Source organism: Brochothrix campestris (assembly GCF_046058945.1).
In the GTDB taxonomy this organism is placed as follows: Bacteria; Bacillota; Bacilli; order Lactobacillales; family Listeriaceae; genus Brochothrix; species Brochothrix campestris.
Genome location: NZ_CP175511.1, coordinates 173,014 through 230,684, shown reverse-complemented (window position 1 = coordinate 230,684; position 57,671 = coordinate 173,014). Strand labels below are relative to the sequence as shown.

The window sequence follows — 57,671 nt, the reverse complement described above, 5'->3', positions numbered from 1 at the left end:
AGCCGTTGAAATCGGATCGAGCGCTGCTGTCGGCTCATCCATTAAAATGATTTCGGGTTTGACTGCCAATACACGTGCGATACACAAACGTTGTTGTTGCCCGCCTGAAAGACCTAGAGCCGACGTGTGCATTCGATCACTTACTTCTTCCCATAAAGAGGCTTTCATTAAGCTTTCTTGCACAATTTGATCAAGTTCCCATTTGTTAGTCATCCCATGGAGGCGTGGTCCATAGGCAACATTATCATAGATTGAGAACGGAAACGGGTTCGGTTGTTGAAACACCATTCCGACTCGCTGACGTAAATCAACCATATCCGTGCGGGCTGACATGACATCAAGCTCCTTCACTTGAATACTACCCTCTGTGCGTACATTCGGAATCAAGTCATTCATACGGTTTAATGTCCGTAAAAATGTCGATTTTCCACAGCCTGACGGTCCAATTAACGAAATCACTTGTTTTTGTGGAAACTGTAACGAGACGTTATATAGCGCTTGTTTCTTACCATAAAAAAGATTGAGTTTCGTTGTTTCAATAATAGCCATCACTGTTCCTCCTATCCGAAATTACCTGAGACATATGCCTGTGTTTTTTCATGTGTTGGATTTGTAAATATTTTAGCGGTATCATCATATTCAACCACTTCACCCAAGTAAAAGAAGGCTGTTTTATCTGAAATCCGCGCCGCTTGTTGCATGTTATGGGTAACGATAATAATCGTATAAAATTCTTTCAACGCTGTAATTAACGTTTCAATCTTTGAGGTTGAAATTGGATCCAGCGCTGAAGCCGGCTCATCGAGTAATAGGATATCAGGTTCTGTTGCAACCGTGCGCGCAATGCACAGCCGTTGCTGTTGTCCACCTGATAAACTAAGGGCGCTCTTAGTTAAGATGTCCTTTACTTCTTCCCATAAAGCGGCTGCCCGCAAACTTTTTTCAACTCGCTCAGCCAACACGCGTTTGTCAGTAATCCCATGACGTTTCAACGCAAAGGTAATGTTTTTATAAATCGATTTGGTAAACGGATTTGGTTTTTGAAAAACCATCCCGATATTTTTACGTAGTTCATATAAATCTTCTGAAGGTGTGTTAATATCACGTCCATGATATAAAATCGGCCCTTCTGTGCGACAGCCTTCAATCTCATCATTCATTCGATTGAGCGAACGTAAGTACGTTGATTTCCCACAGCCTGAGGGTCCAATTAAGGCAATCACTTGGTTTTTAGGAAAGCCTAAACTGACCTCTTTAATCGCTTGTTTTTGACCATAAAACACATTCAATTTAGTTGTTTCAATCGCAAAGTTTGTCATATACTAAGCTCCTTTATGAAGATGTCATCCATCGGTAAACGTATTTCCCAACAATTCGTGCTATTAAATTAAACAAGAGGATTCCGATAATTAAAATTGCTGCCGTACCACTTGATATTGCCGCGGCATCTGGCACAACCCCTTCACTATTAACCTTCCAAATATGAACGGCTAACGTTTCAGCCGGTCGCATAATATTCCATGGAGATTCTTGACTGAAGATATTAAAGTTAGCGAAGTTTAGCGATGGCGCATTCTGACCTGCCGTATAAATCAAGGCGGCTGCTTCACCAAACACACGACCAGCTGATAAAATAACACCAGTGATAATACCCGGTAACGCTGTTGGTACGATAACGAAGCACACCGTTTCCCAACGCGTTAAACCAAGTGCCAAGCCCGCCTCTCGTTGACTAGCCGAGACTGATTTGAGTGATTCTTCCATTACCCTTACTAAAATCGGAAGGTTAAAGAGCGTCAGCGCCAAAGCGCCTGATAAAATCGAGAAACTCCAACCGAAGTAAATCACAAACACGAGAAAGCCAAAGAGACCGACAACAATTGATGGTAATGACGATAACACCTCGACCATTAAGCGCACACCTTTTGTGATCCAATTGTTTTTGGCATATTCTGCTAAATAAATCGCAGCTCCTAATGCAAGTGGCACACTAATCAGCAAGGTTAAAAACAAGAGATAAAACGAATTGAACAGCTGTGGACCAATCCCGCCGCCTGCACTAAATGATTCTGACGGTTTTGTTAAGAAGTCCCAACTAATATGGGGCACACCTTGAACTAATACATAGCCGATGATACTCGCTAAAATCGCACAAATAATAAGTGCAATACTATAAAATATACCTGTTGCTAATTTATCTTTCAGTTTTGATGTCATTTAATGCTCCCTCGCTTTCCAATCAATCGTACAACAATGATGAAAAAGAGCGACATCAGTAACAGCACAAGCGCCAATGACCATAAGACATTATTCTCAAGCTGACCTGGAATCGTATTCCCCATACTCATCGTTAAGATACTCGTTAAAGTTGACGCGGGCTCTACCAATGAGGTCGGCATAATCGCCGCATTCCCAATCACCATCTGGACTGCGAGCGCTTCACCAAAGGCACGTGCCATCCCGAACACAAGCGCTGTCAACAAACCCGAGCGGGCGCTTTTTAAAACAACGCCACTAATCGTCTGCCATCGTGTCGCTCCTAATGCAAGTGAGGCCTCACGGTAATGACGCGGGACAGCAGTAATCGCATCCACTGCTAAACTCGTTACCGTCGGTAAAATCATTACGGTTAACACAACAGTTCCGGCAGCAATCCCAAAACCGGTGCCCCCAAACCAATGACGCATGACAGGGACGATAATCGTTAAACCGATTAAGCCATACACTACCGATGGAATACCAATCAGCAGTTCAATGACTGGCTGCAATACCCGTTTCCCAAATTTAGGGGATATTTCGACCATGAATATCGCGGCACCAATTGCCAGTGGCGTCGCAATTAACGCCGCCAATAAGGTGACGCCAAACGAGCCAGCAATCATCGGTAGCGCACCAACCAATGGATGACCTCCACCATCCAATTTTGAAGGCTGCCAGTCTTGGCCCGATAAAAACGACCAGATAGATACCTTATTAACAAAGAAGGTCGCTAAACCCTTGGAAGCGACAAAATAAATAATCACGAGGGCCCCAACAGCCATCGTTGCCACACAAATAAAACTGATGAACTTTCCTAGTTGTTCTAAGTTTTTTTTATTCAATTGTTTGTCATTCATCTTCGTCCCTACTCTCTCATAGCGTATAAAAAAAGACGCCCTTTTATCTTAACCTCATCATAACCAATGAATATATCTACTTCATTGAGAATGTGTAAAGGTTTTGTAAAGGTCGTCTTATGTTTAATCGATATGTTCACACGGTAGTGTGACGGTAAAGGTCGTTCCTTCATCTTCGATTGAATCAAGTGCAATACGGCCTTGATAGCGTTCAACGAGATGTTTCACGATTGATAACCCGAGTCCCGTTCCACCTGTTTCACGTTCGCGCGCTTTGTGGACTCGATAAAATCGTTCAAAGATTCGTGTCTGGTCTGCTGCCGGAATGCCAATGCCTGTATCCGCTACTTGCAAAGTTATCTCAGTTCCCTTTTTATGAGCGTGAATTGTAACACAACCGTCATTCGGTGTGTATGTTATCGCATTGCTTATAAGGTTGAGCGCGATTTGATGCAACCCGTCAGCTTCACTCGTTAACACTAAGGATTGCGGCAGCTGCAACTCAATCGTCACGTTCTTTTCAACGATTGCTTTACGTAACACCTTCAATACGTTGGTCAATACGTTAACGAGGTCAACTTCGCTGTAATGAGGTTTTATCTGATGTTGCTCGATTTTAGACAATTGTAAAATATCTTCAATTAACCGCGTTAAGCGATTGCTCTCATCACGAATAATTTCGAGAAATTCTTTACGTAAGTCGGCATCAGCCATTGCCCCATCAAGCAGTGTTTCTGCAAAGCCCTTAATCGACGTCACCGGCGTTTTTAATTCATGAGACACGTTCGAGACGAACTCTGATCGTAGTGCCTCTAAATGACGAATGTCAGTAATATCATGGAGCACTAAGATGACACCTGATAAATGCTGATTATCTTCGACGATGGGCACCACGTTTGCATCGACCCGTTTTTCAGCCGAATGACCGTATAAAATGACTTCTGCCTGCTGTTTCTTACCCGTCTTAAAGGCTTCCTTAATCAAATTGCTTAATTGGTAACTTGGCAGCACTTCAAAATAATTGTTATGCAGTAGTTTTTTTTCGATGAGTTGAAACATCGCTGGATTAGCTAAGGTGATACGCTTCTTTGTATTAACGAGTAATACGCCACTCACGAGATTATCAAGCACTCCCGCTAAACGCAGTTCTTTGACATGAATTTCTGTCACGTTTTTTTGCAGTTTCTCTCCGAGTGTATTGACCGATTTCGCCAACTCACCAATTTCACCACTTGGTAGCAACATTACACGCTGCCCGTAATCTTTCTCGGCTAAGCCTTGGGTAACGGCTGTAATTGTTGTGATTGGCCGCGTAATCCGTCGTACCATCAAAATGATAACCACTGTTGAAGCTAACACCAAGAGACCTCCTACGACAATCAGGCTCAACTGGAGTTGCACAATCGCTTTTTCAATCATCTGTAAACTCACGGCAACTCGGATAATACCGACAAGCTCCCCTTTTTCGATAATCGGAACAGCCGTATAAAGCATCCCGTAGCCAAGACTCTTACTTTGACGTTGATCAGAGGCCGACGCCAAGCGTGAATCGGTTAGCAACGCTTTTATTTCGGGTCGATTGCGGTGATTGGTCATCGTTGCCGCAGGCTCATCGGTATCATTAATTACCTTCCCCTGTGCATCAATCAATGTAATCCGCGAATCGAGCAAGCTGGCATCTTTCACTAACACAGTGGTCAATGCCTTATTCTCCTTCGTCAAATCAGTGCCCGTTTCGGATAAGTTCGCAATCATCAACTGTGCACTTTGTATCATCTGTTGCTCGCGGTTTTCGATGTAATTATGTTTAATAATTGTCGCACTAAAAAAGCCTAATACGACGACAACAACAATCGTTATCGAACAAAAAAACAGGACGAGTTTACGCCATAAGGGTGTCATTGGGCATCATCCATTTTATAGCCAAATCCACGTACCGTCATGATGTAACGCGGTTTCTTCGTATCAGCTTCAATCTTTTCACGTAAATGGCTAATATGGACATCGACAATGCGGGTTTCGCCAGCATAATCGTAGTTCCAAATAACATCGAGTAAATGATGGCGACTAAAGACCTTCCCTTTATTTTCCACTAAGAAACAAAGCAGTTCATATTCCTTTGGTGTTAATGTCAGCTGATTATCATGAAGGTATACAGTATGGCGATCACGATCAATCCGCAAGCCACCAATTTCTAAAAAATCAGCTGTCACTAGACTCTCCGTTTGAGTCATTTTTGGTGCCAATTCAACCCGACGTAAAATCGCCTTAATGCGGGCAATGACTTCGCGCGGACTGAAAGGTTTTGTCATGTAATCATCAGCACCAAGTTCCAACCCGATAATTTTATCGTATTCATCGTCTTTCGCAGTGAGCATTAATATCGGTGTGTAATTTTCTTGCTTTCGAAGTTCTTTGCAGACGTCAATACCATTCATTCCTGGTAACATTAAATCCAATACGACTAAATCAATCTCATTCTCGGCCGCACCCACCAGCGCCAGCGCATCCATACCGTTCGTGGCACTACTAACGCGGTGTCCTTCTTGTTCAATATTGAATGTTAATAGTTTTACAATTGTCGGTTCATCATCGACAACTAATACGTGAGCCACAATGCATCATCCTACTTTCATCTTTAACTGTTATTGTCACTATACCATGTTTCTACTATTTTTTTCAGCTCATAACTTTATGAGTTGATTTAAAAACACCACCCTCTCAACGTGCGAGAAGATGGTGTTTTCTATGATTATCACTGTTTCTAATGAATTGAATGTTGGTTTTGTATCGCTTCAATTGCTTCTGCTAACATTGGCGCAACGGTCAAGACGGTAATCTTATCTGACATGTCTTCTGCTTTCAGTTGAATCGTGTCAGTTAAGATTAACTGACTAATCGCTGACTCAGCAATCCGTTGGCTCGCATGGGCTGACAAAACACCGTGAGTTGCGCACGACATCACTTCTTTAGCACCAGCTTCGATTAAAGCATCGGCGGAACTAATTGTCCGATAACCCGTGTCGATTATATCATCGACAACAATGGCTAATTTACCGGCCACATCACCGATAACCTCAGAAATTTTATTTTTATTTGGTCGTGGTTTACGGTTTAAAATGGCAATTGGCCAACCATAGTCCTTTGCAAAATCACGCGCGCGTGAAACACCACTATGATCTGGTGAGACAATCACGATGTCTTTATCACCGAATTTTTCATTAACGTATGAGGCTAGCAAGTCAGCGGTCGTTAAATGATCGATCGGAATATTAAAGAAACCTTGTAACTGTGCCGCATGCAAATCAATCGTCGTCAAACGATGTGCACCCGCTTCAACGATTAAGTTTGCTACTAATTTAGCAGTAATCGGCTCACGTGCACGCGCTTTGCGATCTTGTCGAGCATAACCAAAGTATGGCATCACCACATTGATTGTTTTAACTGCTGAGCGTTTCAAAGCATCAATCATAATTAATAATTCCATAATATTATCATTGACGGGATCAACCGTTGACTGCACTAGATAGGCGGTTACGCCTCGAACACTTTCTTCGATATTAATTGCAATTTCACCATCACTAAAACGTTGCAACCCAATATTTGTAAGGGGCACACCTAATTCATCGGCTACTTTTTGGGCCAGCGGTTCATTTGAACTCAAGGCGAATACCTTTAAATTATCTCCATCAACTTTTAACACTTTCTGTCATCTCCTCTATTACACTTTCTTCAACAAATAACAAACCCATTTCAAACGAATCTTCCTCATACAAAGCGGTTTCTACAAACCGTGGTTCTTCAAACTCATCCAATACTGTCAAGCGGACATAGGCTCGATTAAGATTCATTGCATCGTATAAGTCTTGACGTGTATAAACAGACTTTCCATTACAACCCGTGATAATTTCGCCTGGTTCAATCCCCATTTTACGGGCTGCTGAAGTATCTCTCGTCCCCATCACACGAATCCCATTCGGTGACAAATGATATTTATCTGAATCAGGATCATCTTCGAGCCAGAAATATAAATCAATCCCCATATGCCCTAATAAAGCAACAACAAATGGTGTGAAGGTTAACCAGTTATAAAAGTAGCCCGCGACACTAACAAGAGCAACCATTAATGCTAAAGCTAATATAGCAACGACTCGTTTTTTCAAAACACGCTGTGGTTTATCGGAACGAATACGGGCACCCATTCCAATAATAACAGGAACGACGATAGGAATAAAGCTCTGATTTCCAACAGCAAAGACTGGCCACCAACTCGTCGCATGTAACACACCGCCCTCACTAACAGGCAACAGCATAAATAATGGCAGTAATAAGGCACTACGATACTTAAATTGACCTTGAATGGTGCCTCGTCGTATTTTAACACGTGACGGTTGCATCGGTCGACGTAACACTAAGTAGACTAACAAAACTTCTACCAACAAGCATAAAACTAATAACACACTCAGCCCATTTAAAATACGTGGTTGCATCATTAAACCACTGGAAAAAAACGCCAAAAAGTCATTGCTTTTCGCAATAAGGAGGATGAAGTTAAGTCCGATTAAGACTAATGTCGCTAAACCAATTGTATAGGCACTACTAAGGCCACGATAACCTAATAAGACAAACATAAACAAGGTAATCAAATTAAGCGTAAAAAGCCAGCTAAAATCAACAAGCACACCCGTGTACCAAATGATTGCCGACAGGCTGATACCTATGAGCAACCCTACAAACAACAGTCTCATCCATTCCATTTTACCGGAATAAATACGGCTGTTAAACAGATGACGTTCTTGTTTGATTCGTTTATTTGTTACTATAAATGTGCTCAAAATTATAATCCATAAAAGCGGATGTAGAAAAAAGGATAACACCCCAGTCACTCCATTTAACATCGACGACACTCCAATCTAGCATTTTATAATATCGGTGAGACAAGCCGTGAGACCCCTTCTTTGAAGCGAATCCACAGCGATCGATTTTCGTATTGAGCTAAGGTCATTTCGCTCGACAACTTTAAATCTTCTAAAAAGATGCGATGTAATTGTTGACTGATTTTTTCATCGTATAAAAAGGCATTCACTTCAAAATTCAAACGGAAGCTCCGATTATCGATATTGGCTGTCCCAACTGAAGAGACTTCACCATCAACAACAACTGTTTTAGCATGTAAGAAACCATTCTGGTAACGATAAACCTTTGCTCCACATTTCAATAATTCACTCACATGATTAGTTGTCGCCCAATAAACGAATGGATGATCCGGGATAGAAGGTATCATGACACGAACATCCACCCCTGATAACGCGGCAATTTTCAACGACTCAAGAACACTATTATCGGGAATGAAATAAGGCGTTTGAATGAATATGGTTTTTTTAGCCGAGTTGATGAGCTTAATGTACCCATTTTTAATTTGCTCCAAATCCGTGTCAGGACCACTCGATACAATTTGGACAGGAACTTCACTATCTTGTTTTGCCGGTAATGGAAAATAGCGGCTGTCATACTTTATTTTATCTTCAGGCTTTCTAGCTGCCGAGTTCCAATCCATAATGTAACGGGCCTGCATCGCAAAATTAGCACTGCCTTCAATCCGTAAATGCGTATCGCGCCAATAACCAAATTTCTCCGATTTACCCAAGTACTCATCACCAATATTAAAGCCACCAATATAGCCGACTTTACCATCGATTATCGCTAGTTTTCGGTGATTGCGGTAATTTAATCGCATATTAATTAACGGCAACTTTGATGGGAAGAACGGATACGCTTTACCACCGTGTTGTTCAAGTGTTTTAAAATCTTTTGGACGAACAGATCGTGATCCCATCGCATCGTATACGAACCGAACTTCAACACCTTGTTTTGCTTTTTCTATTAATAAATCAATTAACCGTGTCCCTAAATCATCGAATCGGAATATGTAATAGATGAGATGAATATGATCAGTCGCTGCCTCAATATCAGCAAATAAGCTTTCGAATTTTTCGTTACCGTCCGTAAAGATTTCGACTGCATTATCTTGCGTTAATGGTGCGCCATCGTTAACCAGTAATAAATAAACCATTTCTTTATGCTTCAGTGATGTTTCCGTTCCAAATGGAAACACACCTTCCTTTATTAAATTAATTTGTGAATTAATCACGTCATTAATACCGATTTTTTCTTGGGCCTTCCAATCAAAAATCTTACGCCGTGATAAATTTCGTCCAATCAATAGGTATAAAATAAAACCGATGATTGGGATGAAAATCAACACTAATAACCAGGCCCATATTGCAGATGATTCCCGACGCTCAAGAAATACAGTCAACAATGCTAGCAACATATTAACAATTAGTACGGTTGCCGTCATATAAACCACGATTGATTCCATGACTTCATCCCCCTTCTCATATCAGATATGCTTCTATCATACCATATTGGCACTATCGCAAAAAGAAAAAAAGGACTGATAATGATATTGTAAGCCCACTTTAGCTCAATGTCATTGTCAGTCCTTTTTTATATCTCTTTTTAGTTTGACGTTCTAGTTAATACGTCCAAACCCTGCTAAATGTTCGCCCCAGTATGCACCGTGGATATTATCTGTCTGAATGCCGTTATTTTGTGAGTTGAACATTTGTCCACCACCAAGATAAATTCCAACGTGACTAATACCACCATCTGAGAAGAATACTAAATCGCCCGCTTGTGCTTGGCTTTCTGAAATACGTGTTGTTGCACCATATTGTGCTGCTGCAGTACGAGGCAAGCTAATGCCAGCTTTAGCATATGACCACATTACAAGTCCTGAACAGTCAAAGTTTCCTGGGACAGCTCCACCACCGTAAGCTTGGCCTGCGTATTTATAAGCTTCTTGAATTGCACCAGCAACACCTGCTTGTACATTTCCTGCATTATTTGTTGCTTTATCTTCGTCTTTAGCTGGCTTAGAAGCTGTTTTCGAAGGAGTTACAGTTGTGTTATCTTGCACTGCAACAGTTACAACTTTATCATCAGTATCTTTTGTAGTATCAGCTTGAACTCTTTCAACCGTTTTAATCGGTTCTACATTAGCTGCGGCTGCTAATGCTGCAGCTGCTTTTTCTGCTTTTTTAGCAGCGGCTTCGTCATCTGCTAATTTGGCTACTAACACTTCTTTTTCAGCTTTTTGAGCAGCTAATTTACCAGCAGCCACTTCGTTAGCTGCAATAATCGAACGTTGGCTACTCACTTTAGCACTTAACGTTTTATTGTTTGCTGCTAATTTTTTCTCATCTTTTTCTTGCGCTTTCACGATGCTAACATCAGCATTTTGAAATTTCGAATAAGCCATTACAGAAGCTGCGGCATCTGTAATACTATCAGCTTCAAAAATTGCTTCTACGATCGATGATGATGTATTAGATGTTTGCATTGAACGTGCACGTTCATCTAATTTTGCTTTACGTTTCGCAATAGCAGCCTCAGTTTCTTTCATTGCTTTTTCAAGTTTCGCTTGATCAGCTTTTAAGTTCTTAAACGTTGCTTGATCAGCTTTAATTTTAGCTGATACAGATTGTTCTTCTTCTACAAGTTGTGCTAATTGGGATTTCATTTCAGCCTTGTTTGCAGCGATTTTGGCACTTGATTCATTAGCCGAAACATTCGTGCTTGATACGACACCTGCAAATGGCGAGACTGTGATAGCAGCGGCTAGAGCGATAGCGATAATTTTAGAAGTTTTCAAAATTTTATTTCCCCTCTCATATTCCTCATTTTTATCTTTATTTTAAATTCGTTTAATTTCATATATACAGTAATCTACTCTTACTATTCTAAGGCATAGCGATACACATTACAATTTACGTTACAAAGTCTTTTATTACAGTTGTGTTACAACATTCTCTTGTCACTTTAACAGAGCTACGCCTCATCACACTTAACTTCGCCAGAATACTGGTTAACAAACGGGACTATCGTCTCTCTTTAAGTATTTGAAATAGTTTTTCTTTTTTAAATAAAAAAAGAACCGCTCATTGCGGTTCCAACTTAAACTGTGTCCTTTTAAATTTTAAGGAACTTACGAATCGATAAGACACTACCAAACATCCCGACTAAAATACCAATTAACAAGGCTGTAATTGAGACAATCCCAACCATTTGACCAACTGGTAAGAGGGAATAGTAGGTCGGCGCCAATGTTGGCATCATCCATTTATACACTTGATAGTACACTAACCACGTTAAACCGATTGGAATAATCGCACCAAAGAGTCCTATCCATGCACCTTCTAATAGAAACGGCCATCTAATAAAGCCGTTTGTTGCTCCGACTAATTTTTGAATTTCCACTTCTGTCCGACGTGAATAAATCGCAATCTTAATCGTATTAGAAATTAAGAACATTGCAGTTAATAATAAGGCTGCAATTAGGAATACACCAATGTAACGGACCCATTTAACAACATCGAAGACTTTTCCGACTGTTTTAGCGTTGTATGACACTGAATCAATATTGGTTACTTTTTCAGCGGCAAGCGCGACTTTTTCAACATCCGACGGTGTTTTCGCTTCAATCACATAGACATCATGCAATGGATTCGACTGTTCAAAGAGTTCAAAACTATCACCGTATGCTTTGATCATTTTTTTTAATTCATTATTTTTCGAAGAAAAGGTTACCTTTTCAACACCAGTAAGTTTTTGTAGTTCTTTTTCAACTTTAGCCTCATCTTTTTTAGTGGCTGCTAAGTCGATATTGGCATTTATTTTAACATTATCCTCAACATCTGTCGCCAACTTATTAACGTTTAACATCGTAATCATAAAGAATCCTACTAAGACAAGTGTTACCGTTACTGCACTTATCGCCGCAAAGGTCATCAACCCATTACGGTGTAAACTTTTAAAACTTTCTCTAAAATGACGCGTGAGTGTTCTAGGCTTCAAAGTCATACACTCCTTCCACTTCGTCACGTACAATTCGACCGTTTTCAATTGCAATCAGACGGTGTTTCAACGTATTAACGATTTCGCGGTTATGTGTCGCCATGACGATAGTTGTGCCTTGACGATTAATTTCTTCTAAAATATTTAAAATTTCCCAAGATGTATCCGGATCAAGGTTTCCCGTCGGTTCATCGGCAATGATGACCTTCGGTTTATTCACGATTGAGCGTGCGATTGAAATCCGTTGTTGCTCGCCACCTGATAGCTCACTCGGCAACATCCGTACCTTATGTTTGAGGTTAACTAAATCCAACACTTCCATCACACGTTTCTTAATTGAGGCCTTGTCACTTTCGACAACTTCCATCGCAAAGGCGATATTATCAAAGACTGTCAAAGTCGGTAATAATTTGAAATCTTGAAAGACAACGCCAATACCACGTCTTAAGTAAGGGACTTCACGGTTTTTCATTTTTGTTAAATCATAACCATTGACATTAACAACGCCTGATGTTGCTTCTTCTTCGCGGTAGATTAGTTTTATAAAGGTTGATTTTCCGGCACCACTTGGTCCAACGATATAAACAAACTCACCTTGTTTAATTTCGATGTTGAACCCATTCGCTGCGGAAATACCATTGCTGTATTTTTTAAATACATTTTCCATTTTTATCATTGAGATGGTCTCCTGACTTCATTGATATTTTTTTGCAACTCTCCGTAGTATAACATGCTAAATTTTCATTTTAAATTCATTCATATTACAATGAGATGTCATTTTACAGTTCCCGTGCTTTTGTAAAGCCCAATCCTTGGACTTCAGTCGCATCCATCACAACCACAAAGGCTGATTCATCAACGCTCAAAACATAATCATTCAAGCGCTGAAATTGCTTAGTCGGGATAATCACCATCAAAACACCATGGTTTTCTTGCGCATATCCTCCATGTGCCTCTAGTCGCGTCACACCTAACTTTAACTTATTGACGATACCTGCCATGATCTCTGATTGATGGCGGGATATAATCATCACATTTTTAGCTGTTTTTCGTTTCAAACCGATTTGAACATAATCAATCACCTTAATCATCATAAACAAGGTAATCAGGGCAATCAAACCTTTTTCGATACTAAAAACAAACATTGAACTACAAATAACCAACCCATCAATCATCGCCACTGCTTTTCCCAGCGGCATTTTTGTGTAACGGTGAACCACCATCGCGATTAAATCGGTTCCTCCGGTTGAAGCATTGGCTAAAAAGACAATACCTAAACCACACCCGGCAAAAACACCACCAAAAATGGCACCAACCACCGTATTATGTGATAAAGTCGGCATCCCTTCGGTAATTAAGAAAAAAAACGGTAGAACGGCTGTCCCTAAAAATGTTTTAGCGGCAAAGCTCTTTCCTAAAATAATCCACCCGAGTAAGAAAAAAACACCGTTGAGCACCCATAAAATATAAGCCGGCTTCCAGCCAATTAGCTCGCTTCCAATGACGCTAATCCCGGTAAAACCACCAGGTGCAATTTGATTCGGTAACAAAAAACCATTAAAACCGATAGCTATTACCATCGATCCGATTAATACTAATACTGCTTCAATTATAAACTTTGGAACATGACGTTCTATCGCTCCCACTTTTCAATCCCCCTACACTCTCTTAGTTTGCAAATCCCAATCGTAAATATGCATCAATAAACAGATCTAAGTCGCCATCCATTACAGCTTGTACGTTACCGGTCTCCGCATTGGTGCGATGATCTTTGACCATCGAATAAGGATGAAAGACATACGAACGAATTTGACTCCCCCAACCAATTTCCTTCTGCTCGCCACGAATTTCAGCTAATTGTTGTGCTTTTTCTTCTTCTTGTTTTTGAGCAATCCGTGCTTTTAACATACTCATCGCATGTTCCCGGTTTTTAATTTGTGAGCGTTCTGACTGCGACGCGGCTACTAACCCCGTTGGAATATGCGTCAAACGTACGGCAGAATCCGTTTTGTTAATGTGTTGTCCACCTGCACCAGATGCACGATACGTATCGACCCGTAAATCTTCTGGTCGAATCTCAATGGCAGCTTCATCGGTGAGCTCGGGCATAATATCACACGAAACAAAAGAGGTGTGACGGCGACCGGCTGAATCAAACGGTGAAATCCGAACAAGACGATGAATGCCTTTTTCTGACTTCATATAACCGTAAGCATTTTCACCTTTAATTAACAGTGTTACACTTTTAACACCGGCTTCTTCACCCGCTTGATAATCCAATGTTTCGACTGAAAAACGGTGTTTTTCAGCCCAACGCGTATACATTCTTAGTAACATATCACACCAGTCTTGTGACTCAGTGCCACCCGCACCAGGATGCAATTCGAGCAAGACATTGTTACGGTCATACGTGCCATCAAGCAATTGACTCAATTCATAATCCGCAATCACTTTTTGATATTTTTTTAATTCAATTTCGGTATCTGCTTGTAGCTCTTCATCAGGCTCTTCTTTTAACATTTCATACATCATTTCTAATTCTTCTTGTTGAGCATCAATCGTATGAAAGACATCGAACTGTGCCTTTAGACTGTTCGATTCATTAATTTTCACCTGTGCTTGTTCTTGGTTATCCCAAAAACCAGGCTCTGACATGATTTCATCGATTTCTTGAATACGGGCTTCGAGTTCTTCTAAGTCAAAGTGACCCCCTAAACTCTGTGACCTGTTCGCGTGTTTTTTGTAACGCGTTTCTAATTTCTGCTAATTCCATTTTATTCGCTCCTTTTATATTGGTGCATCTGACGCCAAAAGGACGTGCCTGGTACACAAGTGTCCCTAGCACGTTCCTTTTATATAGCGTTAGTTATTAACGTCCGTGACAGTTTTTATATTTTTTTCCGCTTCCACAAGGGCAACTATCGTTACGACCGATATGTTGATCCTTTTGCGTTGGCATTTTTTTAGCCACTTTTTCAGTTTGCTCACCTGATACTGCATTGCCTTTAGCCACTTGTTCACGCTCAAGGTTTTGACGGATTTCTGCCTTCATCACATAGCGTGTGACGTCGTCATCAACACTTTCAACCATCGCATTAAACATTCGATAACCTTCGGCCTGATATTCTTGTAGTGGGTTGATTTGACCATACGCACGCAGGTTGATACCTTCACGCAAATGATCCATCGCATCAATATGATCGGTCCATTTTGTATCAACCACACGTAACATCACGACTTTCTCAAACTCTAACCATTGCTCAGCATCTAATAAGTTTCGTTTTGTTTCGTATTCTGCTTGGACAATCTCCCAAATATACGTTTCTAATTGTTCCGCATCCTTATTTTCTAAGTCCGCTTGGTTGATTTTAGTCTCACTCAATAAGTTTGCATCGACATACTCAACGATGTTTTTCAACTTGTATTCCTCACGTTCAAGTCCGGCTGTATTATCTGCAACAAGATTTGATATGACACGTTCAATCATCCCTAAGATGATTTCATCGAGACTTTCTTCTGTCGTGATGACTTCATAGCGTTGACCATAGATGACTTCACGTTGTTGACGTAACACGTCATCGTATTGCAATACTTGCTTCCGTGAATCAAAGTTATTTCCTTCGACCCGTGTTTGCGCCGATTCAACCGCACGACTCAGCATTTTACTTTGAATCGCCTCATTTTCGCCCATAAAGCGATCCATCATCCGCTTCACATTGTCAGATGAAAAACGCTTCATCAATTCATCTTCCATTGAAAGATAAAATTGCGTCGCACCTGGATCACCTTGTCGACCCGCACGCCCACGTAACTGATTATCAATTCGGCGCGATTCATGACGTTCAGTACCGATAACAGCTAAACCACCTGCTTCGATCACACCTTCGCCCAACTTAATATCGGTCCCACGACCGGCCATATTCGTTGCGATTGTAACCGCTCCTTTGAGACCCGCATTCGTAATGATATCCGCTTCTCGCTCATGTTGCTTCGCGTTTAAAACGTTATGTGGAATGCCCTTACGTGTTAATTTTTCTGAAATCAATTCCGATGTTTCAATCGCAACTGTTCCGACTAAGACTGGTTGTCCTTTTAAATGACGAGCCGCAATGTCTTCTGCGACCGCTTCAAATTTTGCTGCAATCGAACCGTAAATTAAATCGGCATGATCTTCACGTTGAATCGGTTTATTCGTTGGAATTTGAATCACTCGCATATTGTAAATGTCCGTTAATTCTTCTTCTTCCGTTTTTGCCGTCCCAGTCATACCCGATAATTTTTCGTACATTCGGAAATAGTTTTGGAAGGTAATCGTCGCCATTGTTTTTGATTCACTCTTAATTGCAACGCCTTCTTTAGCTTCAATTGATTGGTGCAAACCATCAGAAAAACGGCGTCCTTCCATAATACGACCGGTAAATTGATCGACGATTAATACTTCATCGTCTTGAACAACGTAATCGACGTCTTTATGCATTGTCACTTCAGCTTTTAACGCCTGTGCAATGTAATGTAAGATTGATGCATTTGCTAAATCAAAGATGTTATCGACTTGGAAAAACTTCTCCGCCTTATCCATTCCATCTTCATTTAGTGACACTGCCTTCGTTTTCAAGTCATAAATATAGCTGTCTTCTGTTAGTGTTTTAACAAAGGTAGAGGCACGATTATAACCTAACGTTGATTTCTCGGCTTCACCTGAAATAATTAATGGCGTACGGGCCTCATCGATTAAGATTGAATCGACCTCATCAATGACCGCAAAAGACAACGGACGTTGAACCATCTGCTCTTTATAAACGACCATATTATCGCGTAAGTAATCAAATCCTAATTCATTATTGGTTGAATACGTAATGTCACAGGCATACTTTTCACGTTTCTCGTCAGTTGATAAGGCATTAATATTAATACCGACGGTTAGACCTAAAAATTCATATAACTGTCCCATTTCAAGCGCATCACGTTGCACTAAGTACTCATTGACTGTGACAACATGTACACCTTTACCTGAGAGCGCGTTTAAATAAACAGGTAAGGTCGACGTTAAGGTTTTCCCCTCACCTGTTTTCATTTCAGCGACGTTACCTTCGTGCAACACTATCCCACCCATGATTTGAACAGGAAACGGATACATCCCCAACACACGTTTCGCCCCTTCACGAGCAACAGCAAATGCTTCGGGTAATAACTGATCGAGTGTTTCACCTTGTTGTACACGCTCTTTGAATTCAATTGTTTTCTGTTTCAATTGCTCATCAGTTAATACTGCCATCTCATCTGCACGTGCTTCTACTAATGCTACTTTCTTTTCTAAATACTTTTCATCTTTTTTACCTGATTCAAATAACTTTTTTAATAATCCAGCCATTATGTCTCTCCTCTATCATTTAATGTGCCACACTCTCGGAAACAATGCGTCCTATATCTACTACTCATAATAACACTTACTCTCACGACTACACAAATATTTTACGATTAGAAGTAATCGGTATCAAAAAAGACCTTCCAATTGCAGCAACGCAACGAAAGATCTCAGTTGGTATGAATGGTTTATGGCTAAGAAAGTCTGTTATTCGGTTTCAATCAACCCGAATTTTCCATCTCTTCGTTTATAGACAATATTGGTTGTTTCTGAATCAGCATCATTATAAATGAAAAAGTCATGACCAAGCATATTCATCTGTAAAACTGCTTCTTCACTATTCATCGGCTTCAATTGAAATTGCTTGTTTCGTACAATTTCAAACTCTTTTTCACTCTCTTCAACTTTCGTTACTTCTACTTTTATTGCGTCAGCACCTTTACTGCGAGGGCGGCGATTAATTTTCGTTTTATGTTTACGTAATTGTCGTTCCAATTTGTCGGATACGAGGTCAATACTACCATATAACTCTTCACTTTTTTCTTCTGCTCGTAACACGAGTCGTGGTAAAGGAATGGTCACTTCTACTTTAGCTGTTTTATCAGTGTACGTTTTCATCTTCACATTAACATTCGCGTCTGGCGCGTCTTCAAAGAAACGTTCTAACTTGGAAATTTTCTTTTCAACATAAGCACGGATAGCCTCTGTCACTTCAAAATTCTCAGCACGGATATTATAATTTAACATAATAACTCCTCCTTCAAATGCAAGCCAGATAAGTAAATATAACTATTGATTAGCTATACTTATCCTTGCTTTAATAGTACCTTTTTTTGCTGAGTTATGCAAATATTTACACGTATTCAACCCCTTTTTCTTGCACTGCAAATAACACGTAGGCTCCACAGACTTCAACACCTACTTCTTCAAGGCAACGGCAGGCGGCATACAATGTCGCTCCGGTTGTACTGACATCATCAAACAATACAACTTTCCCCAAATCATCCGGCTCTTGTATCGTAAAAGCAGGTGGTGATAACAGCCGTTCCAATCGTGTTTTACTAGCTTGACGATGCTGGTTATCTGTCCGTAATACCGGTGCATATTGGATCCTTGCTGCGTTTAATAAAGCTTCAACTTGCGCAAATCCCCTCTGCCGATAATCCGACAATGGGATTGGCACAATTGTAATTGCTTTCGGTTGACGCAACAATGTCCTTAATTCATGACTAAAACAGAATGATAGTAACCAATCACCGCTGTACTTATAACGCAACATAAAGTCGGCAGCTGCTTGATTATACTTAAACAGTGGCTGAATTAATAACAGACGACCATGACGAAGCTGCAATTCTCGCTGTGCCTGCTGCATTTGCATGACATCAGTTTGATCCACGCGCTCAAACTGACCTAAGCAGTCACGACATGGCTGTGTTGTTCGCGAAAACAGACACCAGGTTGCAGTTAACAATGGCGCGTCACAAAGAATACAAAGCATCTATTACACCTCCCGATTCAAGTGTTTAACCGTAGCAAGCGCTTGACGCAACGCCTTGGTCATCCCACCATGAAAGAACACAATTTCACCCTCTTGATATAACGGATTACGCCCCACACGTCCACTAATTTGCAGTAAGGTCGCTCGATTAAATTGACGGTGTTCCGCGCCAATGATTGCAACGTTAACATTAGGAAAGTTCACGCCGCGTTCTAAAACAAGTGTGGTTACGAGCACCGTTATCTCCCCTTCTTTAAATGCCGAAATATGCTGTTCTCGTTGTCCATTTTTGGCAGACACCCCCGCCACACGAACTGACAGTTGCGCTTGAACCGCGGAAACGACTAAATCAACCTGCTTTATTTCTGGCACAAATATTAGCGTCTGCCGCTCAGAAACGACCCTTGTTAACCAACGACTTACCTTTTGTGGCAAGCGCCCGGTCGCTATTTTCTCATACCAATTGAGCACCAATACTTCTCTGGGAACAAGCATGTCTTTGCCATGATAGCGCCGATGTAACTCGGAAGAACGGTAACACCCCCGCCTCAGCTGTTTTTGTCGTTTAGCAGATGGTGTAGCACTTAAATAGACCAACAGACCATCACTCGTTAACGCTTGTTTGACGCCATAGTGAAGCGACTCATTCCTACTGTATGGAAACGCATCCGCTTCATCAACAATAAGTAATTTAAAACTACGATGAAAACGAAGCAGCTGTTGCACTGTTCCAATCACTAACTGTTCTCCCTGATAGACCGCTCCGCTTTTTTGATGCAACACGACGTGTGGCACTGTCGTAAAAACTTGCGTCACCTGTTCCGAAACTGCCTTGCAGGCTTCGCGACGAGGTGAAACGAAGGCAACATACTGCCCTTGCGCAATTACTTGTTGCATCGCAGCAAATAGCATTGCCGTTTTTCCCGCCCCAGTCACTGCCCAAACATAATGAAATGATTGCTTCAACCTCAGTGTTTCAACGACTTCAGAACTGATTTGTCGTTGCTTTTCCGTTAATATACTCACCTCGCGTAACGGAACCATCGCTACTTTTAACTTAGGTAACGAACGCCAGATGAATTTTTGCGTTGATCGTGCACTACCAATCATTACACATTCACGACAATAGTAATACGGTTGTTGGCGCGCTTGCTTCACATAAACAATCGCTGACCGCTTCATACACGAACACCGCCAACACCGAAGAACACCTCCCTTTTTTTCGATTACTGGAAACGATGTCCATCCTTTTGGGACTCGTGCATCAAACGCCTTTAAATGCAATACCCCTCTTTGCATCATCGCACCCCCTTCATAAGTTACTTATTCACGGTCACCGCCGCTTTTCCCTCACCAAAAAAGGAGCTATCTCATGTATGAGATAGCTCCAGGCTGTAGAAAAAGTCGAATCAAACTGCTTTTTCCGTAAAAAGTGGTCATGTGACTTTGGCTACGAGATGATAACACTTTTGAGGTATAAATAAGATGTCTAGAAAATACGATTAATATAGTAACGTTATAATGGCATGATGTTATTGTATCGTCCAAACAAGCGCTATCGCTCCCGGACCTAAATGTGTACCTAAGACTGGACTGAATTCGCGCACATCCCAATTAGCTTCCGGATATTTTGCAACCATTTCTTCATACACTTCTTGTGCTTTTTCCGGCGCATCCGCATGTAAGACTGAAACATGTAATTTCGGTGTTTTTGCATACACATCAGCTAAAATCAATTCAATCCGCTTCAGCGCTTTTTTCTGTGTTCTAATTTTATCAAAAATATTGAGTGTTTTATTCGTAAATCGAATCACTGGTTTGATTTTCAACATACTGCCAACTAAAGCTGACGCACCTGACGTACGACCGCCTTTTGCTAAATGATGTAAATCATCAGCCACAATATAAGCATCCATCGCTTCAATCATTCGGTCTATTTTCGCTAAAACAGCTGGCAATTCTGCACCTGCAGCAATCATCCGTCCCGCTTCTTCAACTAAATAAGCTTGTGGTGTACTGCTGTAACATGAATCAACAACTTCAATCTTAACTTCGGGTAGTTCTGCCGCCATTGCTACTGCAGTTTGATACGTTCCGCTTATTTCTGATGATAAGGTTAACACAAGAATCGCATCATAATCTTGAGCTAATTCTTTGTATAATTCCAACCATACACCTGGAGCCGGCTGCGAACTTGTCGGAATTTCTGCTGCTTCTTTCATCAATCTGTAAAAGTCTTTATTTGTTAAGTCCTGTTGTTCTCGATATGACTTACCGCCCACATTAATCATCAGTGGTACCGTGTGAATCTGATATTTTTCAATCGTCGCCGCATCAAGCGCTGCGGTTGTATCAGAAACAAGTGCAATTTTCATCTTTGTCATCCCCTTTTAACTAATCGCGACCCAATTGTTACGGATTCCTTTTAAGACAGCTTGTGTCCGATCAGCAACTTCTAATTTTTTCAAGATGCTGCTGACATGGTTTTTAACCGTCTTCTCACTAATATATAAATCCACACCAATATCACGATTGTTTTTTCCTGCCGCCAACAATTGTAACACTTCACACTCACGCTGTGTCAAGAGATGCAACGGATATTGTATATCCGTACCCGCTATCCGACCCAAACTCAACTTATCGTTCTCACCATGCGCTAGCAATCCGAGCAATCGTTTACTGATTTGCGGATGAATATAAGCATTGCCAACACTCAAATTTTTAACAGCTGTAATAAATTCCGCACTGTCCATATCTTTTAATAAAAAACCGACTACGTTGCGCTTAATTGCCTTAGCGAGTTCGTGATTACTCGTAAAATCTGACAACAAAGCGACTTGGATTTGCTGACGTCCACTTAAATACACTAGCATCTCTTCTAGCATTTCTTTATTTTGTGAGTTCCCATCTACAAATACAACTTGTGGCTCATACTTTTTCAACTCTTCAATTACCGAGGCAGAAACGGTTGTAACGTGAGTTACTTTCAAACTTACATCTTCATTTAAAATATGTCGCAAACCTTCTCTGTATAATTGATGATCATCCACTATCATTATTGTCGTCATTTTTGTTCCATCCCCACGTTCATTTAATTTACAATTTGTCGCTCATTCTCAACGGCCACCACTAATTCTTTTAGCCCATAAAGCGAGTTTCTGCAATAATCTATATAAGTAAATATAACCTATAATACACAGAAGATAAACATTTTAATCAGTTATTTAACTACAAAAACGTCTTGTTACTGGTTATTTTTCCTTACATGTGAATAAAAATACAATACTTCAAACCCATATTTAACATTAACATTGTTCCTAAAGCCAATAAATTAGCAACAAAACATCCTACCCAATCAATATGTTATACATTTTATTTTATAAAAATACATGCCATTCTTTTTTTACCTTTTCATCTTTTAGACACTTTTATGACTATTTACACATCATAAATCATTTGTACTGTTCCAAAATAACAACTATACTATAGAAAATACTAACGCCTCATCGACACATCCAAAGTCAATTCAAATGAAGGAGGTTTCTCATGTTAGAACAGTACATCACAATAAAAAAAAATGCTCACTACGAAACAACGATACAAAAGTCACGCTTCATTACACATATCCAACGAGTCGAGACAGAACAAGAAGCAAAACGATTCATCCAAGCGATAAAAAAAGCACATTCGCAAGCAAATCATAATTGTTCAGCCTACCTAATTGGAGAGCACGACCAATATCAAAAAGCAAATGACGACGGCGAACCGAGCGGAACTGCCGGCGTACCCATGTTAGACGTTTTGAAAAAACGTCATTTAAAAAATGTCGCCGTTGTCGTCACGCGCTATTTTGGCGGGATAAAGTTAGGCGCAGGCGGCTTAGTCCGGGCATATAGTCACAGTGTCAGTGACGCACTGATAGCGATTGGCTTAGTTGAATGTCAATTGATGACATTGCTTTCATGTACTGTCACCTATCCTTTACAACCAATTGTCGAGCATGCACTTTCGAAAAAGGAACTTGCCATCGAAAATGTCAATTACAATGAATTCGTGACCTTCACTATCTTTGTTAAACAAAGCGAACTTCCAAACACATCAGCATGGTTAACCGATATCACTAACGGTTCTGCTCAGATTGTCATGGGAGAAAACCGCTATCTCGAACGGTCTCTATCATGATAATACCACTTTTATCTACTTCAATAATAACCGAGCGCTTATTATTAGCGCCGCTAATTCCCGCGGATAATGACGAACTTTACACACTTTGGTCCAACCTAGAAACAACGCGTTATTTACATAGTCCAAAGCTCACTGCACCGACAATGGTCGCTGCGGTTGTCGAAGCAATTGCAGCAGATCCCTACTTTCAACGGTTTTCATTACGAACTTTGACAGATTATACATTGATTGGTACAGTCGGCATTAACGACTGTACCGCCAAAGGGATTGAAATCGGGTTTGAATTATTACCTCGCTACAAACGACAAGGCTATATGTCTGAGGCGTTAACAGCATTTCTATACAATATATGGAATCAAACCGATGCCGACATTTACGCAAAGGTGGATACCGCTAATTACGCCTCACTCAAACTACTTGAATCACTGCAGGCAAATCGCGTATTCTCTACAAAAGAGTACTGCGTCGAACGAGAGGAAACAGTCGACCTCTACTACTACATTTTGGAAAAAAAGAATTTTCTTACCAAATTTTAATCCAATTATTCTATATTTAAACAAGGCTTTTATGTATAATGAAACAATGATGTATCTTTAGACACTGGATTGTAAAAATAACGAACGTATACAAAGGAGTTTTATCATGTCCCAATCGAGACAACCCAAAAAAAGCAAACATAAACGTCGAAAAATCATTCTTTTTTCAATCATGCTACCGATTATGGCAATTATTTTAGTCGTTTCTGTTTACGCTACATACCTATATTCAAAAGGTGAAAACGCCCTAGATAAAGCCTTCTCTTCAATCCGTGATGGAAAAGGCTCTAGTTTACGAACTCAAAAGATTGATCCAACAAAAGATAACATGTCCTTCTTAATCATCGGAGTTGATGATAGCGATGTTCGTAAGTTCGAAGGAAATTCACGATCAGACGCCTTAATCTACGGCACCTTAAATGTCAAAACACATGACCTTACTTTGTTAAGCATCCCACGTGATTCATACGTTCTTGTACCCGGTACTGACAACAGTTCTGAACAATGGACCAAAATTACACACGCCCATGCATACGGCGGGCCGGAACTAAGTGTCCAAACGGTCGAAAATACCTTACAGTTACCGGTCGATCACTACATACGTTTCAACTTCGACTCTTTCTTAGACATCGTTGATAACCTAGGTGGCATTGATATTAATGTCCCTGTCACTTTCACTGAACAAGACTCCAAAGACAAAGCTGGCGCGATTACACTCAAAAAAGGACAGCAAACACTCAACGGCGAAGAAGCCCTAGCACTTGCCCGCACACGCCACATTGATAACGATATCGAACGTGGCAAACGGCAACAACTTGTGATTGAAGCAATCATCCAAAAAGCTGTGAAAACAACATCTATTACCACTTATCCTAAATTAATCGAAACAATTGGGGATAACATGAAAACAGACCTTTCAAAAGATGATATTACTTCACTCGCTCAATACGCATTAACAAAGGGCGTTAACGTTAAAACAAAAACGTTAGCCGGTAGCGATTCAACGATTGACGGTACCTATTATTACACATTAGATGAAGAAGCTCTCCACGTAACAGCAAATGAATTAGCAAAAGAGTTAGATTTCACACCGCCATTTGCTGCAGCAACGACTGACGATACGGTTGCTGACGATGCAACTGCCATTAGCGCGGAATAAATAAAAAAGAAACCTCCTTTTTTGGAGGTTTCTTTTTATTTATTCCGCCCACGTCTCTGTTTACGATAGGCCGTTATTTTAGCCATCCTTTGTTGGAAGAAGCGAATAATCGGACGATATTCCGGACTAATCCAACCGATAAATTCAACTAAAATTTCCAACGACAACAACAATAATATCAATAAGAAGATTGAGCCCACAAAAGAAGATATGAAGAAGATAAAGCCACCTAAGGCAAACATCGCACTTAATGCATAGATTAAAATAACTGTTTGTCGATGTGTAAAACCAAGTGCTAACAGCCGATGATGTAGATGGGAATGATCCGCTTCAGAGATTGATTTTTTTTGCGATACACGGCGAATAATTGCAAAAAAAGTATCCGAAAATGGCACTCCTAAAATCATTATCGGTATGATTAAAGAAATAAACGTGACATTTTTAAATCCCATCACCGATAGAACACCAATCATATATCCTAGAAACAAGGCACCGGTGTCTCCCATGAATATCGAGGCCGGATGAAAATTATAAATCAAAAAGCCAAGAATCGCTGCCACCAATACCATTGAAATTGGAAACACAATAAAATCATTTAACACATAAGCCATAGCAGCAATCGATATTAATACAATCGACGAAATGCCACCCGCTAAACCATCTAAACCATCAACAAGGTTAATCGCATTCATGATTGCAATGATCCAAATAATCGTAAACGGACCGGCAAACCACCCAAAATTAATTTGACCAATTAACGGCAATGTTATGTAGTTAATCATCAAATTACCTCCAAACACGACCACTGACGACGCTAAAAACTGACCAAACAATTTCATTCCTGCTGTCAATTCAAAGCGGTCATCAAACACACCCACTAAGGTGACGATTAAACCACCGACCAATATCGGCCAAAACGAACTCAAATCAATTGGCAACATCACAAATCCAATTAAAAAACTCAGTATAATTGCAAGCCCACCCAAGGTTGGCATTGGTTTTTTATTCACACGCCGTTTATTCGGATTGTCGACCGCTCCAATTGCAAAAGCGAATTTACGAACAAGCGGTGTCAAAATAACAGACGCTAAAAATACGACAACCAACGTAATTGTTACCACTTTGTTTCCTCCTCAAGCCACCTACTCTACTTTAGATGAACCGTTCTTTTTTTAAACAATATTTTTGAACCGCTTGACTATCTATCTCAAATCCCGCACCAACACCTTCACTCACCGTCAATTTCCCTTGATGGAGTTTCTGCGGTTGTTTAACAATGTCTTCACGCCAATAACGACTTGACTCCGAAATATCACCAGGGAATTCCATCCCCGATAAAGACGCAAGTGCTAAATTATATGCGCGGCCAACACCGGATTCAAACATGCCACCACACCATACTTCCAGATTATGAGCCTGGCAATAGGCGATTATTTCAAGCGCTTTTGTTATTCCACCGACACGGCCCCATTTCAGATTAATTGCACGGGCACTTCCGAGTGCAAACGCAACTTTAACATCTTCAAGACTATGAATATTTTCGTCCAAACAAATCTTTGTTTGTAACTGTTTTTGAAGTGTGGCATGATTGATAAAATCATCATCACCCAACGGTTGTTCAATCATCTCTAAATGATAGTCATCCAAACGCGCGAGTAGCTCAGCATCTGCCATACTATACGCACCATTAGCATCAACCATTAATTTTAAATCAGGAAATTTTTCTCGAATTAGACGAATTGTTTCAATATCTTGTCCTGGCTTAATTTTAATTTTAACACGGGTATAGCCTTTATCTACTACTTCAGCCACTTTTCGCAGAAGATTTTCAGCGGTATCAAGCCCTAAACTAACGCCCACAGCTACCTCGTCATTAACCGACCCTATCATGCGATTTAAAGGCACTTTTTTATCCTGTGAATAAATACCCCAAAAAGCCGTTTCAATCGCAGCCTGCGCCATCTGGTGGCCTTTGACTCGACTAAACAACTGAACCAACTCTTTCGGACTCGCAACATCCTTCCCCCGAATCAATGGCCATAGATAATGCTCGATACTATAACGACATGATTCAAGTGTTTCTGTTGTATACCAAGGCGTCTCAAACGCAACCGTTTCACCCCAACCACTCATACCTGTCGACGTTGTTAGTTTCACTAAATCAAACACGCGCGTTTTCACCGTCATCTGCGAGTTGCTAAAGGACTCCACTAGCGGCATTGACATTCGATACACCTCAAGCTCTTTTAACTTCATAGTACACCCCCATCACCGTTTAATTGTCGCTATATAAAAACGAATCAAATCTTTCATTCGCCAAATGCGTGACGGTTGTGTCAGCACACGATAAGCCCACTCTAAATTAAACTTTTGCCAGATGAGCGGCGCTCGTTTCACGGTTCCACTGAACACATCAAAACTACCACCAATACCTATCAAAAGACCTTTTTGAAGCTGTGATAACATCTCCGTAATAAACACTTCTTGATAAGGACTTCCCATCGCAACAAACACGAGGTCTGCCTGACTGGCAATCACGTCGGTTTGAATAGCTGTTCGTTCCATCTCCGTATCAAAAAAACCACTATGGTAACCTTTTAATTGCAAGTTGGGGTATTGGTCAGCAATAACTTGCACTGTCTTATTGATAACCTCATCTGAGGAACCTACTAAATAAAGCGACCACGACTGTTTGTTTCCCGCAGTTAACAAGTCGCTGAACAACTCAAATCCAGTGACACGTTCGGGGAGTGGATCCGCCAAATGCTGGGTCGCCTTTACAATGCCGATACCATCCGCGGTGACATAATCAGCCTGCATAATCGCTTCATTTAATTGTTGATTTCCACGAGCTTTCATCACGATTTCAGGATTAGCAGTCACTACAAAGGTGCGCTGTTGTTGCCTTACGCGCTCTGTCAAAGTTGCCACCATTTCAACTTTTGTTGTTCGATAAAACGGAATACCCAATACAGTTACTGTTCGTCCCACTTTTTTCAACCACCGTTCTCTTATATTCACCTTTAGTTTATCATAATTATCATTATCTGATAAACAATTACCCTGTAATAGGGCTGATACTTCACTACTTATTTTTAAAGTCACAAAAAAAGGCAGTCACGATACGCATCGTAACTACCCTAATTGTAGACAAAGAAAAGATAGTTTCTTTGCTTTGAGACTGAAGATAAACGTCGTTAGATTTCAACCATCGCAAACATAATATCCGCTTCACACGCAACAGTACCATCCACAGTTGCGATCACATGAGCCTTCGCGATTGTTCCTTTTTGACGGGTGATTTCAGCCGCTAGTTGCAATTGATCACCTGGAACAACTTGACGTTTAAAGCGACATTTATCTACGCCAGCAAACAAACCAATTGTGTTTTTTTCTGTTGGTTCCGCTGTTACTGACGTCATCGCGATGCCTGCCGTTTGAGCTAAGGCTTCTAAAATCAATACACCCGGCATCACTGGATACTGCGGGAAATGACCTTCGAAAAATGGATCGTTATGAGAGACGTTTTTATAAGCGGTTGCACTTTTACCATGTTCCACTTCAAGCACACGATCGACCAACAAAAAAGGGTAACGATGGGGCAAGGCTTGTTTAATTTCATTACTTGTCATCATTGTTATCTACCTCCAGTTTATTTTATTTTACTTTTCACTAAATGATCTAACAACACTCCTGTACCCATTGCTACAGCATCTAGTGGTGAATCGGCAATCGCAACCGGTACTTTTAATTCATCAGATAATAATCGATCCAACCCTTTCAACAGTGCACCACCACCGGTGACAACAATCCCACGATCGATAATATCAGCTGATAATTCTGGCGGTGTATTTTCTAGCACTTGTTTGGCTGTACTTACAATTGAATAGACTGATTCACGCATTGCTTCACGAATTTCAGCTTCTGTAATTGTTAACGTACGCGGTAACCCTGTCAGCAAATCACGCCCACGGATATCCATCGTTTGAGCGCCCGGTTCTGCTGATTCTTTCTCAATCGGCGTCGCAGTACCAATTGTAATTTTAATCGCTTCTGCTGTACGTTCACCAATCAATAAATTATGTTCACGTTTAACGTGTTGTAAAATATCGTTATCCAATGTGTTACCAGCCATTTTTAATGATTCACTTGTAACGATACCACCCATTGAAAGAACGGCCACATCCGTTGTACCACCACCAATATCGATGACCATGTTGCCACTCGGTTCGAAAATATTCATTCCAACACCAACAGCTGCTACTTTTGGTTCTTCTTCAATGTAAACATTACGACAGCCGGTTGATTCAGCCGCTTGACGAATCGCTTTTTGTTCGACACTCGTAATGTTTGTCGGACAGCAAATTAAAATACGCGGGCGCGAAAACATGCTTTTAACCTTTAATTTATTAATAAAGTATTGTAACATCGCTTGTGTAATGTCGAAGTCGGCAATCACACCATCTTTCATTGGGCGGATCGCTACAATACTCCCCGGTGTACGTCCGACCATTTGATAAGCTTCTTCACCAACAGCTAACACCTTATTTGTTGCTGTATCTAAGGCAACAACTGACGGTTCATTTAAAACAACGCCCTTACCTTTCACAAAAATCAAGACGTTTGCTGTTCCCAAGTCAATCCCAATATCTTTTGCCATCTTTAAATATCCTCCTATAACTACTCGTTTTCTCTTTTCACATCTAATTATTATAACATAAGTGTCCTTCACATTGTGCCGAACATGGGAGCGGACGTAAAAATCTGACACCGCAATGCAGCATCAGATTTTCGCGTGACCACTCACATTATTCAGCTATCAGACGACAACCTAAACGGTTTGAAGCTGACCAACGACGGTTTCTTCAGATACTTCAGCATCATCAAAACGTTCAATTGTTGCTCCAAGTCCTTTGAGTTTTAAATGGAAATCAGTATAACCACGATCTAAGTATTGTAAATGTGTCACACGAGTGTATCCTTTCGAAACAAGTCCCGTTAAAATCAATGCTGCTGCAGCTCGTAAATCAGTTGCAGAAACTTCAGCCCCTTGTAAGGTATTAGGGCCTTTCATAATAACTGTACGACCTTCAATTTTCATGTCGGCATTCATACGACGCATTTCTTCAACGTGCATAAAACGATTTTCAAAGACCGTTTCTGTCATCATTGACGTACCTTCGGCACAAATTTGTGCAACCATCATTTGCGATTGCATATCTGTTGGGAAGCCGGGATGCGGCATTGTTTTAACGTCCACTGGTTTTAATACCTTTGGCCCAATGACACGGATACCATCTTGTTCTGGGATGATTTGCACACCCATTTCACGTAATTTCGCAATCAACGCCACCGAATGTTCCGGCATGGCATTATCTATAAAAATGTTACCTTCTGTAATGGCAGCAGCCACCATAAATGTTCCCGCTTCAATCCGATCTGGAATAATTGAATGTGTCGCACCATGTAGTGCTTTAACACCTTCGATACGAATCGTTTCAGTTCCTGCACCGACGACCTTCGCACCCATTTGGTTTAAGAAATTCGCTAAGTCGACAATTTCAGGTTCACGAGCCACGTTTTCAAGGGTCGTTGTTCCTTCTGCCATCGTCGCTGCCATCATAATGTTTTGTGTCGCGCCGACACTAGGGAAATCTAAGTAGATGTTGGCGCCGACAAGTTTTTCAGCTGCGGCTTCCATGTAACCATCTTCAATTTTGACAGTTGCTCCCATTGCTTCGAAACCTTTTAAGTGTAAATCAACCGGGCGTGATCCAATTGCACAACCGCCTGGTAATGCAACACGAGCACGACCAGTACGAGCAAGCATTGGCCCCATTACAACCATTGATGCACGCATCTGGCTCACATATTCAAACGGCGCTTCCGACCCGATTGTTTGTGTTGCGTCAACTGTCACTACATCACCTTCAAAGGTAACGTCCGCTTTTAAATAACGTAACAACTCATTGATCATATACACATCCGACAACTTCGGTACGTTAGTTAAAACGACGCTAGATTCTTGCGCTAATAAAGTTGCTGCAATAATTGGTAATACTGCATTTTTAGCCCCTTCAATATGCACGGAACCCGCGAGTTGTTTACCCCCACTAACAATAATTTTTTCCACTTTAAAATCCCTCCGCAAATTAACCTTATCGATTATCTTTTTTGTATTATTTTTATAGTTATTAGTCTAAAGTTAAGTTTCAATTTATTTCTAACTTCTTTATACTATCACGATGACACTTTTTTTTCCATAGTTCCTACTTTTAATTCCAACATTCACTTCATTTTCTTCACTTTTCGTCAAAAAGACGGCATGTTTTGAGACGCTTGTAAATAAGACAAAAAGAATGCGCTAACGCCATAACCTAAAGCTATCGCTAACAACAAATATAACAAACGCGCCTGTAACACTTTGTTCTTTTTCAGGATACTTTCAAAATTCAACGCCTGCAAGGCAAAAAAAGCAACAGCAATAAAGAGCAGATGAGACACTAACGTGATAATAGCAGCTTGCGAAATTAAATCCATCGTGCACCTCCTTCTTCTCTATATCTTCTATCATAACAAAAAAAGTTGGGGGTTTTAGCCCCCAACTTTCATTTTACAGTATTATTCTAACTTTCAAAACATCATCAGACACAGGGATTAACGATGCGAGGCAGCGTTAATACGATTGATTGCTCGACGCAAGGCCAATTGTGCTTGAATCATTTCTTGGTGATTCGATTGTGTTTGAACGAGACGCTCTTCGGCACGCGATTTCGCGCGCTCAGCACGTGACAATTCAATATCCTCGTCAGCTTCACTTGTTTCAGCTAAAATGTTAACCTCGTTACCATCGGTTTCAAGAAAACCACCGTTAACCGTCACCCATTTTTCAGTACCATCCACCAACTTGATGCGAACGATATCAATATCTACAGGTGAAACTAACGGGATATGGCCTGGTAAAATACCAAGTTCGCCACTTTTAGTAACGGCGCTAACCATTTGAGCTTCGTCGTTAAAAACTGGACCGTCAGGAGTGACAATCGATACTTTTAAAGTAGACATACGATTTCCTCCTTAAAATGAGGTTGTTGTTGAAGTTCTAAACTTCAACACCCATTTCTTTCGCTTTAGCGATAACATCAGCAATGCCACCAAGAAGACGGAATGCATCTTCAGGAACATGATCATATTTACCCGCTAAAATTTCTTTAAAGCCTTTAATTGTTTCAGCTACTGGTACGTACGACCCTTTTTGGCCCGTAAATTGTTCAGCAACGTGGAAGTTTTGTGATAAGAAGAATTGGATACGACGCGCACGGTTAACGATGAGTTTTTCTTCATCAGAAATTTCATCCATCCCTAAGATTGCGATGATATCTTGTAATTCTTTATAACGTTGTAAGACTTGTTGCACTTGTGTTGCTACTTCATAATGTTCTTCGCCAACAATACCAGGGCTAAGTGCACGAGAAGAAGACGCTAACGGATCAACCGCAGGATAAATACCTTGCTCAGTTAATTTACGTTCCAAGTTAGTTGTTGCATCAAGATGGGCGAAAGTTGTTGCTGGAGCCGGGTCAGTATAATCATCGGCTGGCACGTAAATCGCTTGGATTGATGTAACAGAACCTTTTTTAGTTGAAGTGATACGTTCTTGTAAACGTCCCATTTCTGTTGCTAATGTTGGTTGGTAACCAACTGCTGAAGGCATACGTCCTAAGAGGGCAGATACTTCAGAACCAGCTTGAGTAAAGCGGAAGATGTTATCGATGAATAACAACACATCTTGGCCTTCTTCATCACGGAAGTATTCCGCAATTGTTAAACCAGTTAAGGCAACACGCATACGCGCACCAGGTGGCTCATTCATTTGACCAAACACCATTGCTGTTTTAGCAATAACGCCTGAGTCAGTCATTTCGAAGAATAAATCGTTACCTTCACGCGTACGTTCACCAACACCAGCGAATACCGAAATACCACCGTGTTCTTGAGCGATGTTGTGAATCAATTCTTGGATTAAAACGGTTTTACCAACACCGGCACCACCGAACAAACCAATTTTACCACCTTTAACGTAAGGTGCTAATAAATCGACAACTTTAATCCCTGTTTCAAGAATTTCAGTTTGAGTTGATAATTCTTCGAACGTTGGTGCTTCACGGTGAATCGGCATGCGTTTCGCTTCCGCTGGCACTGGTTCTGCTAAATCGATGTTTTCGCCTAATACGTTGAATACACGACCTAATGTGATACTACCTACTGGTACCGAAATTGGTGAACCAGTATCTTCAACTTCTGCGTTACGTTGTAAGCCATCAGTTGATGACATTGCAATTGTACGTACAGCGTTATCGCCAAGTTGAATCGCTACTTCAAGTGTAATTGAAGATGTCGCAGTTTTAATGCGAAGCGCACTATTAATCTTAGGTAAGTTACCTTCAGGGAAACGCACGTCTACAACGGGTCCCATTACCTGAGTTACATGTCCTACAGTCATGTTTTCTCCTCCTTGTTTCGTTCCAATCGTTATTCTAAAGCGGCAGCTCCGCCAACGATTTCAGTGATTTCTTGCGTAATTGCAGCTTGACGTGCACGGTTATATTGTAATGTTAAGTCGCCAATAACTTCTTGCGCGTTATCGGTCGCACTCGACATTGCCGTCATCCGGGCCGCATGTTCTGCTGCTTTGGCATCTAAAATAGAGCCAAAGATTAAACTTTCGATATATTGTGGAAGAATCGCACGTAACACCGCTTCTTCTGATGGTTCAAATTCATACGCGCTTAATGCGTCAGTTGCAGTTGCTTCAACAGAAACAACTGGTAACAATTGCACCACACGTTGTTCATTGGTGATTGGGTTCACGTGGTGGTTATACACCATGTGTAACTCATCAATTTTGCCACTAACGAATAATTGGATTGTATCATTCGCAATCGCTTGAATTTCATTGAAACTCGGGTGATCCGAAATACCTGTAATTTGTAACGCAACATTATAACCGTTGTTTTTAAAGAAATTATAGCCCATATTCCCCAATGTGATGATTTCGTACTCATCTGCATTGTTATTATGACGTTCCTTAATTAATTTAACAGCCGTTTTAATGACATTGCTACTATAGGCACCTGCCAATCCACTGTCTGCGGTTAAAACAATATAACCTACTTTATGAACTGGGCGGTTTTCAAGCATCGGATCGCTTGCTGAATTGTTTGACGCAAGATGCGCGACAATGTTACGAATCTTATTGGCATAAGGCTCGTAATTGCGGGCATTACGTTCAGCTTTACCAAGTTTAGACGCCGAGACCATTTTCATCGCACTCGTAATCTGACTTGTCTTCTTAGTCGAAGAAATACGTTGTTTGATCGTAAGTAAAGAAGCCAAAACATTTCACCACCTTTTCATTTTACTGCGCCGTTTATGCTTCGGATGCAATAAATGTTGCTTTAAATTCTTTAATTGCTGCTTTCAAGTCATCTTCATTTGGCAATCCTTTAGTTTCAACGATTGTGTCAAATAAGGCTTGATGTTTGTTACCAATGTAAGAAAGTAGTTCGCCTTCAAAACGCATAATGTCTTTAACCGGCACATCGTCTAATAGACCACGTGTTAATGAGAAAAGACTTACAACTTGTTTTTCAACAGCTAACGGTTGGTTTAACCCTTGTTTAAGAAGTTCAACTGTCCGTTTACCACGTTCAAGTTTTGATTGTGTTTGTTCATCTAAATCAGAGCCAAATTGTGCAAAGGCTTCAAGCTCACGGTATGATGCTAAGTCAAGACGAAGCGTACCAGCCACTTTTTTCATTGCTTTAATTTGAGCCGCACCACCAACACGTGATACTGAAAGACCCGCGTTAATCGCTGGACGAATACCAGCGTTGAAGTAGTTTGATTCAAGGAAAATTTGACCATCTGTGATTGAAATAACGTTCGTTGGAATGTATGCAGAAATATCGCCTGCTTGTGTTTCAACGAATGGCAATGCTGTTAACGAACCACCACCGAGTGCGTCACTTAACTTAGCTGCACGTTCTAATAAACGCGAGTGTAAGTAGAAAACATCTCCGGGATACGCTTCACGACCTGGCGGACGTTTAAGCAGTAATGACAGTTCACGGTAAGCTGCCGCTTGTTTCGATAAATCATCATAAACAGCTAAAACATGCTTGCCGTTGTACATGAATTCTTCACCCATTGCTACACCTGCATATGGTGCTAAGTATAATAATGGTGCTGGTAAAGAAGCACTTGCTGATACAACAATTGTGTAATCAAGCGCACCGTGTTTACGTAATGTTTCAACAACACCACGAACAGTTGATTCTTTTTGTCCGATAGCTACGTACACACAGATCATATCTTGACCTTTTTGGTTGATGATGGCATCAATTGCTAATGATGTTTTACCTGTTTGACGGTCACCAATGATTAACTCACGTTGACCACGGCCAATAGGAACAAGGGCATCAATCGCTTTAATACCTGTTTGGAATGGTTCAAACACACTTTTACGATCCATAACACCAGGTGCTGGGAATTCAACAGGGCGTGTTTTAGTTGTTTTAATTTCGCCTAAACCATCAATTGGAATACCTAATGGGTTAACAACACGACCTAATAATGCTTCACCAACTGGTACTTCCATGATACGTCCTGTCCGACGAACTTCGTCGCCTTCAGAAATATCAGTGTAAGGTCCAAGAATGATAATACCGACATCATTTTCGTCTAAGTTTTGGGCCATACCCATTGTGCCGTTAGAGAATTCAAGTAATTCTCCGGCCATTGCGTTATCAAGACCATGTGCACGTGCAATACCATCACCGATATAAGTAACCGTACCCACTTCTGTTACGTTCATGTCTGCTTGATAATTCGAAATTTGTTTCTTGATTATCGTGCTAATTTCTTCAGCATTAATGCTCATTTAGTCTCACCTCTCACGGCTATTATGACATCTTAATTTGATGTGCTAAACCATTTAATTTTGCACGTAAACTGCCATCATACACAACACTACCCATCACAACTTTTACGCCGCCGATAAGTGAAGCATCAATGTGCTTACGTAAGATCATTTCTTTGTTATTTGTAAATTTCGCAAACGCTGCAGCCAATTTCGCTTCTTCTGCTGCCGATAAAGCGACAACTGAATAAACATCCGCTTCGCCAATGTTTAAAAAGGCATGCACGCTCGAAAGATAATGGTCGATAATTGTTAGCATTAAGCCCGCACGTTTGTTATCAATCAATACGTAAAACAAGTTTGAAATCGCTTGATCCGCTGTTGCGAACGCTGCTTTGACAGCCTCTTTTTTCGTAGTGTTTGATACGACAGGTGATGCTAATAATGACACGAATTCAGGGTTTTGCTCAAGGATGCCCTTGATTTCTGCTAATTCAGTTGCCAATTCTTGAACGTTTCCACGCTCTTTCGCGACTTCCAAAAGTGCCGTACTGTAACGGTTAGCAATCCCAATATTTATGCTCATTTGTTATCTCCTAACCCATCAATGTAGCCTGCGATTAAATCACTTTGATCCGCTTCATTCAAGTTTTTCTCAATCACTTTAGCAGCGATTAATACTGAAAGACTTGCAACTTGTTCACGAACTTCAGTAACAGCTTTTTCTTTTTCGCTATTGATGTCAGCTTTTGCCTCGTTGTATAAGCGTGTTGCTTCAACTTTAGCAGCAGCCACAATTTTTTCACGTTCTTGTGCGCCTTGACCTTTTGCACTTTCAATTAATTCATGCGCTTCAATACGAGCATCTTTCAGTACTTTACGTTGTTCTTCAAGTAAAGCCGCTGATTCAACACGTGATGTTTCCGCGTTATTAATTTCCGTTGCAATATGATCTTCACGTTTTTTCATCATATCCATTAATGGTTTCCAAGCGAAGATTCGAATCAAAACAAGTAAGATTACGAAACTGACGATAAGGAAGATCATATCTCCCCACATTACGCCGGGTGTTGACCCAATTGTTAATTGTGTTCCTAACACGAGCAGTCCACTCCTTTCAATTACTAATTAGTACTTAAGTGTTCTCTCAAACTATTTGTTAAGAACCATGAACGCGATAACAACTGCGATGATTGGAATAGCTTCTACCATTGCGATACCGATGAACATAACTGTTTGTAAAGCACCACGTGCCTCTGGTTGTCTTGCAATACCTTCAACTGTTTTCGAAACGATTAAACCGTTACCGATACCTGCTCCTAAAGCTCCTAAACCTACTGCGATTGCTGCTGCGATTACTCCTAAACTCATAATAAATTTCCTCCTCATTTTATGTTGCAAATTTTTTGTTATTGCCTAATGTTCGTCATTTACTTTATGTGCCATGTATACCATGGTCAACATCGTGAAAATAAAGGCTTGAATCGATCCGATAAAGACGGAGAATCCTTGCCAAACAACTGACGGGATATATGACAGAATGTAAACACCCGTGTTCATATGCGACAATTGCGTTGCGATTAATGTCAGTAGAACTTCACCGGCATAAATGTTACCATATAGCCGTAAACCTAATGTTAGCGTATTTGAAAATTCCTCTACCAGTTTGAATGGCAATAAGAATACATATGGCGTTGCATATGTGTTTTTTAAATACTTGCCCATGCCGTGATGTTTCACACCATATAAATGGGTTAAACCAACCACCATTACTGCTAACGTTAACGTAATTAATGGATCTGCTGTTGGTGATTTCCACCACTGCGTGCCATCAATTGTTATGTTCACAAATAATCCAAGCATGTTCGCTACAAACACATATAATAGGAGTGTAATTCCTAACACATGAAAGCGTCCACCAGTTGTCCAATCCATATTGCTCTTGATTATATTTTTGACAAAATCCATAATCCATTCAATAAAGTTTTGTTTACCTGTTGGCTTTAATTTCAAGTTTCTCGTGCATAAAATGGCGATTAACAGCACAATAATAAACGTTGCTGCCATCGGTAAGATGTTCGCTAAGTTGAATCCTATGCCCGTGTCACCCAGCCAATATATGGGTTGTTCGTGTTCCATGTTCTTTTTCACCCCCTCTAAATTATTGCAATCAGCTAACTTGTTCGTGTTTTTCTCAATCAAGTGGGACTGTATTATCACACTTCTTCTACACACAAAAAATGCCTGTTACCTGAGAAATTCACGAGAACAAGCATGTGGAAATATAGTGTCATATGTTGTTGATTAGCCTCAACAGCTACCTCAGACACATACAATATCTCGTACACATCCCCTTGTAATCAGTTGAAAGCGTTACAATTCCCATGTTATCAGCTTACAATAACCGAGCGTTTCTGTCAATAACACCTTTGCCACAATTCAGCCACAATTGCAAGTTTTCACAATTTGTTCATAAAGTGTTCGCTTGTTCATTATTTTGTCAAAGGGTCGCTCATTACGACAGTTTACTTGTGTAATACTAGCATAATTAAACACGATATAACAAGGAATCCCGCAAAGTTTAACGTAATGGTAACATTCTATCTTTAAAATGCATTTAGCGCTCATTTATGACAAATAAACCACTGGTTTTTCGCTAAAAAAACGACGCCTAACAAACAGCTTTCTCTTTGTCAGACATCGTCGTTTTCGTTACTTTCCACTTACAAAATCATTTGGTCGTTCCGTTGTTAAACCAAAGGCATAACGGATAATCGCCACAATTCGTTGTGCCGACGCACCATCACCATAAGGATTGGCAACATTTGCCATCGCTGCATGTGCCGCCTCACTATTCAGCAACCGTAGCGCTTCAGCTCGAATCAACCCTCGATCGGTACCGACGAGTTTCAATGTTCCCGCCGCAATCCCTTCTGGTCGCTCCGTTGTATCACGCAACACGAGCACAGGCACATTCAAACTCGGCGCCTCTTCTTGCACCCCACCAGAATCGGTCATAATCAGTTGTGAACGGGCCGCGATATTATGAAAATCAAACACATCGAGTGGCTTAATTAAGTGCACACGCTCATTAGCACCAAAGGCCGTTTGCGCTGCCTCAACAATAGTAGGATTCAAGTGCACCGGAAACACAACATGTACATCCGGACGCGCCACCAAAATATCACGTACCGCCGCAAAGATAGCTCGCATCGGCTCTCCGAGGTTTTCACGACGATGAGCCGTCAATAAAAGATACGGCGCCTCCGCAATTTGCTCGAGCACTTCATGTTGATAATCGGTCGCGACCGTTGTCGCTAATGCATCAATTACCGTGTTGCCCGTCACATAGATCGCTGCTGCCGGTATGTTTTCCTTTTCTAAATTTCGGCGCGCAGCTACTGTCGGCGCAAAATGGATATCCGTTAATGACGAGGTCATTTGGCGGTTCATCTCTTCTGGATACGGCGAGTATTTATCATATGTACGCAGGCCCGCTTCCACATGACCCACCTTCACTTTTTGATAGAAGGCTGCCAAGGCTGCTGCAAAAGTGGTTGTTGTATCACCATGGACTAAGATGATATCAGGACATTCTTGCATAATGACTTCTTCGAGACCTCTCAACGCACGGCTCGTAATACCGCTGAGCGTTTGATTTGTTTGCATTATATCCAAATCATACTGCGGGTGAATATCAAAAATCGTCAGTACTTGATCTAACATTTGACGGTGTTGCGCTGTGACAGCGACAACCGTTTCAATCTCGTCGCACGTCTTTAAGGCCGCAATTACAGGAGCCATTTTAATCGCTTCTGGACGCGTTCCAAAAATTGTCATGACCTTGAGTTTCTTCACCTGATTTGTCATCTTACTTCGTTCCGAATAAACGGTCACCGGCGTCACCTAAACCAGGGACGATATAACCATCTTCATTTAAACCTTCATCTAAAGCCGCGATAAAGACATCAACATCAGGGTGTTTATCTGTTAAAGCTTTCACACCTTCAGGAGCTGCTACCATACACATAAATTTAATGTTAGTTGCGCCACGCTTTTTAAGGGCATCAATCGCTAAGATGGCAGAACCACCTGTCGCTAACATTGGATCAACAACGATTAATGTACGTTCATTAATATCAGACGGCATTTTAATAAAATACTCAACTGGTTCAAACGTTTTTTCATCACGATACATACCGATGTGACCGACTTTGGCCGCTGGAATTAATTTAACAACACCTTCAACCATTCCTAAACCAGCACGTAAAATTGGTACGACACCTAATTTTTTACCTGTTAACGTTTTTGCTTTTGCCGTTACAACTGGTGTTTCTACCATTGTATCTTCCAACTCTAAATCACGTGTAATCTCGTACGCCATTAGCATCGCGATTTCATCCGCAACCTCCCGAAATACTTTAGTCCCCGTTGCCTTGTCACGAATAATCGTTAATTTGTGTTGAATTAATGGATGATCCATCACCGTTACTTTACCTTTACCCATTGTCATTTCCTCCGTTCGTCTAATAATCTTCTTTTCTATTGTATAGAGAATAGTCGCATTTGTCTAATAAAATTACTATTTTAGCGACTCCCCTTCCCTGCTCCTACCACCACGATAATCAGCTTTGTTAGCGAACGGTTTTAAGCAAAAAAACAGTGAATCCTTCACGGATTCACTGTCAGATTGTAACAAAAGTCGCATTAAACTACTTTTACTTTGAACGTTAATGCAAGCGACTTTGGCTACAAGATGATAAGACTGAAACTAAACGACCGCGAAAGCAACTAGTCAGACTCTTCGCCTTCCAATGTATTCCCTGCTAAAACGGTCTATCACTTTTAGGCGTTCTCGTACAACGGAAACGTCTTGTTCAATTCAGCTACTGCCGCCGCAACTTCAGCATGCACAGCTTCATCTTCAGGATTCAACAATACTTTAGCAATCAATTGCCCCACTTGGTATGATGCCTGTTCATCAAAGCCTCGCGAGGTAATTGCAGCTGACCCTAACCGAATACCGCTCGTGATGAACGGACTCGCCGGATCAAACGGGATCGAGTTTTTATTCGTCGTAATACCAACCTCATCTAAAATTCGTTCTGCGACTTTTCCTGTTAAATTAAACGAACGGGTATCGACTAATAGGAGATGGTTATCGGTACCACCTGTTAAAATTTCACCGCCCGCATCAGCAATCGCTCGACCTAATGCTTTTGCATTAATGATTACTTGTTTAGCATACGCTTTAAACGCCGGTTGTAACGCTTCACCAAAGGCAACTGCCTTCGCTGCAATCACATGCATCAACGGCCCCCCTTGCACACCAGGGAACAAGGTTTTATCAACTAACTTCGCATGTTCTTCCTTACATAAAATCAAACCACCACGCGGCCCACGCAATGTTTTATGTGTTGTAGACGTTACAAAATCAGCATAAGGCACTGGATTCTCATGTTCTCCTGCTGCAACAAGACCAGCGATATGTGCCATATCAACTAGCAAATACGCCCCGACTTCATCAGCAATTTCACGGAACTTTTTAAAATCAATCGCACGCGGATACGCACTTGCACCAGCAATAATTAATTTCGGTTTATTCTCAAGCGCTTTTTCACGCACATCATTATAATCGATTTCCTTTGTTTCTGGATCAACACCATAGGCAGCAATATTGTAGTATTTCCCACTAAAGTTTACCGGACTACCGTGTGTTAAATGTCCACCATGCGCCAAATTCATCCCCAAAACGGTATCACCCGGTTCTAAAACAGCAAAATAAACAGTCATATTCGCTTGAGCGCCTGAATGGGGCTGTACATTAGCATGCTCAGCGCCAAACAATTGTTTCGCACGATCACGTGCAATATCTTCAACAACATCAACATGTTCACAACCACCATAAAAACGGCGACCTGGATAACCTTCGGCATATTTATTCGTTAAGACAGATCCCTGCGCTTCCATCACCGCAGGACTAACAAAGTTTTCTGAAGCAATTAGCTCAATCTTTGCGCGTTGACGTTCTTGCTCGTGTTGAATCCCTTCAAAAACAGCTGGATCAGTTTGTGATAAAAATGACATGTAATGTGTTCCTCCTTAGGATTACGCCCAATGAGCGTTTATTGACTACTATAGTAACAAGACATCAGCGCGGCGAGAACATGAGACACTCACCTGATGAGCTTGGTTTACTTTTTATCAGCGTGCGCTGGCCCGTAAATAACGATGCCCTGCCGCTTTTTCGAGACGATTCATGACCGCCTGACCAATGCCAGCTTCATCATATACCTCTGCTAGAATAACGGTCACTTCTTCATGATGATTAAACGCACGTAAACCATCATAGAGATGGGCTGCGACGCTCTCTAAATCAGTGGCTTGACCAGTTGAAATATGGACATCACCTTTAAGCTCCGCTAATGTTTCATCTGTTGCTAAGACACCAACTACCTCGCCTTCAAGTCGAAAGAGATCGATACACGCTTGAAAATAAGCAGACGTCCCATCGACCAGATAAACAGGTGCTTGTGGCGCATAATGCGTATACTTCATACCTGGTGCCTTCGGTTTCTCAGTGGCATTTTTCAAACCGGCATCGGTTAATACCGGTCCAATAACCGCTTCTAACGCCTCTTTTGTCACACCACCTGGTCGTAAAATCACCGGTTTTTCACCCGTGCAGTCTACCACCGTCGATTCAACACCGACACCCGTGCTACCACCATCTAAAATACAAGCGATGCGACCATTTAAATCCTCTTGAACATGGCGTGCCTTTGTGGGCGAAGGTTTTCCTGATGTATTAGCACTCGGAGCAGCAATCGGCAATCCTGTTTCTTTTAACAAAGCTAGAGCTAATGGATGTGAAGGCATTCGCACCGCCACAGTCGCTAGTCCCGCCGTTACTTCCGGTGCTAACGCCCCATCTTTTACCGGCATCAGCAAGGTCAACGGCCCGGGCCAAAACGACTCCATCAATTGTTCCACTTGGTCCGATACTGTCGTTACAAATGCATCTAACTGATGACGTTCAGCAATATGAACAATCAGTGGATTATCTGATGGACGACCCTTAGCTTTATATATTTTTTTCACACTGCGTGATTGCGTCGCATCACCACCAAGCCCGTAGACTGTTTCGGTCGGAAAAGCGACCAACTCTCCCGCTTGCAGCGTTTGCGCCGCTGTCGCAACCGCCGCTGTGCTCGCCTTTAAAAATACTGTCTCCATTTTTCATACATCCCTTCGTCTACATTCTATTTTAACGATGATTATTTCATTTGTCACTAAATTTAAGTCTTTTTAACCAAAAAAACATCATCCCCAAACTAATACGCTTGACATCGTTCGTGTTTAGTAACTAAAAGCTACTCCAGGAGTTGTTTTTAACTACTATAAAAAGATATAAAACGAACAATTACCATTCCAGTGAATTAACAAACAACTCCTACAATACACACAGCTTATGCACAGGCTGTGGATAACTTCCGGCCGGTTGTCAATTGCATGTGGATAATACTGTGTATAACTCCACGAACCTATTATATCCAACTTTGAAGCCATTAATAGCTGCTCAAAACCACCAAAGAAAACGGTCTCTCTTTATCATAAATAACATTATTAGTTCAGTTATACCTAGGTTGTGGATAACCCTGTGGATTTCTCCAAATAAAACAAAAAGTTAGGGGGAGTTCCCCTAACATTTCTGTCCATTTATGTTAACACTTCTTTAATTAGCAACATCCGATCATGTCCCGCTAAATCCTTTAACACCGTTACAGTTGCTGTCGGATAATAACGATGCACCATTCGAGTTAATGCCTCACCTTGCTGATAACCGATTTCAAATGCCACAATCCCACCTGGCAATAACACCAATGGCAGTTGTTGTAACATCCGTTCATACAACGCCAGCCCATCATCCGCAGCAAACAAAGCCAAATGCGGCTCGTACGCGATGACCGATTGATCCATCACCGCTGTTTCAGCAGCAGCAATATACGGTGGATTAGATACAATCACCGCCACTTTTCGTTGCTGATCAATTAGCGGCTGTAACAAGTCCCCTTCTAAAAAGGTTACCTCAGCAGCAAGTTCAGCTGCGTTTATACGCGCAACCGCAAGTGCTTCTGGGGATATATCCGTTGCGGTTACCAACAAATCCGGGCGCTCACTTTTTAAGCTCAGTGCGATTGCACCACTACCGGTACCCACATCAACAACTGTCTCCAGACGCATCGCTGCCATTTCAGCTAACACCAGCTGGACAAGTTCTTCTGTTTCGGGTCGGGGAATTAGCACCGCTGGACTCACCTTAAAACGACGGCCATAAAACCACTCACTACCAGTGACGTACTGCACCGGTTCACCGTCTAATACACGGGATAAAGCTTGCTCTAATGCGTCAATTTGGACGTGAACCAATGCCACACCGCGCTTCATCATCACCTCAGTGTTGGTCCAGTCCAACAGTTGTCGCAGTAGCACGTCGGCCATCGACTGTTCAAGCCCTGCCTCTTGTAGCCGTTGCTTTGCTTGGCGAAGCCATTCAAAAACTGTCATTATTTCATTAAGCTTTCAAGTTTACTCGTTTGATCTTCTAAAATTAACGCATCGATGAACTCATCAATTTTACCTGTTAAAATTTGATCTAATTTTTGAATCGTTAATCCGATCCGGTGATCTGTTACACGGTTTTGCGGGAAGTTATATGTACGAATCCGTTCTGAACGATCGCCTGTCCCTACCGCTGACTTACGTGTTTCATCAATTTCACTTTGAATTTCAGAAGAAATCTTATCGTACACACGGGCCCGTAATACTTTAAAGGCTTTTTCACGGTTCTTCAATTGCGACCGTTCATCTTGCATCGCAACAGCAATCCCCGTCGGAAGGTGCGTTAACCGAACAGCCGAAGCTGTTTTATTAACATGCTGACCACCCGCACCACTTGCATGATAAATATCAATCCGTACATCATTATCAGCGATTTGAATATCGACTTCTTCCGCTTCAGGCATCACAGCTACTGTTGCTGTCGACGTATGAATCCGACCACCAGATTCGGTTTCAGGCACACGTTGTACACGGTGCGCACCGTTCTCGTATTTCAAACGCGAGTATGCCCCTTGCCCAGTAATCATTGCAGATACTTCTTTGTAGCCACCGACACCAGTTTCGTTTGAATCTAAGATTTCAATTTTCCAACCGTTGCTCTCTACATAACGCGCGTACATATTAAAAAGATCACCTGCAAATAAAGCAGCTTCATCCCCACCTGCTGCGCCGCGAATTTCAATAATAACGTTTTTATCATCATTTGGATCTTTTGGTAACAAGAGAATTTTGAGCGCTTGCTCTAGCTCGGTATTTTCTTCAACCAGTTCAGCCACTTCCATTTTCACAAGCTCTCGCATTTCATCGTCTAATTTTTCATTAAACATGTCTTTCGCACCCGCTAATTGTTCTTGCACTTCTTTATAACGGCGATAAACACGTACCGTTTCGGCATGTGATGCCTGTTCTTTTGAATAATCACGTAATTTATTTGAATCGCTCGTTACGGCTGGATCACTTAATAATTCATTCAATTCTTCATAACGGTCTTCTACCATCTGTAATCGATCGTACATTAGCTAATCGCTCCTTCTTTATCAATTGGTGGACACTTGTAACAGTGTCGACACACCGGATAATAACTTTCATTACCCGCAATGTGTATTTGTTCGCCACCGTAATTCGGTTGGCCATCGGCGCTGATACGTAAGTTCATAATCGCTTTCTTTTCACAAAACCAACAAATCGTTTTAATTTCTTCGATTTTATCAGCGTAAACCAGCAAGTATTTTGAGCCTTCAAATAATTCATTGCGCGAATCATTTTTCAGCCCGAAACACATGACCGGAATTTTCAATTCATCGACGACGCGTGCCATTTGTTCGACATGTTGTTTCGTAACGAATTGCGCTTCATCAAAAAGCACACAGTATATTTTTTCACCCAATGCGCTAACAATGTCATAAATATTGGTCGTTTCACCCACAGCTATCGCTTCACGTTTCATCCCAATACGACTCGACACGTAACCAACTCCATCGCGATCATCCACGCTCGACGTTAAAATCAACACTCTTTTATGTTGTTCTTCATAGTTATGAGCCACTTTCAAAATTTCAATTGTTTTACCACTGTTCATTGCACCGTATCTGAAAAATAATTGCGCCATCTTCTCGACCCCTTACGTCATCTATTCTCGTTCTTTATTATACAAGCTATAGCAACGGATAACTACCCCTTATTCATCACGCACTGTTGGCTCCCCCACTAAACTAAACAAAGAACACCCCTTATGTAGGTAGCTCCCTTCATAAGAGGTGTTCTTAATTAGGCTATATGCAAGAAGCCCTTATCATCACTTAGACGATAATTATTTGATGCCGTATTTTTTGTTGAATCGATCAACACGTCCGTCAGCAGCAGCATGTTTTTGTTTACCTGTGTAGAACGGGTGAGAATCAGAACTGATCTCAACACGAATTACTGGGTATTCGTTACCATCTTCCCATACGATTGTTTCATCTGAAGTACGAGTAGAACCAGTTAAAAATTTGAAGTCCGTCGATGAATCCATAAATACTACTTTATTATAAGCTGGGTGGATACCTTTTTTCATGATTGTTTTCACTCCTTTGCCCTGAATCATCTGAAACAGAGTTATTTTACGGCCAATTGGCACATAATATGATTATACTATGCGCACGTCAAATTTGCAAATAAACGTTTCACTTCTACAATCATATCAACAAAGATGAACCCTCGCTATTTTTTGTTGATTCGTTCAAAAAAAGCCTCATTTGTTTTCGTTTTCTTTATGTATGTAATAAAACGATTCGTTAATTCTAAGCTATCGCCTTGAAACGGCATTGCCTTACGCAACTGCCACAGCTGTTCTAACTTATCTTTCGGTAATAATAAGTCTTCACGTCTCGTACCTGAAGATTTAATATCAATCGCTGGAAAAATACGCCGTTCAGCTAATTGCCGCGCTAAATGAAGTTCCATGTTGCCCGTTCCTTTGAACTCCTCATAAATAATATCGTCCATCCGTGAACCTGTATCAACTAAGGCAGTGGCAATAATCGTCAAACTGCCACCTTCTTCAATATTACGCGCAGCTCCAAAGAACCGCTTCGGTCGATGAAAGGCTGCCGGATCAATCCCACCAGATAGCGTTCGACCACTAGGAGGAACAACTAAGTTGTAGGCCCGAGCAAGTCGGGTAATGCTATCCATTAAAATAATAACATCTTTCTTTTGTTCGACTAAACGCTTTGCACGTTCAAGTACTAATTCAGCAATCCGCACGTGATTTTCGGGCAATTCGTCAAAAGTCGAGCTCACCACTTCCGCATTAACCGACCGTTCAATGTCAGTCACTTCTTCGGGGCGTTCATCAATTAAAAGCATGATTAACTCGGCTTGCGGATGATTCACACTAATAGCATTTGCAATTGCCTTCAGCATCATCGTTTTCCCTGCCTTTGGTTGGGCGACAATCAAGCCGCGTTGCCCAAAGCCAATCGGAGCAACCATATCAATCATTCGCGCCGACACTGCACCTGGGTCAGATTCAAGCACCATGTGTTTGTCGGGATAGAGCGCCTTCAACACTGGGAAATGCAGTCGTTTCTTCGCTTCGTCAGGATTTTCACCATTAACGGCAACAACCTTAAGTAAACCTGCATACCGTTCCGATTCTTTCGGCGGTCTGACCTTCCCTTGAACCTTATCACCATTACGTAATTCAAAACGTCTTATTTGCGAGGCCGAAATATAAATATCCGCTGCACTCGACGCGTAGTTAATCGGTCGTAAAAAACCAAAGCCTTCATTCGGAATAATGTCTAACACACCGTCCATAAAGGCAAAGCCATCATTTTCAACATTCACTTTGATGATTTCTAAAATAAGTTCACGTTTCGATAACTTACTAACATTCGATAAGCCAAATGACTTTGCCAATGTATATAATTCCTTCACCGTTTGTCGTTCTAATTGACTCATTGACATCTCTGCCATTCAATTCACACCTTTATAAGTATTTTCAAAAAGGTATCCGCTCAATGTCGGCACCCAAACCACTCAATTTTTCAACAATATGTGCATACCCTCGTTCAATATGAGCAATTTCTTGTACTACTGTAACACCATCAGCCATCAATCCGGCTGTTACAAGCGCTGCACCAGCTCTTAAATCAGATGCCGTCACAATGGCACCTGAAAGTCGTTGCGAACTGCGAACAATCGCAGTTCGACCTTCCACATTAATAACCGCACCCATCCGTTTCAATTCATCAACCTGTTTAAAACGGGCCGAATAAATCGTATCGGTCACTAACGCAGTACCTTCTACCTGTGTTAGCAAAGTTAAAAAGGGTTGTTGCAAATCCGTCGGAAAACCGGGATAAGCCATCGCTTGAATATCTACCGCCTTTAACGGAGCTTTTCGCGGATGAACGCTAATGAAATCTTCGCCTCGTTCAATCTGCACACCACTTTCGCGTAGTTTTGCAACCACCGGCTCAAGATGTTCTGCAATCACATTGTTAAGACGGACGTCACCATTCGTTGCGGCAGCCATGATTAAATAAGTACCCGCTTCAATCCGATCGGGAATAACAGTATGTTCGCACCCATGGAGACGGGGAACTCCGATAATCCGAATACGATTTGTTCCCGCACCAATAATGCGTCCACCCATCTGGTTCAACAACGAGGCCACATCAACAATTTCCGGTTCCATCGCAGCATTCTCAATCACAGTTTGACCATCCGCCTTAACAGCTGCTAGCATTAAGTTAATCGTTGCCCCAACGCTTGCTGTATCCAAATAGATACGAGCACCTTCTAGATGTTCCGCTCGCAAATAAATGGCGCCTTGCTCGTTTGTGACCCTCGCCCCGAGCGCTTCAAACCCTTTAACGTGTTGATCAATCGGGCGCGGCCCTAAATAACACCCCCCCGGCAAACCGACAACCGCCTCATGAAAACGACCAAGCATCGCCCCCATTAAATAATAAGAAGCACGTAGTTTCTTGACATTCCCTTCAGGCAAAGGCATCGCGACCATTGGGCGCGGGTCAATCTCAAAAACACCCGCAGACAACTGTGTAACGATACCCCCGAGTTCTCTTAAAATCGCAAATAACGTTTTTGTATCAGCGATATTTGGCACATCTTTTAAAACGACAGGCTCATCGCCTAAAATCAATGCCGGAATTAAAGCCACCGCACTGTTTTTTGAACCATCGATGGTCAGTTGACCTTTAAGCGGAATACCTCCGCGAATTGAAAATACATCCTTAGTCATAGCGTCTCCTTTTCGACTTGCAAATTTAGCTACTGCTGGGCAAAAAACTAAAACGTATCACTATACTATTCTTTTATAAGTATACCATTACCCACTGCTTTTGTATTTTGATTCTATCAGTTAGTCCCTTCCAAACAGCTACTGTAAAAAAAGTGATAAGCGCCAATGGCGATTATCACTTTGAGACTGAATAGAAATGCTGTTACAGGCCATCAATGCGTGCATTCTCGGAATCGAGTATTATCTGTACGCGAGTGCTTATTTTCCATCGCTAACAAAGCGCTTGAAATTCACGTGCTGTTAACTGATGCGACTAGAGGCTAGAACCATATTACGCTTCAGTCTGACCATCTCCTATAAAAAGTCGAATTATACAGCTTTTTCCTCTCATACTACTCCAAGCGCCTTCAACTGCAAGATGTAAAAAAACAGTCGAACCATCCCCAGTTACCAGCACGAAGCTTAACGTGCTAAGGCTGCCGCAATAAAGCTCGCAAACAATGGTTGCGGACGGTTTGGTCGTGAAATAAATTCCGGATGGAATTGAGCCGCCACAAACCATTTATGGTCTTTGAGTTCAACAATTTCAACTAAACGTCCGTCAGGCGATACACCTGAGAAAATCATCCCCGCTGCTTCAAGTTGGGCACGGTACGCATTATTAAATTCATAACGATGACGGTGACGTTCTTGCACTTCGGTTACATCGCCATATGCAGCTGCTGTTTTTGTACCAGGTGTCAAGACTGATGGATAGAGACCTAAACGCAGTGTCCCACCTAAATCGGCTCCTTCAGTTTGATCAGGCAATAAGGCAATGATTGGATGCGGTGTTGTTTCATCAATTTCAGCTGAATTTGCACCCTCTAACCCGACAACATGTCGGGCATATTCAATCGTAGCAAGTTGCATTCCTAGGCAAATACCAAAGAACGGAATATTGTGTTCACGTGCATATTGAATCGTTGTAATTTTCCCTTCGATGCCACGGTCACCAAAACCACCCGGCACTAAAATACCATCAGCGTGGCCAAGCTTAGCAGCGACATTTTCAGCGGTAATGTCCTCAGCTTGTACCCAGTCAATGTTAATTTTAGCATCAAGAGCATAGCCCGCATGACGCATCGCTTCAGCCACTGATAAGTAGGCGTCTTGGAGGCTAACATATTTTCCAACTAGGGCAATATTTACCTCTTTGGTTAAATGTCTCACTTTATGCGCTAACGCTTCCCAATCAGTCATGTCTGCCGGCGGTGCAGTAATCGCTAATTTTTCACAGACGATATCATCTAACTTTTGTTGTTGTAAAGCTAACGGAATTTCATAGAGCGTTGGCGCATCGATACATTCAATAACCTCTTCTTTTTTGATGTCACAGAACATCGCAATTTTCTCGCGCATTCCTTCCGTAATCGGTTGTTCGGCACGAACCACAATCACATTTGGTTGAATCCCTAAACTACGCAACTCTTTTACACTATGTTGTGTCGGTTTCGTTTTCATTTCACCGGCCGCCTTAATGTAAGGAATCAATGTCGTATGTAAGTAGAGGATGTTTTCCGCCCCGACCTCCGTCTTAATTTGACGAATCGCTTCGATAAACGGTAACGACTCGATATCACCGACAGTCCCACCAATTTCAGTAATAACAATATCTGCCTTCGTTAAACGACTCGCACGGTAAACGCGCGCTTTAATCTCATTCGTAATGTGGGGAATAACTTGCACTGTTCCACCTAAATAATCACCACGACGTTCTTTTTTCAATACTTCTGAGTAAATCCGGCCAGTTGTAACGTTACTGTTTTGATTCAGATTAATATCGATAAACCGTTCATAATGCCCCAAATCAAGATCCGTCTCCGCCCCATCATCCGTTACAAAAACTTCACCATGTTGATATGGACTCATCGTACCCGGATCAAGGTTAATGTATGGATCGAATTTTTGAATCGTCACACTCAAGCCTCTATTTTTTAACAATCGTCCTAATGATGCTGCTGTAATGCCTTTACCAATCGATGAAACGACACCGCCTGTTACAAAAATATATTTCGTCATCTGCATTTCCTCCTTTAATTACTGTTCCTGATTATTATTAAAATACTATACCCCTCAAACACAAAAAAAGTGCCCCTTTGCTTCAAAAATAAGCAAGGGAGCACTTTCGTACGTTCGTATAGTTGTCCTCACATTAACTGTAAGGAGCCCATAGAGAATATTACCGAATAACCATAAAAAGGTCAAGCGATAACATCGACTAAATTTCTTCTTTGTCGTCGACGATTGTTAAATCGCCTTCAATGCCGTCTGGCAAATGATCTTTTAAATCGCCATCGATATCGTCATCATCCGCATTTTTATCAGATAAAACAAGTGGTTCTTCACCGAGTTCTGGTTCTTTCTCTTCGAAATCTTCTTCTTCTTCGATTTCAACCTCAGCTTCAGCCGTTGCTGCTTTTTTACGACGTTTTTTAGGCTTCGCTAACTCTTGTACTTCTTCATCAATCGCATCAAGTGGGTACCAATCACGTAAGCCCCAAGTGTTATGACCTAATGAGATAAACGTGCCCGCTGTGTTTAAGTCTGTGTAGAATTGCACTAAGCGTTCTTCCAATTCAGCATCGCTGAAACCTTTAAATTCTTTCATTACCGCAACGAGTTCTTTAAACGGCATAACTTCTTTTTTCTCATCCAAAATATGGAAAGCAAGCTCAATCATTGCCATTTCATTGCGTTGTTCGTCAGTCAAATGATTCAAGATCAAAATCGACACGTCCTTTCAAATTTACATCCATCACTGTTTTATACCTACGTTATATCTGTTTATGAGAGATATTTTTAGGGCAAAAACCATAGTTTGTCTATTTTATACAATATATATTCAATTCTACTATAGTTTCACTATTTTTTCAACAATTCCCAACTCAAAACAAACAGTAAGGCACTGAGTAGCATTAAAGGTATTGATCCTAACATTTTGTCATACACAAAATAGAGTGCAATGCTAAATGTAATAAATAAACCGAGCCAAACGATGCCTTTTTTCACCCTAATCACCTCAATTACATTTTTTCAGGTGCAGAAACCCCAATCAATGATAATGCATTGTTTAACGTGATGCGAACCGCGTCACAAAGTGCTAAACGTGCTTTTGATTGTGCAATGTCGGCACTATCAATCACATGTGAATTATTATAAAAACGGTGGAAGGTGCTTGCTAAATCATGTAAGTAGCGCGTAATACGCTGTGGTGCAGGTTTTTTAGCGGCTTCTTCTAATACACTTTGATAATCGCCTAACATTTTCAAGACTGCCAATTCACTCTCATTCGTTAATAATGAAGCATCATAGCCTTCGTATCCGCCTGCAATTCCTTTTTCAACCGCTGACGCTAACATCCGACAAATCCGAGCATGCGCGTATTGCACATAAAACACAGGGTTTTCACTTGATTGTGAAGTTGCTAATTCTAAATCGAAGTCAAGGTGAGTGTCACTTGAACGCATCGCAAAGTAAAAACGAGCGGCATCAAGACCAACCATCTCCACTAAATCACGCATTGTAACTGATTTACCAGTCCGTTTACTCATCTTCACAATTTCGTCGCCCTTCATTAAGCGTACTAATTGAATGATTTGAACTTCGAACTGATCCGCATTATAACCTAAAGCTTGAATGGCACCATTCATACGTGCAATATAACCATGATGATCCGCGCCCCACACATCAATTAACGTATCAAAGCCACGGTCAAATTTGTTTTTATGATAGGCAATATCTGGGAACAAGTATGTGTAGCTGCCATCTGTTTTAATGAGTACACGGTCTTTGTCGTCACCAAATTCAGTCGAACGGAACCAAGTTGCACCGTCCTCTTCAAAAATACGGCCACTTTGCTTCATCACATCAAGTGTTGGCAACACTTGATTGTTATCATACAATGTTTGTTCTGAGAACCAAGTGTCAAAGTTGACACGAAAATCTTTTAAATCGGTTTTAAGTTTAGCCAGTTCATACGCTAACCCTTCTTGGCGGAAAGTCGCTTGACGTTCTGCCGTCTTAGCTTCACCGACAAGTGAATCGCCGTACTTATCAGCCAACTGTTGACCGAGCGTTAAAATATCTTTACCGCGGTAACCATCTTCTGGGAATTCCCAGTCAATGTTCAACACTTCATGGTAACGTGCTTCAGCTGATAATACGAGGTTGTTAATTTGATTACCGGCATCATTAATGTAATATTCACGCGACACATCAAACCCAACTTTAGACATAATATTCGCCAATGAATCACCGATTGCTGCCCCGCGCCCATGTCCTAAGTGCAAGTCTCCTGTTGGATTCGCAGAAACAAACTCAATTAAGACGCGTTCTTTTTTGCCAAACGTACTGTTACCGTAAGCAGCTTTTTCAGTTAACACCTGTGATACTACTTCTGTCAAATACGCATTATCGAGTGTAAAGTTAATAAAACCAGGACCGGCAATTTCAACTTTTTCAATGCTTAGGGCTGCTGTATCTAAGTTAGCAATCACTGTTTCAGCAATGACACGCGGTGCTTTTTTAGCAATTCGTGTTAACTGCATCGCCACGTTCGTTGAAAAGTCACCATGTGATTTATCCTTCGGTGTTTCTAACACGATTGATGGCATATTTTCGCTATCAGTTAGACCTGCTGCAATGACTGCATCTGCAATCCCTTGACGGATTGCGTTTTCTTTTTGAATCTTAATGCTCATTTTTTTCTTCCTCCTCAATTCTGTACTTCATCTTAAAGACGCCCATTCGGTACTGCTCATCTTCACTGTATAACTCATAACGTATCTCAATTTGATAAATACGATCACTGACTTGTTTGCGGTGAATCAACGTACGTTTTGTCACCATCCGCATCTTGCCTTGGCTCGTTTCATACGTTCCCACAGCTGTTGTTTCTGGAATAATGGGTAAATTCATATTGATGGCCCCACGACGAATAATTAACGCTTGTTCAGCAGCGAGTTTAATCGTTGTGCGCACTTCATTCCCATTGATATATTCATTGTATCTAAGATATAAATTTTCTTCGTCTTCATAGACGCTACCATCAAAGAACTGTGCGACTTTTTCTTCCTGTTCTCCCGTAATCTCTGTTACAAGATTAATTTTAACAGGCTGTCGCTTCATTTCATTGTTTTTATTTGTCATGTAATCGACTCCTCCTAAAAACAATACCATAAGCCATTTTATCATAGTTTAATCGCTTTTTGATTGTTTATTCAAATTTAAATTGATTCTCGTCATTAACTTGTCATCATTTTCAAGCCATTGCTCTTTAATTCCAGCCCTTTTTAGCGTATATTTAAGTTATCTTTAAGTTATTAGGAGGATGTCTATGCCCATCGTAACAATTAAACTCATTGAAGGCCGTACAAATGAACAAAAAAGTGCACTTGTCAAAGAGGTAACTGAAGCAATTTCACGCACTGCTAATGCACCAAAAGAAAACATTCATATTATTCTCGAAGAAATGTCGAAAACAAATTACGCAGTTGCTGGTGTTTTAAAAAGCGATAGTTAAGTACTAAAAGTGAAAGCAACCGTTTAGAAGCGAACAACTTGGAAGGGAAATGATAGCGGCTATTTTCCGTCGCTGACATTTTTCTGAAAGTTGACAGCTTCTGGTTGCTTGAACTGGATAACTAAAAGTGAAAGCAACCGTTTAGAAGCAAACAATTTGGAAGGGAAATGATAGCGGCTATTTTCCGTCGCTGACATTTTTCTGAAAGTTGACAGCTTCTGGTTGCTTGAACTGGATAACTAAAAGTGAAAGCAACTGCATAGAAGCAAACAACTTGGAAGGGAAATGATAGCGGCTATTTTCCGTCGCGGGCATCGAGCTTGAAATTTATGAGTTGCTTTAACTAGAGGAATAAAAGTGAAAGCAGCTCTTTCAATAGCGGCTAAATGCTCAAGAACCAATTTGAGTTTTTATACAGTCTGTAACAGTCACTTACGAGTGGCTGTTTTTCATTTAATTAACCGTTGAATAACGCCCGCTAACAACGCTATCCGTTGTGTCTGTACTAATTCCGACACCCTGGGACTTTTCCCGTCATTTTCTAACAGTTGCAAAAGACTCAAGACATCTTGTACTCTCAACGAGACGTTTTTTTGTTGTTGCTCCGCTAATATACGTGAACCTAATAGTGTCAGCTGCTCCATTCGATAGATCAGTGGCACCGTTTTTAAAATACGGTCCAACTGTGTTTGCGCTGTTGGCAAAGCTACTATTTTTTGTGACTGCACCGGTTCTTGCTTCGTTTGTATTTGTTGTTCTTCCCATAAATCCGCTTCTAATTGATACTTCGGATCCATCCGTAAACTACGTAGCGTGTTTGTATTATTAATCGTGCCGTATGTTTGCGGCGTTTTTTTTCGACTCATTTTCGGTCACCTCTTATTTATTGGAACAGTGCTGCATTACTAACTGGTGCAGCTCCTCTTTTTGTTTAGCTGAAGCTCTTAATTCGGATACATCCGGATAATACAATTTAACGCTTGTTTTCGTTTTACCACTAATAGCCTTGACGAGTGGCGAACACACCGACAATTCAACTAACTGACCATCTTTTTGTTTAATATTAATTGGGAGCCGTTGATTTTCTCCCGGTCGGTACAAATCATAAGGTAAATCACTCGATGACTGCACCTGTAAATAATAAGTTGGATTATAGCCGATTTCACGATACGCATCTGCTAATTGCTCATAAAAAACAGTGTCCGTCTCAGGGTTATACGCACAGTATTTAAAAAGCCGACGATTCATAAAACGTTGACATAAATCACTTAATATCGTATCGTTTTCATCTTGCCAGATTAAAAAATGATAACGCATCACGCCGTCATCTAATTTCAAATAGTCGTTGAGCATCTCTGTTTTTTCAAAAAAAGCCTGTAGCAACAGCGGCTCTTGCTTAAACGCGTAGCCTTGTTGATGCAGTGCAATCGCACGTTTGAATATTTTGTTGACAATCACTTCGGCACTGCGGGTGACTGGATGGAAATAAACTTGCATATACATTTGGTATCGGCTAATTACGTAGTCTTCTACTGCGTGCATCCCTTTAGCTTCAATCACCACCGCATTTTGATAAGGCATCATCACTCGTAAAATCCGTTCAATATCAAACGTCCCATAACTTACACCCGTTGCATAAGCATCACGCAATAAATAATCCATCCGATCCGCATCGATTTGGCTCGATATCAGATGTACAATCACTTGGTTACTGTAAGATTTATCAATGACCTGTGATACTTTCAACGGGAAATCAGCATGCACTTGTGCTAACACTCGATGCACCTCAGTTGTTTCATCCATGATAATTGCTTTTGTATACGCTTCATGATCCGTTCCAAACACCGCTTCAAACGTATGCGAAAAAGGGCCGTGTCCAACATCATGCAATAAGGCTGCCGCTAAGGCAAGCAAGTACTCTTCACGCTGCGCTTTCAATTGCCACCCAGACGCTGTTTCATCAGTAGCTATAATCCGTCGCATAATTTCATACACGCCCAACGAGTGAGTAAACCGACTATGCTCTGCTGTCGGAAACGTTAAATTAGTCATTCCCAATTGTTGCACTCGACGTAAGCGTTGCATCTCTTTCGTCTGGATTAATGCCCAAATCAATTTATCCTGCACATGAATGTAGCGATGAATCGGATCTTTAATTACTTTTTCTTCCTTTAATTTTCCTATCATACAACTCACTCCTTTGGCTTATTAATACGTTTTAATTTGTTCATTTCGTTTCGCTAACCGGTCGTTAAAAACCCGAAAACGCTCATGTTCTGCGGCTGTTAAGACCCGACTAGTCAGTTGGCAACCTGCTTGATTTAGCGCTGTCACTAATCGTTCATTTACTGCACCTAAGGTCAGTGATGTTTGTAGTAAGTCCGTGAGCGTTGCCATCACACGACTATCCACCTCTGGATAAGTGAGACGTGTTTCTTCACCACGACGACCGATTGCATAAAAATCACGAATTAGGTTAGCTCGCTTCGTTTGATCCCCCGTAATACTCAAGTAAATTTGGACAGCAATCGCACCATTGGCACGTCTTTGTGAGATACCCGCAAATTTTTTACCATCGATACTTAAGTCATAGCTTCCTGGACAATACGATTGAGGAATTTCCTTCGCGACGATTTGATCCGTTAAATCACTGAACAGCTGTTGAATCAAAGCCTGCATCAGTTCATATCCTTCATTGATTCCCAATGGTAGGTTTATCAATAATGATAAGTTATAGACACCTTCATCCAATACAACCGCCAACCCTCCAGAATTACGCATGACAACGTCATAGCCAGCATCCTTTAAAAAACGAACAGCCTCTTTAAAATATGGCAGACGTTGATCTTGGATGCCGACAACCACCGTTGGCTGATGCGCCCATGAATGTAGCATAGCTGCTTGCTCTGCTTGTTTTCCAACAGCCTCACTTAAAACATCATCCACTGCAAAAGACGTTAATGCACTCGTTATGGCTAGTGGCTCGGCATCATTGAGCCAACCGCAATGACTCACTTCTGATAATACTCCCATT

57 protein-coding genes (1 of these 57 running past the window's edge) are annotated in these 57,671 nt (G+C 41.2%); 4 read left to right on the top strand and 53 right to left on the bottom strand.

Features of this window, described 5'->3' with window-relative positions; translation table 11 throughout:
• From pstB (ACJYYY_RS01150) to ACJYYY_RS01055, 20 genes are all read right to left on the bottom strand, one after another.
• Positions 1 to 549, bottom strand: partial view of a phosphate ABC transporter ATP-binding protein PstB gene (pstB, locus tag ACJYYY_RS01150; RefSeq protein ID WP_035314368.1) — the 5' portion only. 204 nt of this gene lie to the left of the window's left edge; only the first 549 of its 753 coding nucleotides appear in the window; the start codon lies at positions 547 to 549; the stop codon falls past the left edge of the window.
• Between the two features lie 11 nt (positions 550 to 560).
• Positions 561 to 1,319 (bottom strand): phosphate ABC transporter ATP-binding protein PstB, encoded by a 759-nt coding sequence (gene pstB, locus ACJYYY_RS01145; RefSeq protein ID WP_035314369.1) that lies wholly within the window; start codon positions 1,317 to 1,319, stop codon positions 561 to 563.
• 13 nt (positions 1,320 to 1,332) lie between these two features.
• Positions 1,333 to 2,217 (bottom strand): phosphate ABC transporter permease PstA, encoded by an 885-nt coding sequence (gene pstA, locus ACJYYY_RS01140; RefSeq protein ID WP_035314370.1) that lies wholly within the window; start codon positions 2,215 to 2,217, stop codon positions 1,333 to 1,335.
• Complete coding sequence (gene pstC, locus ACJYYY_RS01135) at positions 2,214 to 3,116, bottom strand: phosphate ABC transporter permease subunit PstC (RefSeq protein WP_408869009.1); 903 nt, start codon at positions 3,114 to 3,116, stop codon at positions 2,214 to 2,216. The genes pstA and pstC overlap by 4 nt, the downstream gene beginning before the upstream one ends.
• 123 nt (positions 3,117 to 3,239) lie before the next feature.
• Positions 3,240 to 5,018 carry a two-component system histidine kinase PnpS gene (gene pnpS, locus ACJYYY_RS01130; protein WP_408869008.1) on the bottom strand — a complete coding sequence of 593 codons (1,779 nt, stop codon included), beginning with the start codon at positions 5,016 to 5,018 and terminating at the stop codon, positions 3,240 to 3,242.
• The gene (locus ACJYYY_RS01125) at positions 5,015 to 5,731 is read right to left on the bottom strand and encodes a response regulator transcription factor (RefSeq protein WP_035314371.1); all 717 of its coding nucleotides are present in this window, start codon (positions 5,729 to 5,731) and stop codon (positions 5,015 to 5,017) included. The genes pnpS and ACJYYY_RS01125 overlap by 4 nt, the downstream gene beginning before the upstream one ends.
• Before the next feature lie 149 nt (positions 5,732 to 5,880).
• Positions 5,881 to 6,819, bottom strand: coding sequence for a ribose-phosphate pyrophosphokinase (locus ACJYYY_RS01120; protein ID WP_035314372.1), 939 nt, complete (start codon positions 6,817 to 6,819; stop codon positions 5,881 to 5,883).
• Positions 6,806 to 7,951, bottom strand: a complete 1,146-nt coding sequence (locus tag ACJYYY_RS01115; protein WP_156921155.1) for a PDZ domain-containing protein — start codon at positions 7,949 to 7,951, stop codon at positions 6,806 to 6,808. Before ACJYYY_RS01115 ends, ACJYYY_RS01120 begins: the two co-directional genes overlap by 14 nt.
• A gap of 86 nt (positions 7,952 to 8,037) precedes the next feature.
• Positions 8,038 to 9,498 carry a cardiolipin synthase gene (cls, locus tag ACJYYY_RS01110; RefSeq protein WP_035314374.1) on the bottom strand — a complete coding sequence of 487 codons (1,461 nt, stop codon included), beginning with the start codon at positions 9,496 to 9,498 and terminating at the stop codon, positions 8,038 to 8,040.
• 153 nt (positions 9,499 to 9,651) lie between these two features.
• The gene (locus ACJYYY_RS01105) at positions 9,652 to 10,833 is read right to left on the bottom strand and encodes an NlpC/P60 family protein (protein WP_035314375.1); all 1,182 of its coding nucleotides are present in this window, start codon (positions 10,831 to 10,833) and stop codon (positions 9,652 to 9,654) included.
• A gap of 317 nt (positions 10,834 to 11,150) precedes the next feature.
• Positions 11,151 to 12,035, bottom strand: coding sequence for a permease-like cell division protein FtsX (gene ftsX, locus ACJYYY_RS01100; protein WP_035314376.1), 885 nt, complete (start codon positions 12,033 to 12,035; stop codon positions 11,151 to 11,153).
• Entirely contained in the window at positions 12,025 to 12,711 is a 687-nt protein-coding gene (ftsE, locus tag ACJYYY_RS01095; RefSeq protein WP_035314377.1) for a cell division ATP-binding protein FtsE, read from the bottom strand. Before ftsE ends, ftsX begins: the two co-directional genes overlap by 11 nt.
• Positions 12,712 to 12,814: 103 nt before the next feature.
• Entirely contained in the window at positions 12,815 to 13,681 is an 867-nt protein-coding gene (locus ACJYYY_RS01090; RefSeq protein ID WP_408869007.1) for a YitT family protein, read from the bottom strand.
• Between the two features lie 22 nt (positions 13,682 to 13,703).
• Positions 13,704 to 14,808 (bottom strand): peptide chain release factor 2 gene (prfB, locus tag ACJYYY_RS01085; RefSeq protein WP_408869006.1). Its coding sequence is split into 2 segments (ribosomal slippage): positions 13,704 to 14,735 and positions 14,737 to 14,808, totalling 1,104 coding nucleotides; the frame shifts between segments, so codons are not numbered across the junction.
• 96 nt (positions 14,809 to 14,904) lie between these two features.
• The gene (gene secA, locus ACJYYY_RS01080; protein ID WP_408869005.1) at positions 14,905 to 17,406 is read right to left on the bottom strand and encodes a preprotein translocase subunit SecA; all 2,502 of its coding nucleotides are present in this window, start codon (positions 17,404 to 17,406) and stop codon (positions 14,905 to 14,907) included.
• Between the two features lie 201 nt (positions 17,407 to 17,607).
• Complete coding sequence (gene hpf / locus ACJYYY_RS01075) at positions 17,608 to 18,147, bottom strand: ribosome hibernation-promoting factor, HPF/YfiA family (protein WP_035314382.1); 540 nt, start codon at positions 18,145 to 18,147, stop codon at positions 17,608 to 17,610.
• A gap of 106 nt (positions 18,148 to 18,253) precedes the next feature.
• The gene (locus ACJYYY_RS01070) at positions 18,254 to 18,898 is read right to left on the bottom strand and encodes a ComF family protein (RefSeq protein WP_051456917.1); all 645 of its coding nucleotides are present in this window, start codon (positions 18,896 to 18,898) and stop codon (positions 18,254 to 18,256) included.
• A gap of 3 nt (positions 18,899 to 18,901) precedes the next feature.
• Complete coding sequence (locus ACJYYY_RS01065) at positions 18,902 to 20,197, bottom strand: helicase-related protein (protein WP_408869004.1); 1,296 nt, start codon at positions 20,195 to 20,197, stop codon at positions 18,902 to 18,904.
• Between the two features lie 233 nt (positions 20,198 to 20,430).
• Complete coding sequence (locus ACJYYY_RS01060) at positions 20,431 to 21,273, bottom strand: DegV family protein (protein ID WP_051456918.1); 843 nt, start codon at positions 21,271 to 21,273, stop codon at positions 20,431 to 20,433.
• 15 nt (positions 21,274 to 21,288) lie between these two features.
• Positions 21,289 to 21,966 (bottom strand): response regulator transcription factor, encoded by a 678-nt coding sequence (locus ACJYYY_RS01055; RefSeq protein ID WP_035314387.1) that lies wholly within the window; start codon positions 21,964 to 21,966, stop codon positions 21,289 to 21,291.
• A 478-nt stretch (positions 21,967 to 22,444) separates the two neighbouring features.
• Between ACJYYY_RS01055 and ACJYYY_RS01050 the strand changes: the two genes are divergently transcribed.
• The 3 genes from ACJYYY_RS01050 to ACJYYY_RS01040 all read left to right on the top strand — a co-directional run bounded on the left by ACJYYY_RS01050 (position 22,445) and on the right by ACJYYY_RS01040 (position 24,778).
• Positions 22,445 to 23,080, top strand: a complete 636-nt coding sequence (locus ACJYYY_RS01050; RefSeq protein WP_408869003.1) for a YigZ family protein — start codon at positions 22,445 to 22,447, stop codon at positions 23,078 to 23,080.
• Positions 23,077 to 23,619, top strand: coding sequence for a GNAT family N-acetyltransferase (locus ACJYYY_RS01045; protein ID WP_408869002.1), 543 nt, complete (start codon positions 23,077 to 23,079; stop codon positions 23,617 to 23,619). The genes ACJYYY_RS01050 and ACJYYY_RS01045 overlap by 4 nt, the downstream gene beginning before the upstream one ends.
• A gap of 106 nt (positions 23,620 to 23,725) precedes the next feature.
• On the top strand, positions 23,726 to 24,778 hold the full coding sequence (locus ACJYYY_RS01040) for an LCP family protein (protein WP_035314391.1): 1,053 nt from the start codon (positions 23,726 to 23,728) through the stop codon (positions 24,776 to 24,778).
• 35 nt (positions 24,779 to 24,813) lie between these two features.
• Here the strand turns inward: ACJYYY_RS01040 and ACJYYY_RS01035 are convergent, their stop codons facing one another.
• The 30 genes from ACJYYY_RS01035 to ACJYYY_RS00890 form a co-directional block, all read right to left on the bottom strand.
• Positions 24,814 to 25,899, bottom strand: a complete 1,086-nt coding sequence (locus ACJYYY_RS01035; RefSeq protein ID WP_408869001.1) for a glycosyltransferase family 4 protein — start codon at positions 25,897 to 25,899, stop codon at positions 24,814 to 24,816.
• Between the two features lie 31 nt (positions 25,900 to 25,930).
• Positions 25,931 to 27,034 carry an o-succinylbenzoate synthase gene (gene menC, locus ACJYYY_RS01030; protein WP_408869000.1) on the bottom strand — a complete coding sequence of 368 codons (1,104 nt, stop codon included), beginning with the start codon at positions 27,032 to 27,034 and terminating at the stop codon, positions 25,931 to 25,933.
• A gap of 12 nt (positions 27,035 to 27,046) precedes the next feature.
• Positions 27,047 to 27,769: a WecB/TagA/CpsF family glycosyltransferase gene (locus ACJYYY_RS01025; RefSeq protein WP_232217930.1), complete on the bottom strand. Its 723-nt coding sequence runs from the start codon at positions 27,767 to 27,769 to the stop codon at positions 27,047 to 27,049.
• A 206-nt stretch (positions 27,770 to 27,975) separates the two neighbouring features.
• Complete coding sequence (gene fabZ, locus ACJYYY_RS01020) at positions 27,976 to 28,413, bottom strand: 3-hydroxyacyl-ACP dehydratase FabZ (protein WP_035314394.1); 438 nt, start codon at positions 28,411 to 28,413, stop codon at positions 27,976 to 27,978.
• Between the two features lie 17 nt (positions 28,414 to 28,430).
• Entirely contained in the window at positions 28,431 to 29,438 is a 1,008-nt protein-coding gene (locus ACJYYY_RS01015) for a rod shape-determining protein (RefSeq protein ID WP_035314396.1), read from the bottom strand.
• 171 nt (positions 29,439 to 29,609) lie between these two features.
• Positions 29,610 to 30,911, bottom strand: coding sequence for a UDP-N-acetylglucosamine 1-carboxyvinyltransferase (gene murA, locus ACJYYY_RS01010; RefSeq protein WP_035314397.1), 1,302 nt, complete (start codon positions 30,909 to 30,911; stop codon positions 29,610 to 29,612).
• A 179-nt stretch (positions 30,912 to 31,090) separates the two neighbouring features.
• A complete protein-coding gene (locus ACJYYY_RS01005; protein ID WP_035314399.1) occupies positions 31,091 to 31,318 on the bottom strand; it encodes a DUF1146 family protein in 228 nt (75 codons plus the stop codon).
• A 117-nt stretch (positions 31,319 to 31,435) separates the two neighbouring features.
• The gene (locus ACJYYY_RS01000; protein WP_035314401.1) at positions 31,436 to 31,843 is read right to left on the bottom strand and encodes a F0F1 ATP synthase subunit epsilon; all 408 of its coding nucleotides are present in this window, start codon (positions 31,841 to 31,843) and stop codon (positions 31,436 to 31,438) included.
• A gap of 37 nt (positions 31,844 to 31,880) precedes the next feature.
• Positions 31,881 to 33,281, bottom strand: a complete 1,401-nt coding sequence (atpD, locus tag ACJYYY_RS00995; RefSeq protein ID WP_408868999.1) for a F0F1 ATP synthase subunit beta — start codon at positions 33,279 to 33,281, stop codon at positions 31,881 to 31,883.
• Positions 33,282 to 33,310: 29 nt separating this feature from the next.
• Positions 33,311 to 34,174, bottom strand: coding sequence for a F0F1 ATP synthase subunit gamma (locus ACJYYY_RS00990; protein ID WP_035314402.1), 864 nt, complete (start codon positions 34,172 to 34,174; stop codon positions 33,311 to 33,313).
• A 34-nt stretch (positions 34,175 to 34,208) separates the two neighbouring features.
• The gene (gene atpA, locus ACJYYY_RS00985) at positions 34,209 to 35,720 is read right to left on the bottom strand and encodes a F0F1 ATP synthase subunit alpha (protein ID WP_035314404.1); all 1,512 of its coding nucleotides are present in this window, start codon (positions 35,718 to 35,720) and stop codon (positions 34,209 to 34,211) included.
• Between the two features lie 22 nt (positions 35,721 to 35,742).
• On the bottom strand, positions 35,743 to 36,285 hold the full coding sequence (locus tag ACJYYY_RS00980) for a F0F1 ATP synthase subunit delta (RefSeq protein ID WP_035314405.1): 543 nt from the start codon (positions 36,283 to 36,285) through the stop codon (positions 35,743 to 35,745).
• Positions 36,282 to 36,800 (bottom strand): F0F1 ATP synthase subunit B, encoded by a 519-nt coding sequence (atpF, locus tag ACJYYY_RS00975; RefSeq protein WP_035314407.1) that lies wholly within the window; start codon positions 36,798 to 36,800, stop codon positions 36,282 to 36,284. Before atpF ends, ACJYYY_RS00980 begins: the two co-directional genes overlap by 4 nt.
• 51 nt (positions 36,801 to 36,851) lie before the next feature.
• Entirely contained in the window at positions 36,852 to 37,070 is a 219-nt protein-coding gene (atpE, locus tag ACJYYY_RS00970; RefSeq protein ID WP_035314409.1) for a F0F1 ATP synthase subunit C, read from the bottom strand.
• 45 nt (positions 37,071 to 37,115) lie between these two features.
• Positions 37,116 to 37,838 carry a F0F1 ATP synthase subunit A gene (gene atpB / locus ACJYYY_RS00965; RefSeq protein WP_035314411.1) on the bottom strand — a complete coding sequence of 241 codons (723 nt, stop codon included), beginning with the start codon at positions 37,836 to 37,838 and terminating at the stop codon, positions 37,116 to 37,118.
• Between the two features lie 573 nt (positions 37,839 to 38,411).
• Positions 38,412 to 39,557, bottom strand: coding sequence for a non-hydrolyzing UDP-N-acetylglucosamine 2-epimerase (wecB, locus tag ACJYYY_RS00960; RefSeq protein WP_035314463.1), 1,146 nt, complete (start codon positions 39,555 to 39,557; stop codon positions 38,412 to 38,414).
• Between the two features lie 13 nt (positions 39,558 to 39,570).
• Positions 39,571 to 40,206: a uracil phosphoribosyltransferase gene (gene upp / locus ACJYYY_RS00955; protein WP_035314413.1), complete on the bottom strand. Its 636-nt coding sequence runs from the start codon at positions 40,204 to 40,206 to the stop codon at positions 39,571 to 39,573.
• Positions 40,207 to 40,544: 338 nt separating this feature from the next.
• Entirely contained in the window at positions 40,545 to 41,786 is a 1,242-nt protein-coding gene (glyA, locus tag ACJYYY_RS00950) for a serine hydroxymethyltransferase (RefSeq protein WP_035314415.1), read from the bottom strand.
• 117 nt (positions 41,787 to 41,903) lie between these two features.
• Complete coding sequence (locus tag ACJYYY_RS00945; protein WP_035314416.1) at positions 41,904 to 42,935, bottom strand: L-threonylcarbamoyladenylate synthase; 1,032 nt, start codon at positions 42,933 to 42,935, stop codon at positions 41,904 to 41,906.
• A 483-nt stretch (positions 42,936 to 43,418) separates the two neighbouring features.
• Complete coding sequence (gene prmC, locus ACJYYY_RS00940; protein ID WP_035314418.1) at positions 43,419 to 44,267, bottom strand: peptide chain release factor N(5)-glutamine methyltransferase; 849 nt, start codon at positions 44,265 to 44,267, stop codon at positions 43,419 to 43,421.
• Positions 44,267 to 45,337, bottom strand: a complete 1,071-nt coding sequence (prfA, locus tag ACJYYY_RS00935; RefSeq protein ID WP_035314419.1) for a peptide chain release factor 1 — start codon at positions 45,335 to 45,337, stop codon at positions 44,267 to 44,269. The genes prmC and prfA overlap by 1 nt, the downstream gene beginning before the upstream one ends.
• The gene (locus ACJYYY_RS00930; RefSeq protein ID WP_035314422.1) at positions 45,337 to 45,930 is read right to left on the bottom strand and encodes a thymidine kinase; all 594 of its coding nucleotides are present in this window, start codon (positions 45,928 to 45,930) and stop codon (positions 45,337 to 45,339) included. The genes prfA and ACJYYY_RS00930 overlap by 1 nt, the downstream gene beginning before the upstream one ends.
• A gap of 201 nt (positions 45,931 to 46,131) precedes the next feature.
• Entirely contained in the window at positions 46,132 to 46,377 is a 246-nt protein-coding gene (locus ACJYYY_RS00925; protein WP_035314423.1) for a type B 50S ribosomal protein L31, read from the bottom strand.
• 146 nt (positions 46,378 to 46,523) lie between these two features.
• Complete coding sequence (gene rho / locus ACJYYY_RS00920) at positions 46,524 to 47,783, bottom strand: transcription termination factor Rho (protein ID WP_035314425.1); 1,260 nt, start codon at positions 47,781 to 47,783, stop codon at positions 46,524 to 46,526.
• A gap of 25 nt (positions 47,784 to 47,808) precedes the next feature.
• Entirely contained in the window at positions 47,809 to 49,074 is a 1,266-nt protein-coding gene (locus ACJYYY_RS00915; RefSeq protein ID WP_035314426.1) for a UDP-N-acetylglucosamine 1-carboxyvinyltransferase, read from the bottom strand.
• 462 nt (positions 49,075 to 49,536) lie between these two features.
• Positions 49,537 to 51,135 (bottom strand): CTP synthase, encoded by a 1,599-nt coding sequence (locus ACJYYY_RS00910; RefSeq protein ID WP_035314429.1) that lies wholly within the window; start codon positions 51,133 to 51,135, stop codon positions 49,537 to 49,539.
• A gap of 199 nt (positions 51,136 to 51,334) precedes the next feature.
• On the bottom strand, positions 51,335 to 51,841 hold the full coding sequence (rpoE, locus tag ACJYYY_RS00905; RefSeq protein WP_035314431.1) for a DNA-directed RNA polymerase subunit delta: 507 nt from the start codon (positions 51,839 to 51,841) through the stop codon (positions 51,335 to 51,337).
• Positions 51,842 to 51,978: 137 nt separating this feature from the next.
• A complete protein-coding gene (locus ACJYYY_RS00900) occupies positions 51,979 to 52,125 on the bottom strand; it encodes a hypothetical protein (protein ID WP_156921157.1) in 147 nt (48 codons plus the stop codon).
• Between the two features lie 14 nt (positions 52,126 to 52,139).
• Positions 52,140 to 53,816 (bottom strand): arginine--tRNA ligase, encoded by a 1,677-nt coding sequence (gene argS / locus ACJYYY_RS00895; RefSeq protein WP_408868998.1) that lies wholly within the window; start codon positions 53,814 to 53,816, stop codon positions 52,140 to 52,142.
• Positions 53,806 to 54,264 (bottom strand): DUF1934 domain-containing protein, encoded by a 459-nt coding sequence (locus tag ACJYYY_RS00890; RefSeq protein ID WP_051456919.1) that lies wholly within the window; start codon positions 54,262 to 54,264, stop codon positions 53,806 to 53,808. Before ACJYYY_RS00890 ends, argS begins: the two co-directional genes overlap by 11 nt.
• A 187-nt stretch (positions 54,265 to 54,451) precedes the next feature.
• Between ACJYYY_RS00890 and ACJYYY_RS00885 the strand changes: the two genes are divergently transcribed.
• Complete coding sequence (locus ACJYYY_RS00885) at positions 54,452 to 54,637, top strand: 2-hydroxymuconate tautomerase (protein WP_035314435.1); 186 nt, start codon at positions 54,452 to 54,454, stop codon at positions 54,635 to 54,637.
• Between the two features lie 449 nt (positions 54,638 to 55,086).
• Here ACJYYY_RS00885 and ACJYYY_RS00880 read toward each other — a convergent pair whose 3' ends face one another.
• Genes ACJYYY_RS00880 through ACJYYY_RS00870 form a run of 3 tightly spaced genes read right to left on the bottom strand, consistent with a single transcriptional unit; the run spans position 55,087 to position 57,670 of the window.
• Positions 55,087 to 55,503, bottom strand: a complete 417-nt coding sequence (locus ACJYYY_RS00880) for a hypothetical protein (protein ID WP_408868997.1) — start codon at positions 55,501 to 55,503, stop codon at positions 55,087 to 55,089.
• Between the two features lie 13 nt (positions 55,504 to 55,516).
• Positions 55,517 to 56,824: an HD domain-containing protein gene (locus ACJYYY_RS00875; RefSeq protein WP_035314438.1), complete on the bottom strand. Its 1,308-nt coding sequence runs from the start codon at positions 56,822 to 56,824 to the stop codon at positions 55,517 to 55,519.
• Positions 56,825 to 56,845: 21 nt separating this feature from the next.
• Positions 56,846 to 57,670: a lipoate--protein ligase family protein gene (locus ACJYYY_RS00870; RefSeq protein ID WP_035314440.1), complete on the bottom strand. Its 825-nt coding sequence runs from the start codon at positions 57,668 to 57,670 to the stop codon at positions 56,846 to 56,848.
• Position 57,671: the final 1 nt, after the last annotated feature.

Coding starts and splice junctions, on each gene's coding strand:
- pstB (WP_035314369.1), bottom strand. CDS start 1,319: ATGACAAACTTTGCGATTGAAACAACTAAATTGAATGTGTTTTATGGT.
- pstA (WP_035314370.1), bottom strand. CDS start 2,217: ATGACATCAAAACTGAAAGATAAATTAGCAACAGGTATATTTTATAGT.
- pstC (WP_408869009.1), bottom strand. CDS start 3,116: ATGAATGACAAACAATTGAATAAAAAAAACTTAGAACAACTAGGAAAG.
- pnpS (WP_408869008.1), bottom strand. CDS start 5,018: ATGACACCCTTATGGCGTAAACTCGTCCTGTTTTTTTGTTCGATAACG.
- cls (WP_035314374.1), bottom strand. CDS start 9,498: ATGGAATCAATCGTGGTTTATATGACGGCAACCGTACTAATTGTTAAT.
- ftsE (WP_035314377.1), bottom strand. CDS start 12,711: ATGATAAAAATGGAAAATGTATTTAAAAAATACAGCAATGGTATTTCC.
- secA (WP_408869005.1), bottom strand. CDS start 17,406: ATGGCTGGATTATTAAAAAAGTTATTTGAATCAGGTAAAAAAGATGAA.
- hpf (WP_035314382.1), bottom strand. CDS start 18,147: ATGTTAAATTATAATATCCGTGCTGAGAATTTTGAAGTGACAGAGGCT.
- ACJYYY_RS01070 (WP_051456917.1), bottom strand. CDS start 18,898: ATGCTTTGTATTCTTTGTGACGCGCCATTGTTAACTGCAACCTGGTGT.
- ACJYYY_RS01065 (WP_408869004.1), bottom strand. CDS start 20,197: ATGCAAAGAGGGGTATTGCATTTAAAGGCGTTTGATGCACGAGTCCCA.
- ACJYYY_RS01060 (WP_051456918.1), bottom strand. CDS start 21,273: ATGAAAATTGCACTTGTTTCTGATACAACCGCAGCGCTTGATGCGGCG.
- ACJYYY_RS01055 (WP_035314387.1), bottom strand. CDS start 21,966: ATGACGACAATAATGATAGTGGATGATCATCAATTATACAGAGAAGGT.
- ACJYYY_RS01050 (WP_408869003.1), top strand. CDS start 22,445: ATGTTAGAACAGTACATCACAATAAAAAAAAATGCTCACTACGAAACA.
- ACJYYY_RS01045 (WP_408869002.1), top strand. CDS start 23,077: ATGATAATACCACTTTTATCTACTTCAATAATAACCGAGCGCTTATTA.
- ACJYYY_RS01040 (WP_035314391.1), top strand. CDS start 23,726: ATGTCCCAATCGAGACAACCCAAAAAAAGCAAACATAAACGTCGAAAA.
- menC (WP_408869000.1), bottom strand. CDS start 27,034: ATGAAGTTAAAAGAGCTTGAGGTGTATCGAATGTCAATGCCGCTAGTG.
- fabZ (WP_035314394.1), bottom strand. CDS start 28,413: ATGATGACAAGTAATGAAATTAAACAAGCCTTGCCCCATCGTTACCCT.
- ACJYYY_RS01015 (WP_035314396.1), bottom strand. CDS start 29,438: ATGGCAAAAGATATTGGGATTGACTTGGGAACAGCAAACGTCTTGATT.
- ACJYYY_RS01005 (WP_035314399.1), bottom strand. CDS start 31,318: ATGGATTTAATTTCGCAAGCTGCTATTATCACGTTAGTGTCTCATCTG.
- ACJYYY_RS01000 (WP_035314401.1), bottom strand. CDS start 31,843: ATGTCTACTTTAAAAGTATCGATTGTCACTCCTGACGGTCCAGTTTTT.
- atpD (WP_408868999.1), bottom strand. CDS start 33,281: ATGACTGTAGGACATGTAACTCAGGTAATGGGACCCGTTGTAGACGTG.
- atpA (WP_035314404.1), bottom strand. CDS start 35,720: ATGAGCATTAATGCTGAAGAAATTAGCACGATAATCAAGAAACAAATT.
- ACJYYY_RS00980 (WP_035314405.1), bottom strand. CDS start 36,285: ATGAGCATAAATATTGGGATTGCTAACCGTTACAGTACGGCACTTTTG.
- atpE (WP_035314409.1), bottom strand. CDS start 37,070: ATGAGTTTAGGAGTAATCGCAGCAGCAATCGCAGTAGGTTTAGGAGCT.
- atpB (WP_035314411.1), bottom strand. CDS start 37,838: ATGGAACACGAACAACCCATATATTGGCTGGGTGACACGGGCATAGGA.
- upp (WP_035314413.1), bottom strand. CDS start 40,206: ATGGGTAAAGGTAAAGTAACGGTGATGGATCATCCATTAATTCAACAC.
- glyA (WP_035314415.1), bottom strand. CDS start 41,786: ATGTCATTTTTATCACAAACTGATCCAGCTGTTTTTGAAGGGATTCAA.
- ACJYYY_RS00945 (WP_035314416.1), bottom strand. CDS start 42,935: ATGGAGACAGTATTTTTAAAGGCGAGCACAGCGGCGGTTGCGACAGCG.
- prmC (WP_035314418.1), bottom strand. CDS start 44,267: ATGACAGTTTTTGAATGGCTTCGCCAAGCAAAGCAACGGCTACAAGAG.
- prfA (WP_035314419.1), bottom strand. CDS start 45,337: ATGTACGATCGATTACAGATGGTAGAAGACCGTTATGAAGAATTGAAT.
- ACJYYY_RS00930 (WP_035314422.1), bottom strand. CDS start 45,930: ATGGCGCAATTATTTTTCAGATACGGTGCAATGAACAGTGGTAAAACA.
- ACJYYY_RS00925 (WP_035314423.1), bottom strand. CDS start 46,377: ATGAAAAAAGGTATCCACCCAGCTTATAATAAAGTAGTATTTATGGAT.
- rho (WP_035314425.1), bottom strand. CDS start 47,783: ATGGCAGAGATGTCAATGAGTCAATTAGAACGACAAACGGTGAAGGAA.
- ACJYYY_RS00915 (WP_035314426.1), bottom strand. CDS start 49,074: ATGACTAAGGATGTATTTTCAATTCGCGGAGGTATTCCGCTTAAAGGT.
- ACJYYY_RS00910 (WP_035314429.1), bottom strand. CDS start 51,135: ATGACGAAATATATTTTTGTAACAGGCGGTGTCGTTTCATCGATTGGT.
- argS (WP_408868998.1), bottom strand. CDS start 53,816: ATGAGCATTAAGATTCAAAAAGAAAACGCAATCCGTCAAGGGATTGCA.
- ACJYYY_RS00890 (WP_051456919.1), bottom strand. CDS start 54,264: ATGACAAATAAAAACAATGAAATGAAGCGACAGCCTGTTAAAATTAAT.
- ACJYYY_RS00885 (WP_035314435.1), top strand. CDS start 54,452: ATGCCCATCGTAACAATTAAACTCATTGAAGGCCGTACAAATGAACAA.
- ACJYYY_RS00880 (WP_408868997.1), bottom strand. CDS start 55,503: ATGAGTCGAAAAAAAACGCCGCAAACATACGGCACGATTAATAATACA.
- ACJYYY_RS00875 (WP_035314438.1), bottom strand. CDS start 56,824: ATGATAGGAAAATTAAAGGAAGAAAAAGTAATTAAAGATCCGATTCAT.
- ACJYYY_RS00870 (WP_035314440.1), bottom strand. CDS start 57,670: ATGGGAGTATTATCAGAAGTGAGTCATTGCGGTTGGCTCAATGATGCC.